The sequence below is a fragment of the Methyloversatilis sp. genome, assembly GCF_030698125.1.
Lineage (GTDB): Bacteria > Pseudomonadota > Gammaproteobacteria > Burkholderiales > Rhodocyclaceae > Methyloversatilis.
Map to the genome: position 1 here is coordinate 1 of NZ_JAUYNV010000047.1, position 56,457 is coordinate 56,457.

Here is a 56,457-nt window from a genome sequence, read left to right on the forward strand (position 1 = left end):
TCGCCTGCGGGGCAGGCTCCTACGAAAAACAGCGACAGTCTTGCCGTTCGTAGGAGCGGACCCTGTCCGCGATGCGCACGTTGAGCAAGCGATGTCGCGTGTCTGAAGACCGGATCGCCTGCAGGGCAGGCTCCTACGAAAAACTGCGACGGTGTTGCCGTTCGTAGGAGCGGACCCTGTCCGCGATGCGCGCGTTGAGCAAGCAATGTCGCATGTCTGAAGACCGCATCGCCTGCGGGGCAGGCTCCTACGAAAAACTGCGACGGTGTTGCCGTTCGTAGGAGCGGACCCTGTCCGCGATGCGCACGTTGAGCAAGCAATGTCGCATGTCTGAAGACCGCATCGCCTGCGGGGCAGGCTCCTACGAAAAACAGCGACAGTCTTGCCGTTCGTAGGAGCGGACCCTGTCCGCGATGCGTACGTTGAGCAAGCGATGTCGCGTGTCCGAAGACCGCATCGCCTGCGGGGCAGGCTCCTACGAAAACCTCGACGGCTCCATGATTGGCGCCGCTTTTTCGCAGGAGCGACCCTGTCCTGCATAGGGAGCTCGGGTCAGCGATGCCGCACTTCAGGCAGCCACGGCCGCCTGCAGCCCCCGCGGGCTCCGCACCATTGAGCTCCTGCGCTTACTGCTCCTTCGCGTGGGCGGCGAGTTTCAGCCAGGTTTCGACGACGGTGTCGGGGTTGAGCGACATGCTCTGGATGCCTTCGTCCATCAGCCACAGCGCGAAGTCGGCGTGGTCAGACGGGCCCTGGCCGCAGATGCCGACGTACTTGCCCATCTTGTTGGCGGTGCGGATGGCCATCGACAGCAGCATCTTCACGGCCGGATCACGCTCGTCGAAGGCGCCGGCGACGAGGCCGGAGTCGCGGTCGAGGCCGAGCGTGAGCTGGGTCAGGTCGTTCGAGCCGATCGAGAAGCCGTCGAAGTATTCGAGGAACTGCTCGGCCAGCAGTGCGTTGGACGGGATTTCGCACATCATGATGAGGCGCAGGCCGTTCTCGCCACGCTTCAGGCCGTGTTCGCCCAGCAGCTTCACCACTTCGGCCGCCTCGCCCAGATTGCGTACGAAGGGCACCATGATTTCGACGTTGGTCAGGCCGAGCTCGTTGCGCACGTAGCGCATGGCGCGGCATTCCAGTTCGAAGCAGTCGCGGAAGCTGTGCGCGATGTAGCGCGACGCGCCGCGGAAGCCGAGCATCGGGTTTTCTTCGTCCGGCTCGTAGATGTCGCCGCCGAGCAGCTTCTTGTATTCGTTCGACTTGAAGTCGGACAGGCGCACGATGACCGGCTTGGGCCAGAAGGCGGCGCCGATGGTGGCCACGCCCTCGACCAGCTTGTCGACGAAGAAGGCTTCGGGGTTCGCGTAGCCGCGCGCGCGGCGGCGGATTTCCTCGCGCAACCGGGCCGGTGCCTGGTCGATTTCTAGGATGGCCTTCGGGTGGATGCCGATCGTGTTGTTGATGACGAATTCGAGCCGCGCCAGACCCACGCCTTCGTTCGGCAGCTGCGCGAAATCGAAGGCCAGTTCGGGGTTGCCGACGTTCATCATGATCTTCAGATCGAGGTCGGGCAGGTTCGACAGGTCGGACGTGACCACTTCGAAATCCAGCCGGCCGCGATAGATGTTGCCGGTGTCGCCCTCGGCGCAGCTGGCGGTGACCAGTTCGCCTTCGGTCAGCGTTTCGGTCGCGTCGCCGCAGCCGACGATGGCCGGAATGCCCAGTTCGCGCGCGATGATGGCGGCGTGGCAGGTGCGCCCGCCGCGGTTGGTCACGATGGCGGCGGCCTTCTTCATGACCGGCTCCCAGTTCGGGTCGGTCATGTCGGTGACGAGCACGTCGCCGGCCTGCACCTTGTCCATTTCGGACGAGCTTTCGACGATGCGCACCGGGCCGGCGCCGATCTTCTGGCCGATGGCGCGGCCGCTGGCCAGCACCTTGCCGTACTGCTTGAGGCGGAATTTCTGCTGCGTCATGCCGGATTCGTGCGACTTCACGGTTTCCGGGCGCGCCTGCAGGATGTAGAGCTGGCTGTCGATGCCGTCCAGGCCCCACTCGATGTCCATCGGGCGGCCGTAGTGCCCCTCGATCGTCATCGCGTAGCGCGCCAGTTCGAGCACCTGCGCGTCGGTCAGCGAAAAACGCTGGCGTTCGGCGTCGGACACATCGACGGTCTGCACGCTGCGGCCGGCCGATGCACTGGCGGTGAATTCCATCTTGATCATCTTGCTGCCGAGGTTGCGGCGGATGACCGCCGGGCGACCCTGGGCCAGCATGGGCTTGTGCACGTAGAACTCGTCCGGATTCACCGCGCCCTGCACGACGGTTTCGCCCAGACCATAGCTGGACGTGATGAACACGACGTCGCGGAAACCCGATTCGGTGTCGAGCGTGAACATGACACCAGCGGCGCCCTTGTCCGAACGCACCATGCGCTGCACGCCGGCCGACAGCGCAACACCCGCGTGCATGAAGCCCTTGTGTGCGCGGTAGCTGATCGCGCGGTCGTTGTAGAGCGAGGCGAACACTTCGCGGATCGCGTGCAGCACGTTGTCGATGCCGGATATGTTCAGGAAGGTTTCCTGCTGGCCGGCGAAGGACGCGTCCGGCAGGTCTTCGGCGGTGGCCGAACTGCGCACCGCGAACGAGCCGTTGCCGGCGGCATCCAGCTCGGCATACGACGCGCGGATGCCGGCTTCGAGTGCGGCCGGGAAGGGCGTGTCCATCATCCACTGACGGATCTGCGCGCCGGTGCGCGCGAGCGCATTCACGTCATCCACATCCAGCGCTTCGAGAGCGGCATGGATGCGATCGGCCAGCGCGTCCTGTGCGAGAAACTCGCGGAAGGCCTCTGCCGTGGTGGCAAAGCCGCCGGGTACGCGCACTGACTTGGGCAACTGGCTGATCATTTCGCCCAGTGACGCATTCTTGCCACCGACGCTTTCGACGTCGGTCATGCGCAGCTGTTCGAACGGGATGACGTAGCGAGACATGGGTATCCTCTCTTGAACATGGGGCGATCGCTTGTTGCGGCGACCGTGCATTTCTCCGATGCACCGGTTGGGTGCGCGGAAACGCGGTATTTTAATTAATGTCGGTGGTGCACTGCGGAAAATTTTGCGCCGACTGTGCGGTTTGCGCACCGAACTGGATCAGAACACATCATGAGAACCGTCTTTTTCATTTCCGACAGCACCGGCATCACGGCCGAAACGCTGGGCCGCAGCCTGCTTTCGCAGTTCGAGGGCGTGAAGTTCCGGCACACCCGCGTGCCTTTCGTCGATTCGGTCGATAACGCGCTCGACTGCGTCGAACGCATCACCGAGTCGCAGATGCGCGACGGCGTGCGGCCCATCGTGGTCACGTCCATCGTCAATGCCGAAGTGGCGCGCACCGTGCGACAGGCCGACGCGCTCTTTCTCGATCTGTTCGAGCACTTCGTCGGGCCGCTGGAAGATGAGCTGGGGCAGGCGGCCAATCACAACGTCGGCCGGCAGAAGGGCGCGGAAGAAAGCGCCGATTACCAGAATCGCATCGAGGCGATCAATTTTTCGCTGGCGCACGATGACGGCATGTCGCACAAGGAACTGGAAAAGGCCGACGTGATCCTGGTCGGCGTGTCGCGCTCGGGCAAGACGCCGACCAGCCTGTACATGGCGATGCAGTTCGGCGTGAAGGTCGCCAATTACCCGCTGATTCCGGAAGATTTCGAGCGTGGCAAGCTGCCGACCGAACTGGTGAAGTACCGCAGCAAGCTGTTCGGCCTGACCATCGCGCCCGAACGGCTGTCGCAGATCCGCGAGGAACGGCGGCGCGGCAGCCAGTACGCCTCGCTCGCCAACTGCCGCTACGAAGTCGATGCGGCGCAGAAGTTGATGCGCATGGAAGGCATACGCTGGCTCGAATCGACCCACAAGTCGATCGAGGAGATTGCCGCCGTGGTGCTGCAGGCGGTGCATGTCGAGGACGACAGCTGACGCGCCGATGACGCTGTGTGTTGCTTTGTGGTGCAATGGCCGCCCGCACGATCCCGCTCCGCCCCATGTTCAATCCCACCCGCGACCAGGCCCGGCAGTTCTTTCTCGACACCTGGGCCAAGCGCAACAGCGGCCAGCCGCTGACGCAGATGGAAACCATCGCGCTGACGCTGATCGGCCGCCACCCGGAATACCACGCGCTGCTCGACCAGGGCGAGCGCGCGCTGACGCGCGAATACCCGCCGGAACTGGGTGAGACGAATCCTTTCCTTCACCTGTCGCTGCATCTGGCGATCGAGGAGCAACTGGCCATCGACCAGCCACCCGGGCTGCGCGCCGCCTTCGAGGCGCAGCGCGCGAAGATGGGTGACGAACACGAGGCGCTGCACCGGGTGCTCGACTGCCTGGGCGAGAGCATCTGGCGCGCCCAGCGCGATCGCCAGCCGCCCGATGGCGCGGCCTACGTGGCCTGCGTGCGCGCCGGGCTCGATGACTGATTTCTTTTTTTGACGACACAATGACCGACAAGACCGGACACATCCTTCCCACCGAATTCCACGGCCAGCCTGCGCTGTCGCTCGAAGCGGCCGACGGCGCGCGCTGCGTCGTCAGCCTGTTCGGCGGTCACATCCTGTCGTGGGTCCCGGCCGGCGGCAAGGAGCGGCTCTACCTGTCGCCCGAGGCGCGCTTCGATGGGCAGGCGGCGATCCGCGGCGGCATCCCGGTCGTCTTTCCGCAGTTCGCGGCGCGCGGCGACGGGCCGCGCCACGGTTTCGCGCGCACCCGGGTGTGGCAACTGACCGAACAACGGGCAGCCGCCGATTTCGTCACCGTGACGCTGACGCTGCAGGATGATGCGGCGACGCGCGCACTGTGGCCGCATGCCTTCCTGCTTGAACTGACGGTCATGCTGAGCGGCAACCGGCTCGACCTCGAACTGAGCGCGGAAAACACCGGGGATGCGCCTTTCGTGTTCGCCGCCGCGCTGCACACCTATCTGCGCGTCGGCGAAGTCGAAAACTGCCGTGTCGAAGGGCTGCGCGGCAAGCGCTACCTGGATGCGACCGCGGGCGATCGGGCGACGCAGGACAAATTCGATGCGGTGGTGGTCGAGGACGAAATCGACCGCGTGTATGTCGGCGCGCCCGACAGCGTCGTGCTGAACGAACCCGGCCGCGCGCTCGGTCTGCAGAGCACCGGCTTTACCGATCTTGTCGTGTGGAATCCCTGGGAACACAAGGCGCGCGCGCTGACCGACCTGCCGGACCGCGACTTCCGCCATTTTCTGTGCCTCGAACCGGCACTGGCCGACAAGCGGCTCGAACTGGCGCCCGGCGCGCTGTGGAGCGGCCTGCATACGTTGGTCGCGGCTTGAGGGCGAGGGGAAAGGGGCTAGGGGATAGGGGGTGACGGTCAGCCGGCGTCCTCGCGGATCCAGCCGATGCGTCCCTGTGTAGCGTCGTTCAGGCGCGTCATGAAGGCTGCGGCTGCGGGTTCGGGCAGGCTGATGCGCATGTCGACCAGCGAGTCGTGGCTCACCGCGTCCAGCGTGGCACCGGCGGCGTCGATTTCGCGCCGCACGGTGCCTTCGAGCGCGTAGGGCAGGGTGCAGCGCAGCGCGATGCGGCGGGTCAGCGGCACCTTGGTCGCCGTCAGCAGCGCCTGCGCCACCGCGTCGGTGTAGGCGCGCACCAGGCCACCCGCGCCGAGATTGATGCCGCCGTAGTAGCGCACCACGGTTGCCAGCACGCCTTCCAGATCCTGATGGCGCAGCACTTCGAGCATCGGCCGACCGGCCGTGCCGCTGGGCTCACCGTCATCGACCGCCGCCGACTGCCCGCCCGCCAGCAGCGCCCAGCACACATGCGTCGCCCCCTGATGCTGCCGCCACAGCTCGATCACCCGCGCCTGCGCCGCCGCGCGGTCCCGCATCGGCTCGACGCAACCGATGAAGCGGCTCTTCTTGATGAGCAGTTCGCTGTGAACCGCGGCGGCAAGGGTGTTCGACATGGCGGCGCAGCTTACCGGCAGTGCCTGCCGCGCGATACCCGTCTTCGAACATGCAGCATCACAGAAGCCACGTTCTCATCGCCTGCAGGGCAGGCTCCTACGAAGGGCAACACCGTCGCGGTTTTCGCAGGAGCCTGCCCTGCAGGCGATGCCGGTCTCCGATGACGCGACGCCGCGTGATCAACGCTCGGATCGCGGACGGGGTCCGCTCCTGCGAACGGCAAGACTGTCGCTGTTTTTCGTAGGAGCCTGCCCTGCAGGCGATGCCGGTCTCCGATGACGCGACGCCGCGTGATCAACGCGCGGATCGCGGACAGGGTCCGCTCCTACGCAGGGCGAACACCGTCGCGGCTCTGGTCGGGGCCTTTCGGGGCCGGTTCTGCACACCCGATAACTCCGGTTACAATGCTGCCATGCAACAAAACCTATCCTTCTGCGGCCTGCGCCCAGCCGGTCCGCCATAGCGTCCTCGCGCTGCCGCTGCCGCTGGCGCTCCGATCGCGAGCGCCGTGTCCATCCGTTCCCCCGATATTCGTGCCGCCCCGCCTCATGCGGGCGCGTGCTCCCGTCCCGTGCAGGCGGAACGCCCAAGTCTTCAGGATTCAACATGTCCATCAAAACCCTGCGCCAGGACTGGCTGTCAAACGTGCGCAACGATCTGCTGGCCGGCCTGGTGGTCGCGCTGGCGCTCATTCCCGAGGCGATCGCCTTTTCCATCATTGCCGGTGTCGATCCCAAGGTCGGGCTGTATGCCTCCTTCTGCATCGCCACGGTGATTGCCTTCGTCGGCGGCCGGCCGGGCATGATTTCGGCGGCCACCGGCGCGATGGCATTGGTCATGGTGTTGCTGGTGAAGGACCACGGTTTGCAGTACCTGCTGGCCGCCACGCTGCTCACCGGCGTGCTGCAGATCGCGGCCGGCGTGTTCAGGCTGGGAGCCCTGATGCGCTTCGTGTCGCGCTCGGTCATCACCGGCTTCGTCAATGCGCTGGCCATTCTGATCTTCATGGCGCAGCTGCCCGAACTGACCGGCGTCGGCTGGCAGGTGTATGCGATGACGGCCGCCGGACTGGGCATCATCTACCTGTTCCCGTACGTCACGAAAGCGGTGCCGTCGCCGCTGGTCACCATCGTCGTGCTGACCGCGGTGGCCATTGCGCTCGATCTGGACATCCGCACCGTGGGCGACATGGGCGAGTTGCCGGACAGCCTGCCGGTGTTCCTCATTCCCGACATTCCGCTGAATTTCGAAACGCTGCGCATCATCTTTCCGTACGCGTTGACGCTGGCCGTCGTCGGCCTGCTGGAATCGATGATGACCGCCTCCATCGTCGACGACCTGACCGATACCGGCAGCAACAAGAACCGCGAATGCGTGGGCCAGGGCGTGGCCAATATCGCCAGCGGCTTCATCGGCGGCATGGCGGGCTGCGCGATGATCGGCCAGTCGGTGATCAACGTGAAATCCGGCGGCCGCGGCCGGCTGTCGACGCTGACCGCGGGCGTGGTGCTGCTCATGCTGGTGGTATTCGCCGGCGACTGGGTGGCGCGCATTCCGATGGCCGCGCTGGTGGCGGTGATGATCATGGTGTCCATCGGCACCTTCAGCTGGAGCTCGCTGCGCAACCTGCGCGAGCACCCGGCCAGTTCCAGCGTCGTCATGCTGGCCACCACGGTCATGACCGTGCTGACGCACGATCTCGCGCAGGGTGTGCTGGTCGGCGTGCTGCTGTCCGGCTTTTTCTTCGCGCACAAGGTCGGCCGCATCCTGCACGTCACGTCGCAGACCGGCGACGAAGGACGCGAGCGTACCTACCGCGTCAGCGGCCAGGTGTTCTTCGCTTCCGCCGACCGCTTCGTCGCCGCCTTCGACTATCGCGAAGTGATCGACTGCGTGCGCATCGACGTCAGTCGCGCGCACTTCTGGGACATCACCGCGATCAGCGCACTCGACAAGGTGGTGATCAAGTTCCGCCGCGAAGGCACCGAGGTCGAGGTGATCGGCATGAACGAAGCCAGCGCCACGCTGGTGGACCGGTTCGCCGTGCATGACAAGGATGGCGCCGACATGCTGATGGGAGGCCACTGATCATGAATATGGACAACAAGGTGCTTGCCTGCGTCGACCAGTCGCCCTGGGCCGATCACGTCGCCGACTACGCCGCCTGGGCCGCACAGCGGCTCGACGCGCCGCTCGAATTCCTGCACGTGATCGACCGCCACCCCGAGCGCGGTTCGGGCAAGGACCACAGCGGCAGCATCGGTGTCGGCGCGCAGGAGGCGTTGCTGACCGAACTGAGCGAACACGACGCCGCCTTCGCCCGCACCGCGCGCGAACAGGGACGCGTATTCCTGAACCGGCTGCGCGAGCGCGCCACCGGTGCGGGTGCCGGCTGCATCGACACCCGGCAACGCTACGGCGAACTGGAAGCCACGCTGGTCGAACAGCAGCAGGACGTGCGCCTGCTGGTGATCGGCCGGCGCGGGGAATCTGCCGCGACAACGCAGCGCGACCTCGGCCGCAATGTCGAACGTGTGGTGCGTGCACTGACCCGCCCCATCCTCACTGTCACCGACGCCTTCCGTGCGCCGCAGAAGGTGCTCGTGGCGTACGACGGCGGCGGCATCACGCGGCGCGGCATCGACATGCTGGCTGCCAGTCCGCTGCTGCGCGGCCTAGACGTGCATGTGCTGATGGCCGGCCCCGAGCGGCTGAGTGCGCCGAAGGACATCGAGCAGGCCTGCGCCACGCTGACCGCCGGTGGTCTGACCGCAAGCGGCCGCATCATCCCGGGCGACCCGGAACAGGTGATTGCGCAGTACGCTGCCAACGAGGGGATGGACCTGCTGGTGATGGGCGCGTGGAGCCACTCGCCGCTGCGCAGCCTGCTGTTCGGCAGCAAGACGTCCGACCTGCTGCGCTCGGCGCGCCTGCCGGTGCTGCTGTTGCGCTGATCAAGCCGGAGGGGGCGGCCTGTGAGCGGCGGCCTGTGGGAGCGGCAGAGGTTTTGTGGGAGCGGCGATCCACTGCCGGCCCTGCGAGGCCGGCCGGCTATGCGGGCGGCGAGCAGTGCTCGCCGAAACCCCCGCTCCGCCCCCGCCACGATCTGCACGCTGCAAAGTGACCATCGCGACACTGATCGCGGCGGGGACGCCGCACAGCCCATCCCACAGCCCTCATCCAACCGGCTCAGCACAACGACACTCTGCCGACTCCGGCGGCGACGTCCGGATCGCGGCGCGTGTTCCGGCTTGTGCTCAGCGGATACCGTCGGTCGATAGCGCTTCGTGGCAGTGCTGCGGCAGCACCATGTTGCGTGACGGATCGTCGATGGCGGTGGCGCGGATGAACGGGGCTTGCGACAGTACGCCGCCGAAAATCGTGGCGAAGGCGACGTCGGCAGCGTCGCGGCCGGTGCCCAGGCGTACCAGTCCCATCGGGATGGCGGTGCCGGACGGATCGAAGATGTACCAGCGGTCGCCCAGATACACCTCGACGTAGGCATGGAAGTCCGGCGGGCCGAGTACCGGGTCGGCGCCGTAGTCGGTGCCGGTCACGAAGCGGGCCGGAATGTTGATGGCGCGGCACAGCGCGATCATCAGGTGGGCGAAATCGCGGCAGATGCCGGCGCGCTCGATCACGGTGTCGACGGCGGAGGTGCTCGAATTCGAGCTGTTCGACGTGAATGCGACATGGCTCAGCACCCAGTCGCGGATCGCCTGCACCCGGCTGTGGCCCTGCCACATGTTGCCGAATTCGCGCGTCGCCAGACGGATCAGCCGGTCGGACTGGCAATAGCGGCTGGGGTAGATGTAGCCCATCACTTCTGGCGGCAGGCGGTGCACCGGCACTTCGGACAGTTGTGCCGGATCGGCCCAGTGATGCACCAGATCGACCGTCGCCTGGTATGAAACGGTGAGCGGCCCGGGCTCGGCGCGCAGCCGCATGTAGCGGTTGTCGGTCAGCGGATCGACGTGGATGTGCGGCTCGATCGGCTGACTCAGCGACAAGACTTCGTTCGACACGGTCTGGCTGGGGGTTTGCGCGACATGGATGTTGAAGACGAAGTCGGCGCCCTGGAAGTCGATCTGGTAATTCAGTTCAATCTGCAGTTCGATGCGGATCATGGTGCGGGCTCCGCGGGATAAAGGTCGCAGGCGCGACCTCGGAAGTTGTGTGAAAGGGTGGGCGCAACGGACAGGTCAGAGCAGGCCGTCACAGCACCCACGGGGAGCGAAGCATGACGCGTGCCACTGCAAAATTCCGTGCGCTGTCGAACATACAGTGATCCGCCGCAAGCCCACAGTCGTCTCTTTGAATGCGACCGTGGCTGCCTTGAGCCGGCTGAAGTCGCGGCCAGCGCCCGCTTCGAGGCAGCGTTCCAGGGTCGCCGGGCCATCTCACTGAAGGCGCAGCGCCCGCAAGCTATCGGGGCCTGCGCTTTAGTCAGTCTGTTGATCCATTGCATTACGTGTCACCTTGAAAAAATCCTTGCTGGTCATCAACGCGGGTTCGTCGAGCATCCGCTTTGCGCAGTTCGAACTTGCCGCGGGCGCGCTGCCCGTTCGCGGCATGCAGGGCCATATCGAAGGTCTGGGTCGCACGCCGCAACTGGTCGTTCATGACCGGCTGGGTGGTTGCGTGACGCAGCGCGCGCTCGACCCGGGCGGCGATGTGGCGGCCGACCACGCCAGCGCGCTGGCTGCACTGTTCGATTGCATCGCCGGACCTGACTGGCCCGACGGCCCGTCCGCGGTCGCACATCGCATCGTGCATGGCGGGCCAGCCTTTGTACGCCCGATGCGCGTCACGTCCGATGTGCTGGCGCAGCTGCAGGAACTCGTGCCGCTGGCACCGCTGCACCAGCCGCACGGGCTGGCCGCACTGTGCGCTGCAGCGGCCCGCTGGCCCGAGGTGCCGCAGATCGCCTGCTTCGACACCGCCTTTCATGCCACGCGCTCACCGGTCGAACAGGCGTTCGCACTGCCGCAGCCGCTGCGCGACGCCGGCATCCGGCGCTACGGGTTTCACGGCCTTTCCTACGAATACATCGCCGGCGTGCTGCCGCTGCATCTGGGGGGACTGGCCGGCGGGCGCGTCGTGGTGGCGCATCTGGGCAACGGTGCCAGCCTGTGCGCGATGCGTGGCCGCAAGAGCGTGGCAACCACCATGGGCATGACGCCGCTCGACGGCCTGATGATGGGCACGCGCTGCGGCCGCATCGATCCGGGCGCCGTGCTGCATCTGATCCGCGGGCTCGGCATGACGCCGGACGAAGTCGAAACCCTGCTGTACAGGCACTCGGGGCTGCTGGGCACCTCCGGCATTTCGGGTGACATGCGCGTGCTTGAAGCCAGCACCGAGCCGGCGGCCGGTTTCGCCATCGACCTGTATGTCCATGCGATCACGCGCGAACTGGGCGCCATGGTCGCGTTGCTCGGCGGCCTCGACGCACTGGTATTCACCGCCGGCATCGGCGAACACAGCGCACGGATCCGCGAACGCGTGTGCCGCGACGCCGCCTGGCTCGGGATCGAGCTGTCGGCCGGTGCCAACGACGCGGGTGAAACGCGCATCAGCACGCCGCGCAGCCGCGCTTCGGCCTGGGTCATTCCGACGCACGAAGCGCGCGTGATCGCGCACCAGGCTGGCGCGCTGCTGGATATCTGAACGCCCCACCGCAGCGCATCGCTGCGGGTGCGTCAGCGCACAGACCATCCGGCGCAGGCCGCGCAGGCTGCCGCGAACGAGTGCTGCCGGGAAGCCTTGCCCGGCAGGCCGAAGTGATCCACGGGAGCCTGCATGACGCCTATACAGCACGTGCGCGACGCCGGCCAGAGTCTCTGGCTGGACAGCATCAGCCGCAGCCTGATCGATGACGGTCGGCTGGCGCGCTATATCGACCAGTACGCCATCACCGGACTGACGTCGAATCCGGCCATTTTCGACGCCGCACTGGGTGAGGGCGGTGCCTACGACGAAGACATCCGCGTCGCTACGCGCGACGGCCTGTCGGGCGAAGCGTTGTTTGCCGGACTGGCGCTGGCCGACCTCAGGCGTGCCGCCGCGCTGCTGCGTCCCAGCTTCGACGCCAGCAGTCATGCCGACGGCTGGGTGTCGATGGAGGTGTCGCCGCTGCTCGCTGCCGACAGTGCTGCAACCGTCGCCGCAGCGCGGCAGATCCATGCCGACGCGGCATGCGCCAATCTGCTGGTGAAGATTCCGGGTACGCCGGACGGCTTGCCGGCGATCGAACAGACCGTGTTCGCCGGCATTCCGGTCAATGTGACGCTGCTGTTTTCGCGCGAGCAGTATCTGGCCGCCAACGACGCCTGCCTGCGCGGCATCGAGCGGCGCATTGCGGCCGGGCTCGACCCGAAGGTCGCGACCGTGGCGTCGCTGTTCGTGAGCCGGTGGGACGTGGCGGCCAACAGCGTGATTTCGGTGTCGCTGCAGAACCGGCTGGGCATTGCCGTCGCCCGTCAGGTTTGGCGCAGCAAGGTCGAAACACAGGCGTCGCCGCGCTGGCAGGCGGTGCTGGCGAGCGGTGCCATGCCCCAGCGCCTGCTGTGGGCCAGCACCGGCAGCAAGGATCCTGCCGTGTCCGACACCCTTTATGTCGATGCGCTGATCGCACCCGGCAGCATCAACACCTTGCCCGAAGCCACCTTGCTGGCATTCGCCGACCACGGCCGGCCGCAACCCGACATGCCGGACGACGGCGGCGATTGCGACGCGGTGATCGCGCGCATCGATGCTGCAGGCGTGAAGGTTGCGCTGCTGGCCGACCGGCTGCAGCGCGATGGCGTGGGGGCGTTCGCCAAGGCGTGGCGGCAATTGCTCAAGCGCATCGAAAGCCGCACCGGCGTCGCACCCCGGGTGGCCGTATCGTGACCGCCTCGCTGCTGGAACGCGCGCCGCGCGACGCCTTGCTCGCTCGCATGCATGCGTGGTGGCGCGCCGCCAACTACCTGTCGGTGGGGCAGATCTATCTGCGCGCCAATCCGCTGCTCGAAACGCCTCTCACGCGCGAACACATCAAGCCGCGCCTGCTCGGCCACTGGGGCACCACACCCGGTCTCAATTTCCTTTACGTACATCTGAACCGGCTGATCAAGGAGAACGACCTCGACCTGATCAACATCATCGGTCCGGGGCACGGCGGGCCGGCGCTGGTTGCGTCGACCTATATGGAAGGCTCGTACAGCGAAACCTATCCGGCGATCACGCAGGACCGCGCGGGCATGCAGGCGCTGTTCCGCCAGTTTTCCTGGCCGGGCGGCATTCCGAGCCACGTCGCACCGGAAACGCCCGGTTCGATCCACGAGGGCGGCGAGCTGGGTTACTCGCTGGCGCACGCCTATGGCGCAGCCTTCGACAACCCGGGGCTGATCGTCGCCTGCGTCATCGGCGATGGCGAGGCGGAAACCGGCGCGCTGGCCGCGAGCTGGCACTCCAACAAATTCCTGAATCCGGCGCGCGACGGGGCAGTGCTGCCCATCCTGCACCTGAATGGCTACAAGATCGCCAATCCGGCGGTACTGGCGCGCATCGGGCGCGATGAACTGGCCGACCTGTTGCGCGGCTACGGTTACGCGCCGCATTTCGTGTCGGGCGATGATCCGATGACGATGCACCGTGAGCTGGCCGACACGCTGGACGCCATGCTGGCGGACATCCGCGCCATCCAGACCGCCGCGCGGGCAGGCGATGCGCCGGTGCCGCCGCCGCGCCCGTGCTGGCCGATGCTGGTATTCGAGTCGCCCAAGGGCTGGACCGGCCCGGCCGAGGTTGACGGCCTGCCGTCCGAAGGCACCTGGCGAGCGCATCAGGTGCCGATCACCGATTTCAGCAAGCCGGAACACGTTCGCCAGCTGGAAGACTGGCTGCTCAGCTACCGGCCGGAAGAGCTGTTCGATCACGCCGGCGCGCTGTATCGCGAGATTGCGAGCCTCGCGCCGTCGGGCTCGCGTCGCATGGGTGCCAACCCGCACGCCAACGGCGGCCTGCTGCGGGTGCCGCTGCGCATGCCGCCCTGGCGCGACTTCGCCGTGGCACTGGCTGCGCCCGGCGCGGTCCAGGCCAGCGCGACCAGCGTGCTGGGCAGCTTTCTCGCCGAGGTGATGACCACGAATCTGTCGGCGCGCAATTTCCGCGTGTTCGGGCCGGATGAAACCGCGTCGAACCGCCTGGGCGCGGTGATCGACGTGACCGGCAAGGCCTGGATGGCCGAGCGCGAGGCGGTCGATATCGACCTGTCGGCCGATGGCCGGGTGATGGACGTGCTGAGCGAACACCTGTGCGAAGGCTGGCTGGAAGGCTATCTGCTGACCGGCCGCCACGGCCTTTTCTCGTGCTACGAAGCGTTCATCCACATCATCGATTCGATGTTCAACCAGCACGCCAAGTGGCTCAAGGTGTGCAACGACATCCCGTGGCGTGCGCCGATCGCGTCCCTCAACTATCTGCTGACCTCGCACGTCTGGCGGCAGGACCACAACGGCTTTTCGCATCAGGACCCGGGCTTCATCGATCACGTCGCCAACAAGAACCCGGACGTCGTGCGCATCTACCTCGCGCCCGACGCCAACTGCCTGCTGTCGATCGCCGATCACTGCCTGCGCAGCCGCAACCAGGTCAATCTGATGATTGCCGGCAAGCAGCCGGAATGGCAGTGGCTGGACGCCGAAGCCGCCGCGCTGCACTGCGCGGTCGGCGCCGGGATCTGGCACTGGGCGGGCACCGGGCACGACGACGAGGCGCTCGAACCCGATGTGGTGATGGCCTGCGCCGGCGACGTGCCGACGCTGGAAACGCTGGCCGCCGTGATGCTGCTGCGCGAGTACGTGCCCGACATCCGCATCCGCGTCGTCAATGTGGTCGATCTGATGGCGCTGCAGCCGGCGTCCGAACACCCGCACGGCCTGAGCGATACGGCTTTCGACGCGCTATTCACGTGCGACGCGCCCATCGTGTTCGCCTTCCACGGCTACCCGTGGCTGATCCATCGCCTGACCTACCGGCGAACCAATCACGACAAGCTGCACGTGCGCGGCTACAAGGAAGAGGGCACGACCACAACGCCGTTCGACATGGTGGTGCTGAACCACATGGACCGATATCAGCTCGCGCTCGACGCGATCTGCCGCATTCCGCGGCTGGCCGATCAGGTGGATGAGGCCAGGGCAAGGCATCGCGCCAGCATTGCCGCCCACAAGGCATGGATCGCCGAATACGGCGAAGACCTGCCGGACATCCGCAACTGGCGCTGGCTGGCCGCGCCGCCCGATGTTCCGCTCAGGTTGCCTTGAGGGCCGGCAGCAGCCGGTCGTACTCGGCTTTCACGACGGCGTAGCACTCGCAGGTACGCTTTTCCAGCCCGGCGCGGTCGAGCACCGTGATGTGACCGCGCCGGTAGCTGATCAGGCCGCACTCCTGCAGCCGGCCGGCGGCTTCGGTCACACCTTCGCGGCGCACGCCGAGCATGTTGGCGATCAGTTCCTGCGTCATGACCAGCTCGTTGGTCGGCAGCCGGTCGAGGCTCAGCAGCAGCCAGCGACACAGTTGCTGGTCGAGCGTGTGATGGCGGTTGCACACGGCGGTCTGCGCCATCTGCGTGATCAGTGCCTGCGTGTAGCGCAGCAGCAGGTGCAGCACCGGTCCGGCGCGGTTGAACTCCACCATCATCAGGTTGGACTTCAATCGATAGCCTTCGCCGGCGCTCTGCACCACAGCACGGCTGGTGGTCGATTCGCCGCCCATGAACAGCGACACGCCGACCAGGCCTTCATTGCCGACGACGGCAATTTCGGCCGATGCACCATCTTCCATCACGTAGAGCAGCGACACGATGGCCGTGACCGGAAAGTACACATGGCTGAGTCGGGTACCCGACTCATACAGCACCTTGCCCAGCGGCATGTCCACCGGTTCCAGGTTCGGAAGCCAGCGTTCCCACTCGGCATCGGGCAGCGCGGCGAGCAGTTCGTTGGTGCGGGCGAAAACAGCAGGAGGTTTCATGAGCATCTTCAGCGGAGTCCTGTGTGGGCCCTGATCGCGTATCGATCAAGGCCATCCAAGGTAGGGCAGGGGCCTCTTCAACCAGGGTTACGCCGATGAATCGAAGGGCGCTGCAACCTTCAACAACGTGTGGTCGAGGCGCCGAAGTGCGTGAGAAGTATAGACACATCTCATGCCCGCCGCCCGCCGGGTGCGACACCGTACAGACCCTGCCAGGCCACGTGGTCATGATGCAACGCATTGCTACTGACCCTGTTGCCCCGGCGCACGCCGCGGGGCGACCGACCTGACGGAGGTGATCCAGATGCAGCCGAGTCAACTTGTTGCCCTGCATGCCGCTCAGCCGCGCGAAGCGGAGGTGCCGGATTTCGACCCCGACCTGCTTCGCAGGCACCGCATCAGGGTCCGCCGGCTGATCCGCCGCATCAAGGCGGGCTACGGCGACCCGAAAGACGAGCCCTGCACCGGGCTCGACCACGCAGCACAGCAGCACCAACCAGAGGAGATGACCATGAGCTACGAGGACAGGGACAAGCACGGCATGTACAAGGGCGAGGGCGCTGCGCCCGGGCCGCTGATGCGCCACGGCCCCGGGCCGGGCCTGATGGGGGCTGACACACTGATGGGCAACGACGTGTTCAACAAGGACGGCGAAGACTGAGGGTCTTTTGAGACTGAATCGTGGTCCGCGCGTGAATCCTGTTGCGTTCAGATCAAGACGGGCCGACGCCGGCTGACTGGCCGTCAGATCAGGAGGTCCAACGCAGAGCTGGACGCAACAGGACTCGCGCCCTCCGGGTTTGCAGCGTGCACGCCACGGACTGCGTTGCGCTCCTTGTCGGGACGGCCAGTCCCGACTTCGTCGCACGCCTTGCCCGTGGCGTGCGCGCTGCAAACGCGGACCACGATTCAGTCTCAAAAGACCCTCAGCGACATCCAGGAAATCATGCTCGACATGCGCAGCGGCAAGGTCAGTTACGCCGTGATGTCGTTCGGCGGATTTCTCGGCATCGGCGACAAGCTTTTTGCCGTGCCGTGGAACGCGCTGACGCTCGATACCGAGAACAAGCGCTTCACGCTCGACGTCGCCAAGGAGCGTCTCGAAGGCGCGCCGGGCTTCAATCAGGACTGCTGGCCCGACATGGCCGACCAGTCGTGGGCGCGGCAGATACACGATTACTACGGCACCCGTTCGTATTCGGACGATTCGAAGCTCTGAACGCAGCAGACATTTGACTGAAGATGGGGCCGGGGCATGCATCGCATGGCCCGGCCCCATCTTCATCAAGTTGTGCGGCGGCGGGGGCATCGGCCCTTACACCGCCACGCCCTGCAGCAGGTCGGCCAGTTCATCGGCGTGCTGCTCCTCCACGGCCAGTATCGATTCGAGCATGCGACGCGTGGTCGGGTCCTGTTCACCCAGATAGAGAATGAATTCGCGATAGCTGTCGATGGCGATGCGCTCGGCGACCAGGTTTTCACGAATCATTTCGGCCAGGGTGCCGCCTTCGACGTATTCGGCGTGACTGCGCGCGGTCAGCGTATCGGGCGAGAAATCGGGCGAGCCGCCCAACTGCACGATGCGTGCGGCCAGTTCGTCCGCGTGCCCCTGTTCTTCTTCCGAATGCGTCAGGAACTCGCCGGCGACCGACTGCGAATGGATGCCGCTCGCCATGAAGTGATGGCGGCGATAACGCAGGACGCAAACGAGTTCAGTCGCCAGCGCTTCGTTCAACAGCCTGAGCACCTGCGCCCGGTCGGCGTCGTAGCCGGCGGTGACGGCGCCATCTTCGACATGTTTGCGTGCGCGCTCGCGCAGGACGGCAACCTCTGACAGCTGTGATTCGGTGTTCATGGTGTTCCTCGGCAAAGGTGTCGAAAAAGCGGGCGGGTAGAGCCGGCAGGCGCGTAGAACCGGCTGATGGGTGAAACCGGCAGACCGGCCTCGCCTGGCGGGTGGCGACCGGACATCGGTCTACTCTGGTGCGATGAAACACGCCGGTCCGTGCGGTGGAACACTTAGCGCGCACACTGCGGTCCACGTTCGCCACCGCACAGACAGTCCCGGCGGCTGAGAGCTCAATAGGCCTTGTGGCGGGATACCTCGGAAAAGTGAGCCTCGCACCCCGTTTCTTCCCTGGCTTCGCGCTGCAACCCGTCAGAGGCCGGGGGCATCGTCATCGAGGAGGATTTGTCATGCTGCATTACGCCGTCGTGTTCTTCGTCATCGCCCTGATTGCCGCGTTGTTCGGTTTCGGCGGCATTGCTGCCAGTGCCGCCGGCATCGCGAAAATCCTGTTCTTCATCTTCATCGTGCTTGCCGTCGCAAGTTTCGTGTTCGGTCTTGTCCGTCGTGGATGAGGCGTTTGCGGGCCGCTGGCCACCCCTGATCAGAGAAAGCAGGCACACCATGAATGATCGCAACAGGAATGACCGTCAGGAAGGCTTTGGCGCTGCCGCCGATACCTTTGCCGATGCGCTGGCGCATACTGTCGGCGACGCGGTCCGTACTTCGAACCAGATCGCCCACCAGACGCTGGACCAACTGGCTGACCGCGTCGACAGCGCCCGGCTGCAGGCCGGGCCGGTGTTCGACCGGCTGGCGCACCGCGCCGACGAAATGAAGTACCGCGGTGCAGCGGCGGTGCGCGAGGGCTCGCAGCGATTGCGCTACCAGGCGGTACGGGCCACCGACTCGACGCTGGGCTACGTACGCCACAAGCCGGTCCAGTCGCTGCTGTTCGCCGCTGCGCTGGGCGCAGCGGTGACGCTGCTGCTGTCGGTCGTCGGACGGGCCGGAAAGCCGCGCGACTGATCGGCCGGTTGCCCGGTCCGGCATCAGCGACCCCGCAGCCGTCCGTGCTGCGCCGGGTCGAACCTTCATATCGCTTCATGTCCTGGGAGATTCCATGCCTGCCAATACCTTCCATTCCGTCAGCCCGGACCCGACCCGCCTGAATGATCACCTCAGCCAGTGCGTGGTGGCACTCGGACCGATGCATCGTGTGCGCTGCGCAGCCGAGGCGGTCGACGCCTTCCTGGCGCCGCGCTTTGTCAGCCTGCTGCTGGTGATGTCGACGCTGCTGCTCGCCGGCCTTTCGCTGTAAGAACGGCCCGGGGCTCCAACGACGATGTCTACATGACCCGGGCGCGACTGCGCCGGCAGATACCCGACGCAGGCGCCGAGGCGCTCGCACTGATCGATCCGTCGCGCGGCGTGATCGAGTCACCGATCCGCGGCGAGCTGTTCAGCGCCGAACGTTTCCGGCAACACGGCCGCAGCCTGGGCGAAGCGCAGACCGCGCGGCTCAAGGCGCCGCGCTCGACGGCGTTTTTCCCGCGCCTGCACGACAACATGAAGGTGCTGCGCGAGGCGCAGCACTACATCGGGCTGCAGGAGCGGATCGGCCATCACGTCAGCCCGGCGGGTGAATGGCTGCTCGACAACTTCCATCTGGTGGCCGCCCAGATCAAGGCGGTGCATGACGGGCTGCCGCGGCGCTACTTTCGCGACCTGCCGGTGCTGGTCGGCGATCATCTGGCCGGCCTGCCGCGCGTCTATGGCGTCGCCTGGGCCTTCGTCGCGCACACCGACAGCGCTTTCGACGACGACCTGCTGATCGAATTCCTGAATGCCTACCAGCAGACCAGCGAACTGAACCTCGGCGAACTGTGGGCCCTGCCGACCACGCTGCGCGTGGTGCTGATCGAAAACCTGCGCCGCCTGTCCGAGCGCGTGGCGGCCGACAAGGCGGCGCGCGAACTGGCCAATCTGTGGTGCGACGGGCTGGAACGCGAGGCGAGCGGCCGCACGGGCGGCCACGCCCGCATGATCGACGCCGACGCGATGTTCGGCCTGATGCAGGCGCGCCGTGTCGGCACCGTATTTGCGCTGCAGGTGATGCAGCGGCTGCATTCCGATTCCGGATCGCGCTCCGCCGCCGGGCTGCGCGGCCGCGAATCGGTGCGCGAAGCGCTGGCGCGCGCACTGCCCGACCCGGCCAGCGCGCAGGCAAAGCAGCAGGCCGACGAAGCGGCCGACAACCTGAGCGTCAGCAACGCCATCGGCTCGCTGCGCATGCTGGGCGACGCCGACTGGCGTTCGCTGATCGCGCAGACCAGCATGCTGATGCAGCTGATGCTGGCTTCATCGACCTTCCGCGCCGAGCGCGACGACACGCAGGACGCCACGCTGCATGCCATCGAGCGGCTGGCGCGCACGAGCGGCCACAGCGAACTGGCGGTGGCGGAGCGGCTGCTCGAGCACATGCGTGTGCCGGTCAGCGATCCGCAGCTCGACCCGTCGGCGCCGATCGAGTCGCCGAGCTTCTGGCTGCGTGGCGGCGGTGCCGGTGCGATGCGCCGCTCGCTCGGCCTGCGTCCGGCCCTGCTGTCCGGCTTCGGCGAGCTGCGCAACCGCTGTGCGGTGCCGGTCTATCTCGCCTTGCTGGGCGTCGGCAGTGCGCTGCTCTCGCTGGCGTTCCTGCAGCACGCGGTGGCACCGTCCGTCACGGCGCCGGTGTGGGCGATGCTGGCGGTGCTGGCGCTGCTGCCGGCGAGCGAAGCGGTGATCGCCGTGCTCAACCGGCTCATCAGCGAATGGGTGCCGCCGCGCCGCCTGCCCCGGCTGGCGCTGCTCGCCGGCATTCCACCCGCGCTGCGCGTGCTGGTCGTGATACCCGCCATGCTGTCGTCGGCCACCGCCATCCGCGCGCTGGCGCGCCAGCTCGAACGCCACCATCTGGCGAACTGCGAGCCGTATGCGCAGTTCGCGCTGCTCACCGATTTCAGCGATGCATCCGTCGCGCACGACGGGCCGGACGCTGCACTGCTGGCCACCGCCGTCACCGAAATCGACCGGCTCGAAGCGCTCTATCCGCCCGATGCCGTCGACGAGTGCCCACCGCAGCGCCGCTTCCTGCTGCTGCATCGCGACCGGCGCTGGTCCGACACGGAACAGTGCTGGATGGGCTGGGAACGCAAGCGCGGCAAACTCGAACAGCTGATCGAACTGCTGGCAGGCGGACGGTCGGGCTTCGTCGATCTCGGGTCGCGCTCGAAACCGGCGCCCGATACACCGTTCGTCGTCACGCTCGACAGCGACACGCTGCTGCCGCCGGGCGCCTTGCGCGAGCTGGTCGGTGTGGCAGCGCATCCGCTGAACCGTCCGCGGGTCGATGCTGCGCGCGGCCGCGTAGTGGCCGGCTACGCGGTGCTGCAGCCGCGCATCGTCACGCCGCTGCCGTCGCCGCTGCATGCCACGCCCTTCCACAGCCTGTTCGCCGGGCGCTGCGGCGTCGACCCGTACAGCGCCGAAACGTCCGAGCTGTATCAGGACCTGTTCGACGAAGGCACGTTCACCGGCAAGGGCTTGTTTCATGTCAAGGCGATGCAGGCCGTGCTGTCAGGGCGGCTGCCCGAAGGCCAGGTGCTCAGTCACGACCTGATCGAAGGGTCAATTGCGCGCTGCGGCGGCGTCAGCGACATCACGCTGATCGAGGACGCGCCGATGCACGCCGACGTCGCGGCTTCGCGCGTGCACCGCTGGACGCGCGGCGACTGGCAGCTGTGGCCGCTGCTGTGGCGGGCTCGCCGCTTCGACCTGAATGCCATCAATCGCTGGAAAATGATCGACAACCTGCGTCGTTCGCTGGTGGCGCCGTTTTCGGTCGTGCTGCTGCTGGTCGCCCTGGGCAGCGATCTGCTGTCGCCGTGGGGCGTACTCGCGCTGATGGGGGCTGCGTTCGGCGGCGGCCCGCTGCTCGGCGCCCTGGCCGGCATGGCGCCGGCGCGCGATGACCTCGCACTGCGTCACTTCTATCACCAGGGGCTGGTCGACATCGGGCGCGCGCTTGGCGGCATGCTGTGGAATCTGGCGCTGCTGCTGCGCAACGCGCTGCACCTGGGCGACGCCATCGTGCGCGCGCTGTGGCGCACGGCGATCAGCCGCAGGCGCCTGCTGCAATGGACCACCGCAGCCGATGCGCAGTCGGCGGCACGGCACAGCCTGACCGGACTGTGGCGCGTGCATTGGCCGGTCAGTGCGCTGGCGGTCGGTGTGCTTGCGCTCCTGTGGTGGCGCGGTACGTCGTCGCCATGGCTGGCGCTGTCGGTGTGCGCGCTGTGGGCGGCTACACCGCTGTGGATCGCGCTGGCCAGCCGCGCATCGGCGCACCGGCATCGTTACAGGCTGGCCGCCGGCGATCGCGCCTACCTGCTCGATGTGGCCCGCCACACCTGGCGCCTGTTCGAGCGCCATGTCGGACCGTCCAGCAATTGGCTGCCGCCGGACAATGTGCAGACCGTGCCCTACATGATGGTCGCGCAGCGCACCTCGCCGACCAATATCGGCCTCTATCTGCTGTCGACTGCCTGCGCGCGGCGTTTCGGCTGGATCAGCACGCTCGAACTGCTGACCCGCTGCGAACGCACACTGGCCACACTGGTCATGCTGCCGCGCCATCGCGGCCACTTCCTGAACTGGTACGACACGCAGACGCTTGCGCCGCTGGCGCCGGCCTATGTGTCGGTGGTGGACAGCGGCAATCTGTGCGGTCACCTGATTGCGCTGGCGGGTGCCTGCGACGCGCTGGCGGCGCGCCCGGCGGACGACGCCGACCGCGCATGCAACGCGCCGCTGCGTCTGGTCGCGCTGGCCGCGCAGTGCCGCCGGATGGCGCTCGAAGCGGAATTCGGCTTCATGTACGACGAGCGCCGGCGCCTGTTCCACATCGGTTATCTGGTCGAGGAACAGACGCTGGACAAGAGCTATTACGACCTGCTCGCGTCCGAGGCGCGGCTGGCCAGCCTGTGGGCGATCGCCAAGGGCGACGTGCCGGTGAAGCACTGGGCGGCGCTCGGGCGGCCGTTCTTCGCAACCGGCAGCGAAGCGGGCCTGCGCTCCTGGTCGGGTTCGATGTTCGAATACCTGATGCCGTCGCTGGTGCTCGACGAATTGCCGGGCAGCGCACTGGCCAGCGCCGCGCAGGCCGCGGTGCGCGAGCACCGGGCGTTCGGACGCACCCACGGCGTACCGTGGGGTCTGTCGGAATCGGCTTATGCCGCGAGCGACCACACGCTGGCTTACCAGTATTCGCCACAGGGCGTGCCGCGCCTCGCACTGCGCCGCACGCCGACCGACGAAATCGTCGTCGCGCCTTATGCGACCGCGCTGGCAGCCATGTTCGAACCGGCCGCCGCACTGGAGAACCTGCGCCGGCTGGAAGGTCTGGACGCGCGGCGCGACATGGGTTTTGCCGAGGCGCTGGACTTCGTGGCCGACCGTCAGACCGGCGGCAGCGCGTTCACGGTGGTCAGCACCTTCATGGCGCATCATCAGGGCATGACCATCGTTGCACTTGCCAACCTGCTGCTTGACGGCGCACCCCGGCGCTGGTGCATGAGCGAGCCGCGCATCGACGCCGTCGCGTCGCTCTTGCAGGAGCGGGTGCCGCGCGAGGTGTCGCGACTGCTCGCGCCGCCGCCCGCGCCGACGCGCAACGACCGTCGTGATGCCTTGCCCGGCGTCACCCGCCTGGTCACTCCGGGATCGTCGGCGCTGCAGCCGACCCACTTGCTGTCGAACGGTCGCTATTCAGTTGCGCTGCGTGCCAACGGCGCCGGCTGGAGCCGCTTCGGCACCGCCGACGTGTCGCGCTGGCGCGACGACGCGCTGCGCGATGCCTACGGCACGTTCTTCTATCTCCGGCGCACGCCGCAGGACGCACCGGTGTCGATCACGCAGCATCCGGCGGCCGACCCGCTGGCCGATTACAGCGCCACCTTCCACAGTGACCGCGTCTGTCTCGACGCGCAGTGGACCGACCTGCGTACGCGCTGTACCGTGTGGGTCAGCCCGGAAGACGACGTCGAACTGCGTCGCATCGAGCTGTGGAACACCTCGTCGGAACCGATGGAGATCGAATTGATGTCGATGTTCGAGGTATCGCTGTCCGATGCCCGGGCCGACGAAATGCATCCGGCTTTCGCCAAGCTGTTCGTTCAGGCGACCTGGGATGACGCCAGTCGAGCCGTCTACTTTTCGCGCAAGCCGCGGCTGTCGACCGAAACCGGGCTGCACGCGGTGCATTTCATCGCGCATGCCGACCTGCACCTGACGTCGGTTGCAGTGCAGACCGATCGCGCACGCTGGCTGGGGCGTCATCGGGACGCCGCGCATCCGCGCGCGGACTACGGCGCAACAGACCCGTCGCGGGCGGACTGCGTGACCGGTCTCGATCCGCTCGCGTCGCTGTCGATGCGCCTGAGCCTGCCGGCGCACGGCATGGCGTCGCTCACCGTCGGCACGGCGGCGGCCGACGCGCGCGACACGCTGCAGGCGCTGGTCGAGCGCTACCGGCAGGACGCCATGGTCGAACGCTCATCGCTGATGTCCGGCACGTTTGCCAGCATCCGGCTGCGCGAAATGCGGGTCAATGCCGATGATCGCGCCGCCATCCAGTTGCTGACGACGACACTGGCGCTGCTGATGTCGCGCCCGGCACCGCTCGATGCACTGGTCAATGCGCCGCCGGGCGGCGCGCAGCATGACCGGCGTACGCTGTGGCGGCTCGGCATGTCGGGTGACCGTCCGATCATCGTGGTGTGCGCCAGTGCCGTGCAGGGTGTCCGGATGCTGCGTTCGCTGTTCCAGGCGCTGCGCTGGTGGTCGTGGGGCGGACTGACCTGCGATCTGGTTGTGCTCAACAGCGAGGCCCACTCCTATCTGATGCCCTTGCAGGCCGAACTGGCCGCACTGCGCGAGCGGTATGCGGCCGAGGTCATCGCGACCCCGTCGGCACGGGCCTGCGGCCTGTATCTGTTGCACGCAGACGAGCTGGCGCCGGCCGAGCGCGCCGCGCTGAATGCGCTCGCCCGTGCCAGCCTGCATGCCGACGGCCGGCCGCTGTCGCATCATGTGCAGGATCTGGTCGATTGGCATGACAGTGCGCTCGATGTGCGTGCCGAGCAGCCGGGGACGATGCTGCCGGCCGCGCGTGACGGCGCCGTCGGCCTGCCGCCGAAGGGTGCGTTCGACGCGGCAAGCGGCGATTTCCGCTTTACCGTGACCGACGCGCACCGCACGTTGCGGCCGTGGATCAACGTGCTCGCCAATCCTGATTTCGGCAGCCAGGTGTCGGAAGCCGGCACCGGCTACACCTGGGCCGGCAACAGCCGGCTGAACCAGATCACCGGTTGGTCGAACGACCCGGTCGGCGATGCGGGCGGTGAAGCCTTTCACCTGCAGGACCTGCGCACCGGCGACATCTGGAGCATCGGCGCCGGCGCGGCTGCCGCCGACGTGCCGTACCGCATCGAACACGGGCAGGGCCTGACGACGCTGCGCCACCGGCGCGGCGACATCGAGGTGAAGGCGACCTGGTGCGTCGATCCGGAGCAATCGGTCAAGCAGGTACGCATCGTGCTGACCAATCGCGGCGCCCGGGCACACTCGTTGCGGCTGATCGGCCTGTTCGAATGGGTGATCGGCGCGCTGCGCACCGACCGTCAATCGGTACGCACCGAGTTCGCGCGGCTGGCATTGCCCGACGCCTCGGCGCGGCAGATCGATGCGCTGCTGGCCACCCAGTGCGATGGCCATGCCGGCTTCGGCAACAGCACTGCCTTCGTCATGCTGCAGCGCGAGGGGGCCGACGGCAGACCGGACGTCGCCACGCTGGCCGACTGGACCTGCGACCGGCGCGAACTGTTCGCCCCGGATGGCCGACCGATCATTCCGGATCGGCTGGCTGCGCGGGACGCCATCGGCGTCGATCCGTGCGCCGCACTGTCGGCAACGCTCAGCCTGGCGCCGGATGAGTCGTCCACCCACGTATTTCTGCTCGGTCACGGCGACTCGCCGCGCGCGGCCGGCATGCTGGCATGCGCCGCCGCGGCGCAGGGCGCCGTACAGCGCGAACAGGCCGTGCGCGCGAAATGGGCCGGGTTGCTCGATGCCGTCACGGTCAGCAGCCCCGACCCGCTGTTCGACGTGCTGGTGAATCGCTGGCTGCCTTACCAGACGGTGGCCTGCCGTCTGTGGGCGCGTGCCGGCTTCTACCAGTCGGGCGGTGCGTTCGGCTTTCGCGACCAGCTGCAGGACGCGATGGCACTGTGCGTCGCCGCGCCCGCGCTGCTGCGCGCACAGCTGCTGCTGTCGGCGTCGCGCCAGTTTCCCGAAGGCGATGTGCAGCACTGGTGGCATGCGCCGACCGGCGCGGGCGTACGCACCCGCTGCTCGGATGACCGCCTGTGGCTGCCGTTCGCCGCGGCGCGCTACATCGAGGTCACGGGCGATGTCGAGGTGTTCGACGAGCTGGTGCCATTCCTCGAAGGCGACCCGATACCCGAAGGTGCGGAAGACGCCTATTTCGTGCCGCGGGTCGGCACGCAGCCGGTGTCGCTGTACGAACACTGCGCACGGGCGATCGACTGCAGTCTTGCGGTCGGCACGCACGGACTGCCGCTGATCGGTACCTGCGACTGGAACGACGGCATGAACCGGGTCGGCCATGAAGGACGTGGCGAGTCGGTCTGGCTGGGCTGGTTCCTGTGTCAGGTGGTGGCCCGCTTTTCCGTGCTCGCGCATGCCGAGGGCGAAACCAGCCGTGCCGAACGCTGGCAGCTGGCCGCCGCCGGCTGGCGCGACGCCTTGCACGGCGAGGCGTGGGACGGCGAATGGTTCGTGCGTGCGTTCTTCGACGACGGCACGCCGCTGGGCTCACGCCGCAACGAAGAGTGCCGCATCGACCTCATCGCGCAGGCCTGGGGCGTGCTGTCCGGCGTGGCCACGCCGGACCAGCAGCAGGCATCGATGGCATCGGTCGGCCGCCTGCTGACCGACGAGGTGAATGGTCTGGTGCGATTGCTCGACCCGCCTTTGCAGCACGCCCGGCCGGACGCCGGCTACATCCAGGCCTACCCGCCCGGCGTGCGCGAGAACGGCGGCCAGTACGCACATGCCGCGGTGTGGGCACTGATGGCGCAGGCCGAACTGGGTGATGTCGACGCGGCTTGGCGCACCTTCACCGGGCTCAGTCCGGCCCACCGCTCGGACAACGAGGTGCGTGGCGCCGCCTATGGCATCGAGCCCTACGTGATGGCGGGCGACATCTACACGCAGCCACCCTATGCCGGACGCGGTGGCTGGAGCTGGTACACCGGTTCGGCCGCATGGATGCACCACGCTGCCATCGAATCGATATGCGGGCTGCGCGTGCGTCAGGGCCGCCTGTGCGTACTGCCCCGCCTGCCCAGCCACTGGCCGAAGGTGACGCTGACCGTGCTTCGCGCCGGTCGCCGGCACGAAATCACCGTGTGTGCGGCGGGTGCGCTGGCGGACATCGCCAGCGCGCGCGCCGCCGGGCTGCTGCCGCTGGCCGTCGGTGAATGGCTGGATCTGGCCGCTGCCGGTGACCACAGTCGCCATCTGGTGATTGCCGCGGCGAATGTGCCATCGGCCACCAGGTCGCCCGCGCAGGCAGTTACGGCATGAAGCTGCCGCAGCCCCTGGCCGAGGTGTGGCGGATCGCGCTGGCGACCTTGCGCCGCTACGACGACGCGCGCGGCATGACCTATGGCGCGGCGGTCGCCTTCTACGCGGCCTTCGCGATAGCGCCGCTCATCGTCGTCGTCACCCGCGTCATGTTCTGGGTGCTCGGCGACGAAAGTGCGCAGGTGGCGCTGATCGATGCGCTGTCGGGGCTGATCGGTCCGCGCGAGGCCGGCACCGTGTCCGATCTGCTGCAGCGTGCAAGCGAACGTACCAACGGTGACGGCAACGGCTCGTTGGGGCCCTGGCTGGCACTGGGCGGCACGCTGATCGGTGCCACCGGTGTGTTCATCGAACTGCGCGCCGCACTGCAGGCCATGCTGGGCGAGAAGGCCGTGCCATTTTCGTGGCTCAGGCTGCTGCAGGTCAGGCTGCTCGCGCTGGGCATCGTGCTCGGCGGCGGTTTTCTGCTTGCAGTGGCGCTGGTCGCGCAGACGGCCGTGCTGCTGGCGATGAATCACGTGACCGACATCTGGCCGGTACTGCTGCCGATGGTGCTGGTCGTTGAAGCGGTGTTTTCGTTCGGCGTGATTGCGCTGCTGTTCGCCACCCTGTTGCGCTGGCTGCCGGACCATCGCATGCCCTGGCTGCACGCGGCGGTTGGCGCCTGCTTTGCCGCCATGCTGTTCATGCTGGGCCGCTACGCCATCGGGCTGTACATCGCGACCACGGCGACGGCATCGGCGCTGGGTGCGGCGGGTTCCTTCGCTGCGTTGCTGATCTGGTTCTACGGCTCGAGCCAGATCTTCCTGCTCGGTGCCGCGCTGGCCGTGGAAGTCATACCGGCCGCGCCGCCGCGCGCGGGCGGGTCAGCCGCGGCCCGCGGGCACTGAGCGCCTTCACCCCTTGGGTATGTCGACCGCATGGACATCCTGCAGCAGGCTGATCGTGAACTGGCTGCCGCGTCCGTGTCCGCCACTGGTGGCGAGCAGTGTGCCGCCCTGTGCTTCGACCAGATCGCGCAGCATGTGCAGGGCCATGCCGCGGCGGCGCGGAGCAGGTACGGTCGACTCCGCGGTCGCAAAGATCGTGGGCAGCGCGTCGGCTGCAACGCCTGCGCCGTCGTCCGATACGGTGATCCGCACCCATCCATCGACCGCCTCGACCGAAAGGCGTATTTCGCTGCCGTCGGATGAATGACTGGAGGCGTTGTCGATCAGCCGCGCGATGACGCCGATCAGCCGCACCGCATGTCCCCGCGCCGGCGGCAGTTCCGTCGGCCAGGACGTGACCAGACGCTGACGCCTGCCTTCGAGCGTGCGGCGTGCCTGTTCGGACGCTTCACCCAGCACCGTCATCAGGTCAATCGGCCGCCGCTCAAGCATGACATCGGCGCCACCGGGCTGGGCCGCCGCGACCAGATCATCGACCAGCCGCGACATGCGGCGCACCTGGCGCTTGATGATGGCCGGCAGCCGGGCGCGCAGCGCCGCGTCCTGCCGGGCGCGGCTGAACAGTCCGGCCGCCGTACGGATCGGGTGTAGCGGCTTGCGCAGATTCTGGGCCACCATCGACAGGAAGCGGATCTGCCGCCAGCGCAGCTGATCGGCATGCTCGTCGAGCTCCTGTGCGGCGAGCAGCGCCAGCGTCAGGTTTTCATTGGCTTCACGCAGGTTGCGCACCTGCGTTTCGCGCTCCGTCAGAACGAACTCGCGGTGCGACGTGGGCAGCGGCTGGACCGGACCGACGCGCGGCAACAGTCCGACAGCCCGCGCGACGTCCTCACGGTGAAAGTCGAAGCAGCCGCCACCTTCACGTTTGGCGCGATACATCGCGACATCGGCGCGGTCGATCAATGCAGCGGCGTCATTGCCGTCTTCCGGAAACAGGGCGATGCCGATGCTGGCCGACAGGCGCAGCGTGATGTCTCCGACATGGCAGGGCTCGCCCAGCGACGCCAGCATCTTGGCGGCAATCTGCGCCGCATCGGATGCCTGGTTCACTTCAGCCAGCAGCACGAGGAATTCGTCGCCGCCGTAGCGGCTGACGGTGTCCGAGTCGCGCACCACGCTTTCGAGGCGCCGCGCGACCTGGCACAGCACGACGTCGCCGACCGGATGACCGAGCGCGTCGTTGATCGGCTTGAAGTAGTCCAGATCGATGAACAGCAGCGCGATGCACGTACCGCGCCGTCGGGCCAGCGTGATCGCGCTGTCCAGCCGGTCATTCATCAGGGCGCGGTTGGGCATGCCGGTCAGCGGATCGCGCTGGCTTTCGCGCGACAATTCATCCAGCGTCAGCGTTGCACCTTCGGCAATCGCTTCAGCCTTCAGTGCGGCGAGCACGAGGTTTTCGTTCGCTTCGAGCAGGTCGGCGGCCTGCGTCGCGCTGAAGGCATGCTTCAGATCCTCAAGCTCGCGCTGCAGCCGCGTCAGTTCGCCTTTCAGCGCATGCGTCTGTGCCTCGAAATGCGCAACGGTCGTGCTGGCTGCGCTGGGCAGTCCTTCGTCCGGCGGCCGGTTGTTCATGATGACCTGAACCCGCCGTGGCGAGTCAGGTTGCCGAACCGTGCATTGACGCACCGTCCAGTCCGTCCAGATCACGCCGCGCCGGTTGCCCGCCGAGCAGTCCTTCGTGGCCGGTGATCCGTTCGCCGATGCAGATACCTTCATCGAGAATGGTGAACTCGCGCAGCTCGTTCGAGTGCGCGCTGCTACGCACCTTGACCACGGCCATCACCCGCTTGAGCCGGCTGTCGACCTCGACATAGCGCTGCACGATGATGGCGTCGGTCATGAAGGCGGTGCCATAGGGGCTGAAGCGCAGATCGTTGTAGCGGTCTTCCAGCTCCGACGTCATCAATACGGTGACACCGGTGCTCGCCAGTGCCGACACGAGGCGGGACAGCGATTCCCGGAAATCGGTGCGGAAGGTCGGCGCCAGCGCCAGTTCGAAGCCGGACAGCGAATCGATGACGACGCGGCTCGCTTTCAGGCGATTGATTTCATTGATCAGCAGACGGGCGATCTCGTCGACCGACACACCGGGCGAGCTGCTGTCGACCACGCCGATGCGGTCGGCCCGGATCAGCGGGGCAAGTGCTGCACCCTGGGCCAGCCTCGGCCGCTGTTCGAAGGCGGCGATGACGGACGTTTCGCCCTGGCGCGCCCCCTCGGACAGAAAGGCCGTGGCGAGCGTGCTCTTGCCGGAACCCGACGGGCCGGCCACCAGCAGCGAAAAGCCGCGCGGCAGGCCGCCACCCATCATGTCGTCCAGACCGGGTACGCCCATGCCCACCCGGGCAGCGCCGGCCGCCGTGCGGTCGATGCGCGGTGCGCCGGATACCTGCGGCGGTGCGAACACGTGAATGCCGGAGTTCTTGATGCGGAAGGTGTGCAGGCCGGGCAGGGAAGGCTGGCCGCGCATCTTCATGATTTCCATCTTGCGCACCATCGAATTGCGTTCGACGCTCTGGCGCAGCCAGATCAGGCCGTCGGCGACGGTGAAGATCGGGTTCGGGTCGCAATCGCTGAAGTATTCGCCGATCAGGAAGGTGGTCGCCTGCCAGCTCGTCATCAGCACGCCGAGATTCTGGATGAAGTGCTGCAGCGTGATGAAGGACGTGCCTTCGTTCTGGCTCGCCAGAATGACCGACCGGAAGGAATCGACGAATACCAGCCCCGGTCCGCGCGCTTCCACCTCGGCTACGATGTGTTCGAGCACCTTGTCCAGATTGCCGCAAGCGACATCGTCGGCCAGATTCACGAAGCGGATCGAGCGGTTCAGCTTGTCCAGTTCGAAAAACTCGAACTGCTGCTGATAGCGCAGCATCTTCAGCGGCGGCTCGCCCAGCACGGTGAAATAGATCGCCGGCCGCTCGGGCGTGGCCAGTGCGAACATGATCTGGTGCGCCAGCGTGGTCTTGCCGCAGCCCGGTGGGCCGGCGATCAGATTGCAGGAAAACTCCGGCAGCCCGCCGCCGAGCACTTCGTCCAGCCCTGGAACACCCGTCTTCAGACGATTGATGCTTGCTTTGCCGGTGGTCATTGCGAGGTGTCCTGCGCGGCGGAGCCGCTTGAAGTGTTGTCGAGTACCGGCCGCAGCAACCTCTCGGTCAGTGATGCACCGATGAGTGTCGACAGCAGATCACGGAAATTGCCGAGCAGCGCACCATGAGCGGCTTCGGCTTCGGCTTCGGCTTCGGCCTGCAGCAGCAATGCACTGCGCAGCGACACCAGTACATCCTGCCCGGCCGCGGCGTCACACACCGGAGCGAGCCAGGGATGAGTGTCACGCGTCAGGTAAAGGCTGCGTTTTAGGAGCGCGGTCATGCCGCGCTGGCCGATGAGGGGTGAAAGACTTGCGTGCAGCGTCTGCCATGCGGCTACGGTCGCATCGATCCTGGATGAAGCCGGAAGTGGCGGGGTGGCGGCATCCGCCTGGTGAGATCCCGCTTTCCGGACGTCTCGTGAGTCGCTTTGCATCGATGGTCCGGTGATGGTTGGCTCGCGGCTGCCTGCCGATGGTACGCCCCGGGACAGTTCTTCCGTCCGGCTTTTCGCGCCGACGCCCCCGGACTGCCTGCGGTGCGGCAGCAGTCGGGCGGCCGGGCGCGGCATCCCGTGTCGGTTAATTGCTTGACACTCCGCTCGGCGGCGGTCCGAAAACGATGTCCACGCGCCGGTTCATCTGGCGACCGGCGGCCGTGTCGTTGCCGGCCACCGGCTGATCTTCGCCGAATGCGCGGGTGCTCAACCGGTCGGACGCCACACCGAGCGTGACCAGTTCGGCCATCACGGCATTCGCCCGGCGCCCGGACAGCGCGAGGTTGCTCGCGGCGGAGCCCACGCTGTCGGTGTAGCCCTCGATCGTTGCGCTGCGTTGCGGGTTGCGCTTGAAGAAATCGGCCAGCCGGATCATGTCGGCCGACCCGCTGGACAGCAGATCCGCCTTGCCGCTGTAGAACAGCACGCCGCCCAGCGTGACGACCATGCCGCGGTCGGTCTTCTTCGCATTCAGGGCCGTCAGTTCCGCTTCCAGCGTTTCGACGCGCGACCGGCTCTGTTCCATGCTGGCCCGGTCGCGCAGGGCGGACGATTCGGCTTCGGCAAGCTGCGTGCTCTTGACCTGGTTGCGTTGCTCGGATGCGATCAGCTCGCGCCGCGTGCTGTCTGCCTCGGCCGTCCGTTCGGCCAGCCGCATGCGGTCGCGCTCGGCTGCCGCACCGGCGGTCACGGCCTGTGCCGCCCGACCGGCTGCGGTTTCGCGGGCGATCAGGATGCGCTGGTCGGCCAGATAGGCGAGGTGGTCGACGGTGTCCTTGCGCGTGCCCGCCGTCCAGGCCTGTTCGGCCTTGCTGACGGACGCTTCCGCGTCGCGCAGTTCATCGGCGGCCAGCGCGCTGACTTGCGGGTCGCTGCGTGCGGCGACGACGCGTTCGCGTGACTGGTCGAGTGCGCTGTTGCGCTCGGGCACGCTGCTGCAGGCGGCCAGCGAGGCGCCGAACAGGGCGATGCACAATGTGCGGATCTTGGCTTGGGGTGTCATCTGGGGCTCCTGATGCGCTGACCGTTCAGGTCAGCGAACGATCTTGCGGTTGATTTCTTCCTGCAGCACGCGGGCGGCGTTCTGCGACTCGGTGGCGCTGCGCTGCGAGCGCACCGACTGGGCGTGCGCTTCGGCAACGTGGGCATCGAGTTCGGCCTGCTCGGCCAGCTGGCCGGCGCGTTCGTAGTCCTTGTTCACCACCGCCTGGCGGGCACGGGTGAGCTTGCCGATGGCGATCTGCAGTTCGGCCGGCGCGTTTTCACGGGTGCCGGCGCTGCTGGCCCGCTCGACTGCGGCTTCGGCAACCGCCATCTTTTCCACCGGTGGCGGTGTTGATGCGCAGGCGCCGAGCAACAGGGCGGCCAGTGCCAGTGCGAGCAGGGGCCAGGTCGTGCGGACCGCATCCGGCAGTGACGACGCGGAGCGGGTGTGCGTGGGGGTGTGCGTGGTCATCGTGTTTCCCTGGGCTGTGTATCCATCGGCGATAGCCGGATCGCCGGTTACCGTTTGAAGCTTGAGGCGTACCTTGAACGCAGGCGGATCGGCTGTCTGTCTGTTGGCGCACATCTGCCCCGGCGAGCGCCTGAGTGCCGGGCGGACGCAGTGCGGCAGCGTACAGACCGCAGCGCGCCTGTCGCGCACAGTCCCGTTGCACTGGCGCCGGACGCTCGCGCTGCGGCCCTCTGCCGGAGCGGGGCGACTTTTGCGCCGCCTCGGGAGCCGTCATGCAAACAAGTCCACAGATCGAACAGACCCGGCGACGACGGGTGATCCGGCGTCTGCTGGACGAACTCGCGTCGTGCGATCCGGATGACGACGCCTACGAGCGCAAGCTCGAACTGCTCGGCAGGCGCATCGCGCGGCGCGTTCCGCCGACTGCGGGCCACACAGCGTCCGCTCGCGCAGGCGGGACAGGGCGCAGGTCGCCCCCGGCGTCTGTCTGGCAACCCTTCTGGCGTCGGCAGCGTGCCCGACTGGCGAGGCTGGGCGGCGTGTTGCTGAAGATGGTCAGGGTCGCCTCCACGCGCGCAGCGGACAATCCGCACCGTTCGACGACCGCCCGAACGGACGCACCCGTGGATGACGGTTCCAGTGGTCTGACCGCACCGGACGGCCGGCGGGTCGGTAGGCTGATCGGCCGATTCGGGGCCGGACAGCCGGTCGCGGGCGCCGACTGCCATTACCTGCTGTACGAACCCGCGTTCCGCACCGCAGGGCCGGCGCCGCTGCTGGTCATGCTTCATGGCTGCAATCAGGGGGCAGCCGAGTTTGCCGCCGGCACGCGCATGAACGAGGTGGCAGAAGATTCGGGCGTTGTCGTGCTGTACCCGGAACAGTCGATAGGCGCGCATGCGCTGCGCTGCTGGAACTGGTACGCCTTGCAGGACGTGTCGAACAGCGCAGGTGATGCTGCGTTGATTGCCCGTCTGACGCGCCAGGTGATGCAGGATCAGGATATCGATCCGGCGCGCGTGTACATCGCCGGCATGTCCGCCGGCGGTGCGATGGCCGCCGTGCTGGCGCGCGACTATCCCGGGTTGTATGCCGCGCTGGGCGTGCATTCCGGCATTGCAGCCGGGCGCGCGCACGACGCCGTATCGGCGATGCGCATCATGGCGTCGGGACCGGATGCGCTGCCGCCGGACCTGCTGTCGCCGACCGAGCACGGTGCGCTGCAACTGCCGCGCATCGTGTTCCACGGCGACGCGGACACCACCGTGCATCCGTCGAATGCCGATGCGTTGTACGCCGCACAGGAACCGTCAGGCGATGGTGCGGCGAGCAGGCACGCTTCGTCCGAAGCCACGCCTGCAAGCGACGGGCAACGCGGCTACACCCGTTCCGCCCTGTTTGGTACGTCAGGCGTGAGCCAGGGCGAGCGCTGGATCATTCACGGCGCCGGCCACGCTTGGACCGGCGGCGACGGCACGCAGTCTCACACCGATGCCGCCGGACCGGATGCATCGAGACAGATGATGCGGTTCTTCCTGCAGCATCATCTGAACTCGAAAATTTTGTAGCGGATCCAGCCGACTGCATGCCGCTTCTCATTGCCACCGTGCGCCACGTATCGGCGCACGGGCCATCAGCGCCAGCGCGGTGACGACCCATGCGTCACGAGAAGGACGCTGACTGCTGCCAGACGAACACCGGAGCCCGGCTGTCGGGAATCATGGTTTTACGGGGCGGGTCGCCGGCAGCGCACCCTGCGCGCCTGGCTGACGCGGTCAGGCCCGGAAATGCCGCATTCATTTTGCGGCCGTGGGTGACAGATGACTGCTCGGTGACGCACATGGCTTTTGTGTGTCAGCAGACAGACGGCATCGGGGTGACTGCGTAAGTTGCAATGGCCGGACTTCAAAGGTCCGGGTCCGTCCATGCAGCGGCCGCTCCGGCCGCGCCTGCGACGTGGCGGCAGATCACGAAAAGAGGACACCCATGAACACACTCCGTACCCATGCGCTGGCGCTTGCCATCGGCCTTGCCTTCAGCACGGGCGTCATCGCCGAAACGATGACCAAGGCCGAGCAGAAGGCTGCCAAGGCGCAGATCACGTCCGACTACAAGGCAGCCAGGAAGGCTTGCGATTCGCTGTCCGGCAACGCCGAAGACATCTGCGAGGCAGAGGCGAAGGTCGCCGAAAAGGTCGCCAAGGCCACGCTGGAGGCGAAACGCGCGCCATCCGCTACGGCGGACTACAACGTGCGCGTGGCGCGTGCCGATGCGGCCTACATGGTCTCCAAGGAACGTTGCGACGACCTCGCCGGCAACCCGAAGGATGTCTGCGTCGAGGAGGCCAAGGCCGCGCGCACGACCGCCAAGGCCGATGCGACGGCACAGCTCAAGATGTCGGAAAGCAATACGGCAGCGGGCGAAGCAACGAGTGATGCGCGTGTGAAGGCGGCGGAACAGAACGCCGAGACGCGCAAGGAAGCGAAGGAAGACAAGGTCGACGCCCGCTATGACGTCGACCAGGAGAAATGCGACAGCCTCGCGGGCGACGCGAAGGACCGTTGCATCGACGCGGCAAAGATGCGCGCCGGCAAGTAAGCCAGTCGCGCATGCAGTACCTCGCGGCCACCCGGCCGCGATACCCGGATACGAGGTCACACCATGAATACGAAATCGAATGTTGCAAAGATTGCCATCTGTGCGGCACTGCTTGTCGGCCTGAGCGCCTGCTCGGGCATGTCGGCGCGTGATCGCAACACCGCCATCGGCGCAGGTGCGGGTGCGGTCGGCGGTGCGGTGCTGACCGGCGGCAGCGCGGTCGGCACGGTCGGCGGCGCCGCAGTCGGCGGCCTGATCGGCCGCGAAATCAAGAAGTAGTCTGACTATTGAGCGCTGGCGTGGTGCGGGGGGCATGGGGCGCAACCGGAAGCGGTGCCGCCCCATGACCCCTGTCAGGTGTGTGGTTGAACGATGGAGTTTTCCATGAACAAGAATGCACAAAAGCTGGGTGCGGTGATGGTTGCCGGACTGTTCCTTGCGGTGTTGTCGGGCTGTCAGAAGGAAGGCCCGGCCGAAACTGCCGGAAAGAAACTGGACGCCGCGGTCGGCAATACTTCGGACGCGATCGGTGACGCGACCGAAAAGGCGGGCGACAAGCTCGAAGAAGCCGGCGACAGCATCAAGGATGCGACGCGGGACGACGGGAAGTAACAGGCGTTGCGGCGGGATGCCCGCAGCGCATGCGTTCCGGTCACGTAGTCCCCTCAGTCCGCCGAAGGGCGACGTCGCTGCGGTTGCGTTCGCTGCCGAACAGACACTGTTTGCCGTGCGGCACACGCTTGTCACCGACGGTGGGACCCAACCAGCAGGATGGTCAGCGCTCGATGGTTCCATCCGATCTACAACGCGGCGGGGGCGTCGGGCTGCGCCCACCCGCTGACTGCGCTTTTCCACAGGAGGCAAGATGAATACGGATTTCAACGGTGGTGATACAGGCATCCAGGGCAAGAAGGATGTGCTGGTGAGCGATGTGAAAGCGGTGGTCGGCGACGCCGATGCCCTGGTCAAACAGGTGATCGACAGCACGGCGAGCGAAATTTCTGCGGCGCGCACGAAGATCGAAACGCGTCTGTCCGATGCCCGTGCCGGCCTGGATCGCGCTGCGCATGCGGTGTCGGACAAGGTGCACCGGGCGGCAGACAACACGCGGGTGTATGTCAGCGAAAACCCGTGGAAGGCGATCGGCGTGGCCGCTGCGGCCGGACTGCTGGTGGCGCTGCTGATGCGTCGCCGCTGAACATTGTTGTCATGCACAACGCATGCGGGCGACCTGCCTGCAGCGTTCGGGTTGTAAATGAACATCGAAAGGACACGCAATGAACTGGGATATCGCGGAAGGCAACTGGAAGCAATTCAAGGGCAAGGTCAAGTCGCAATGGGGCAAGCTGACCGACGATCAGCTCGACGTGATTGGCGGCAAGCGCATCGAACTGGCTGGCCGGATCCAGGAAGCGTATGGCATCACGAAGGACGAGGCGGAAAGTCAGATCGAACAGTTTGAAAAGTTGAACGAAGACAGCACCCGAACGCCCGACAGGCTGCCTTGAAACATGTTTGCCCGCGCTGCGCGTCGTCGGTCTGCCGCATCCGGCGACGGTTGGTCGACCGCCTGATCAGTCGCTTTGTATCGGTGCAGCGTTTCCGCTGTGAATCGATTCACTGTGTCTGGGAAGGCAACCTGCGGGTCGCGACAGAACCGTTACGTGGCGATGTATCAGCGAGCCCGGGCGAATGAGTCCGGATCGGACTGCTGACCCGCATCGGGCAGGTACACCGCTTTCGCGGAGCGATGATCATGCATGAGATGCGACACACCATCTTGCTGCTCGAACCCGATGCGGCGCGAGCCGGGCGGATCCGCCTCCTGCTGGCAGGGCCGGCCGCGTCGTGCCTGCGTGTCGAATGGGTCACAACGCTGCCGGATGCACTGCGCTGCCTTCGCCGGCTCGAAATCGAGGTAGTAATGCTCGGCACCGAGTTATGCGAGGGCGAGGGCATCGATACACTCAGACGGATACGGCATGTGAAGCCGGATGTGCTGGTCTTGCTGATGTCCGAGCCCGGTGACGACCCCATGCCGGACAGAGCTGGTTTTGGCGACGCTGCGCGCGGATACCCCGGTTCGAGCCGCGACACAGCGCCCGGGCTTTCGGGTGCGCCCTCGCTGTTGGACACACTGCGCCGTGGCGTCGAGGCGGAAAGACTGCAACGCCTGAACGCCGGCGCGGCGCTGACATCCTGATTCTGTACGCCAGCGCACCGACGCACAACTATGGCACGCGCATGCTGATCATGTTCCGGTCGGCGCCCTCGCATGGCCGGACTTTTCCTGACAGACAGGGTCGCCAAGCGCTGGTTTCGTTCATCGAACGCGAGCGCGCGACGCCTTGCCGAGCGACGTCAGGCGCCCGTACAGCCGTTTTTCAAGGAGTATTTCATGCATGACATCAAACGATATCTGTCGGCCGCCTTTCTGGCCGTTGCACTTGCCGGCGCCGTAGGCTGCGCTGCAACCCCCACGCAATCGGGCACCGGCGGCTACGTGGACGACACGGTCATCACGACCAAGGTCAAGGCCGCCATCCTGAACGAAGAGACGCTCAAGGTCGCCGAGATCAACGTCGAAACCTTCAAGGGCGTCGTCCAGCTCAGCGGCTTTGTCAACTCGGCCGCCGACATCACCAAAGCGGTCGAAGTGGCGCGCAGCGTGGGTGGCGTCAAGTCGGTCAAGAACGACATGCGCCTGAAGTAAGGCGCAGCGGTCTGCAGCAGATCAAGGCCCTTGCGGACATGGTTCGCAAGGGCCTTGTCACGTGCGCAGCCCGAAGCGTCAGATGCGGATTGCGCCGCGTGTCCCCACCCTGCCGGTCGCCTTGTCGAGCAGCGCCTTCACCTCTTCCAGGGTCGGCAGCAGCGCCTTGAATTCGGGTGCCTGGAAGTACAGATTGACACGATGGTTGCCAGATGGCTCGAGCGCGTCGCAGGAAACGAAGTGCTGCGTGCCTTCGCGCGCTTCGGTGCGCTCGTCGATGAGGTCGAATTCGCCGGTTTCGCAGTTGGCGTCGCCGACCCGGGTTGATGAATAGTAAGCCGGGTCGTCCTTCATGATGAGGGCGGTCCAGGCGCTGAGCTGCGCGGGTGTGACCCGTTCGCCGAACGTTTCTATCGTCAGCTGCAACCCCATGCGGTCACCGCTGCGCCCGGCGAGGAACGTGCAGATTTCGGTGTGGGTATCGACCGGCGCGTCGGCCTGGCCCTTGTAAAGATCCAGCACGTCGGTGGCCGGCAGACGCACGATTCCGAAACCCATTTCAGCCAGATCTGCGGTATCCACGAGGTCACACGGTGTCTGATCCGCTTCGCCGGCCGACGCGGTATGGCAGCAAGCAATCGCAATCACCGCCAGGCCGTAGCGGCGTACCGACGTCACATTCACAGTCATGTTCCGTCCTCCCGGGGCAGCAGGGTGGGGCGATGCGGATGTCCGTCTGCATGAAGTGTCGCGCTGCCGTCGCACGCCCGCGAAAACGCAGGCAACGCCACACCATCGTACATCCATTGCGCGCAGGGCTGCGCGCCCGGTACCTGAGGTTCAGTCGAGCGCCAGCACGATGTTGCCGACCACCTGGCCCTGTTCGACCCGGGCGTGCGCGTCGGCGATCTGCGCCAGAGGCAGGCGCTCCGCGATGCGGTGGATCACACGGCCGGTCGCCAGCAGCCGGGTCAGGGTGTCGATCACGGCGCGGCGCTCGGCCTCGTCCAGCGTGTAGACGAGGATCACGCGCAGCGTGATGTTGCGCGCTGCCAGTGCGAAAAAGGGCAGTGCAAACTGCGGCGTTCCACTGCCATAGACGATCCATTCGCCGCCCGGGCGCAGCAGTCCGATGTCCATGACGGCGTTGGCGGCCACATCGACTTCGACGATGCGGTCGACGCCCCGGCCGCCGGTTGCGGCGGCCACCTGCGCGGCGACATCTTCGGTGCGGTAGTCGATGATCCGGTCGGCACCGGCGTCGCGGGCAAGTCCGGCCTTGGCCGCGTTGCTGACGGTCGTGATGACCTGCCGTGCGCCGAGCAGCTTTGCAAACTGCACGGCGTAGTGACCGACCGCGCCCGCGCCGCCCGCCACCAGTACCGATTTGCCTGCCACGCCGCCGTGCGTCAACAGGGCGTGCAGCGCGGTCGTCGCCGGTATGCCGAGGCAGGCGCCCGCTTCGCCGCTGATCGGGTCAGCCAGTGCGACGGCGTGTGCCTGCGGCAGCGTGATGAACTGCGCCGCGGTGCCGCAGGCGCGACCCCATGCCGCGTTCCACAGCCACACCCGCTCGCCGATGCGCGACGCACTGACGCCCGGCCCGACCGCGTCGACGATGCCCATGCCGTCGCTGTGCGGAATGATGCGCGGGAAGGGCATGCCGCCCGCCCTCAGGCCGGCGCGCGCCTTGACGTCGGACGGGTTGACGCCGGACCACTGCAGCCTTACCCGCAGCTCGCCCGTGCCCGGGACCGGGTCGGGCAGCTCGGCCACCTGCAGCACCTGGTGGGCCGGGCCGGTCTGGTCGTAGAAGGCTGCGCGCATGGGAAATGTCCGGTCGGGTGCCGGCGCGTCAGTGACGCTTGCCGGTCAGGTGGGGGAATTCGATGTCCGAGCTGCCGCCGTCGACGAGATCGGCGAGCAGGCGGGCCGAGCCGCAGGCCAGCGTCCAGCCGAGCGAGCCGTGGCCGGTGTTGTACCAGAGACCCGGTATGCGGCTGCGGCCGATCAGCGGCACATTGCCCGGCGTGCACGGGCGCAGTCCGGCCCACGCCTGCGCTGCGTCGATATCGCCGGCATCCGGGCACAGCGTGCGGGTCAGTCCGGTCAGCAGACGCACCCTTTCTTCGTCCACGGTGACCGTGTGACCGCCCAGCTCGGCCAGACCGGCCACGCGGATGGTGTCGCCGAGGCGTGACATCACGATGCGGTGCTCCTCATCGGTGATGCTCACGCGTGGCCCATTCGGACCAGCGGGAAAAGTGATCGAATAGCCCTTGATCGGATACAGCGCCGGGCGCGGCCCGTGCTGTTCAACCAGCGCGCGGGTATGCGTGCCCAGCGAACACACGATCTGGTCGGCGCACAGCAGCCCGCGTACGCCGCGCGCGTCGCGGACCGCCACGCCGCGCACCCTGCCTTCGTGCATGTCGAGGCTGTCTGCCGTGGTTTCGTAATGGAAGGCGACGCCGGCGTCGGCACAGCGCTGCGCCAATGCACGGGTGAAGGCGCAGGCGTCGCCCGATTCGTCGTTCGGCGCGAACAGGCCGCCGATCAGGTTGCGCGTGCTCGATGCGAGCGCGGGCTCGATGTCGATGCAGCGCGCGGCATCGCAGACGTCGATCCGGATGCCGTGCCGGTGCAGGATGCGCGCGCGCTGCTGCGCCCGGGCCAGTTCCTTGCGGTTGAAGAACACATGCAGGATGCCGCTTTCGGTGTGCGCATAGTCCAGCTGCAGGGTGCGCCGCAGCAGACCGAGCTCGACCTGGCTGCGGATGGCCAGCTGCGCCAGCGCGTCCGTGTTGGCCCGCACGCGCCCCGGGCGGCATTGCAGCAGGAACGCGGCCATCCAGCGCCACTGGCGATGGTTGACGGTCGGCGAGAAGCGCACCGGTGCAGTCGAGCGACCCATGCCGCGCAGCCCGATGCCGGGCGCCTGCGGGGTGGCCCAGGGACCGGCGTGGCTGACCGAAATCTGGCCACCATTGGCGAAGCTGGTTTCCATGGCCGGCTGGCTCTGACGGTCGACCACGGTGACGGAATGACCCGCCTGGCGCAGATACCAGGCGGTGGTGATGCCGACGACGCCGGCACCTAGAACAAGTATATGCATGCGGATCCGGTTTTCGAGGACACCTTCAGGACTGCCGTAGCACGCTGCAGGTTCCTTGTGAGCACCGTCGCGGGGCCGGAAATACGATCGAAACCGCAGTCGGCGTGAAATCGTGCGAGGCGTTTCATGGTGCTGTGCACGATAATCGATTTTCTGACCCTACGGAGCCGTACCCCATGTCCCGCATCACCCTCAGCCAGTTCCTGATCCAGCAACAGCGCGACGGCGAGCGCATCAGCGCCGAGTTGCGCTTTCTGGTCGAGGTGGTGGCGCGCGCCGTCAAGGCGATCGGCAACGCGGTGGGCAAGGGCGGACTGACCAATTCGCTCGGTGAAGCGGGCGGCGAGAATGTGCAGGGCGAGGTACAGAAGAAGCTCGACGTGATCGCCAATGAAATCCTGCTCGAAGCGAACGAGTGGGGCGGTCACCTGGCAGCGATGGCGTCGGAGGAAATGGACGCGCCGCACCAGATCCCGAACCGCTACCCGAAAGGTGAGTACCTGCTGCTGTTCGATCCGCTCGATGGTTCGTCGAACATCGATGTGAACATTTCGACCGGCACCATCTTTTCGGTGCTGCGCTGCCCGGATTTCGCCAATGGCGGCGCCGCACCCGTGGATGAAAGCGCCTTCCTGCAGCCCGGTACGCGCCAATTGGTGGCCGGCTACGCGGTGTACGGGTCGGCGACCCAGCTGGTGCTGACGCTGGGCGAGGGCGTGCATGCCTTCACGCTGGATCGCGAAACCGGCAGTTTCGTCAGGACCACGGCCAGCATGCGCATTCCGGATGACACGAAGGAGTATGCGATCAACGCGTCGAATGCGCGGTCGTGGGAGGCGCCGGTCAAACGCTACATCGACGAACTGATCGCCGGCAAGACCGGCCCGCTCGGCAAGGACTACAACATGCGCTGGGTCGGGTCGATGGTGGCCGACGTGCATCGCATCCTGACCCGCGGTGGCATTTTCCTGTACCCGAAGGACACGAAAGACCCGACCAAGCCCGGCAAGCTGCGCCTGATGTACGAAGCGAACCCGATGGCCATGCTGATCGAGCAGGCCGGCGGCGCGGCGACGACCGGCTATCAGCGCATCCTCGACGTGCAGCCGGAAAAGCTGCATCAGCGGGTGCCGGTCATCCTGGGGTCCAAGAACGAGGTCGAGCGCGTGCTGGGTTATCACTCGGCCTGAAATGCGGCCTGAATGGCAGCCTGGCCTTGCCCGGCGGCCAGCCGCCTGAGCATGCCGGCGGCCGCGACGCGGCCGCTCGCCATGCCGGCGGTGAGCAGATAGCCGCCGGTCGGCGCTTCCCAGTCGAGCATTTCGCCGGCACAGAACACTCCGGGCAGCGCCTTGCACATGAGGTCGGCATCGAGCGACTCCAGCGTCACGCCACCGGCGGTACTGATGGCTTCGGCCACCGGCCGGGTGGCAGTCAGGCGCAGCGGCAGGGCTTTGAGGGTGGCCGCGATGCGCGCCGGATCGCTCAGTGCCGCCTTGTCGAGTACCTCGAACAACAATCCGGCTTTCGCGCCGTTGATGCCCAGTCGTCCGGCCAGATGCGACGACAGTGAGCGCGCGCCGCGCGGGTGGGCGGCTTCGGCGAGCACCCGCGCCGACTCGTGCGCCGGCAGCAGATCGAGTGCAATATCGACAAAGCCGTCGGCCTCCAGCCGCTCGCGCAGCGCGGCAGACAGCGCATAGATCAGGCTGCCTTCCAGGCCGCTGGCGCTGACCAGGCATTCCCCGCTGCGCGAGATCGACCGGCCATTCATGTCGGTGAAGCCGATACGCACATTCTTCAGCGGCACGCCCGCGTGCCGCTGCGCAAAATGGTTGCTCCATGCGACGTCGAAGCCGCAGTTCGCTGCGCGCAGCGGCGACACCGCGACGCCACGGCTTTCGAGCAACGTCGTCCAGCTGCCATCGGAACCCAGTTGCGGCCAGCTGGCGCCACCGAGTGCCAGCAGCGTGACAGCGGCCGGTCGGACGACATCGCCGTCCGGCGTGCGAAAACACAGCTGGCCGTCGGCGTCCCAGCCGGTCCAGCGGTGGTGCATGTGGAAGCGCACGCCCGCCGCACGCAGACGTGTCAGCCAGGCGCGCAGCAGCGGCGCGGCCTTGAGGTCGCTCGGAAAGACACGGCCGGATGAGCCGATGAAGGTGTCAATGCCCAGCCCGTGCGACCAGGCGCGCAGGGCGTCGGCGTCAAAGCCGGCCAGCCAGCGCGCGACGTCGTCGCTGCGCTCGCGGAAGCGTTCGATGAAATGTGGCGCGGCTTCACTGTGCGTGAGGTTGAGCCCGCCCTTGCCGGCCAGCAGGAACTTGCGACCGACCGAAGCCTTGCCGTCGAACAGATCGACCCGGATGCCGGCGGACGAAAGGACCTCGGCGGCCATCAGGCCGGCCGGACCGCCACCGACGATGGCGACATCCAGCGCGGGCGGCAGACTGGCGTGCATCAGTTGGCGGACTGGATGAGGCGCATCTCGTTGCTGTCGGCACGCAGCTTGTACGGGCTGGGCGGCACGACCGGTTCGGGCGGTGCAGCGAGGCGCTTGAGCGCTTCGTAGCGGTCGCTCACGCGTGGCACGTAGGCACGCGTTTCCGCGTAGGGCGGCATGCCGCCGTGCCGGCGGACCGCGCCGGCACCGGCGTTGTAGGCAGACAGTGCCAGTTCGACGTCGCCGAAGTCATCAAGCAGGTCGCGCAGGTGGCGTGCGCTGGCACGCAGGTTGTCGACCGGTTTCAGGGCGTCGGTCACGCCATAGGCCCGTGCCGTCGCCGGCATCATCTGCGCCAGACCGAGCGCGCCCTTGGGTGACACGGCGCGCGGGTTGTAGGCGGATTCCGCCTGCACGACGGCATGCAGCAGTTCCGGGTCGATGCCGCCCGCCACCGCCGCCTGTTCGATCTGTGCGGCGAATGGCAGCCCGCTCAATGCCTGCCGCCTGGCTTCCCGCTGTTCCACTTCGCTGACCCGCAACAGTTCCGGCTGAAGCAGGCGGTAGGTCGTGCCATCGCCCAGCCTGAGCTGGTATTCCGAGCCATTTGCATGCGCCAGCAAGGGCAGGCCGGCAAGCAGCAGCACGAACATCCGGCGCATCATGACCGGATGCCTCGGGCCGCAATGTAGCGTGCAAGCAGTACGGCGAGAACGATGCCGATGCCGTTCGCAAGCAGGTCCGCCAGCTCGGCTTCGCGGCCGGGCAGTGCCAGTTGGCGCCATTCGTCGTACAGCGCGATCGCGAATGCGAAGACGGCGCAGCTGTAGAGCCAGCGCTGGCCGAGTGCGAGCCAGAGTGAAAATGCGATGGTGCCGAAGGTGGCCATGTGGGCGAGTTTGTCCCACGGGCCGGGAATCAACCCGACCGCGAGTTCGGTCTCGCCCAGTCTGATCAGACTGGCAATCATCAGCGTGGCGACCGCCATCGCAAGCCACTGGATGACCGGCGGGCGCTTCACGGCTTCAGTACGCATTGCGGTCCTTGAACACCACCGCGACGGTTTTGACGATGATCCACAGGTCAAGGCCGATCGACCAGTTGCGCAGGTATTCCAGGTCGTATTCGATGCGCTTCTGCATCTTGTCGACCGTTTCGGTTTCGCCCCGGTAGCCGTTCACCTGCGCCCAGCCGGTGATGCCCGGCTTGACCTTGTGGCGGACCATGTAGCCCTTGATCAGCTTGCGATAGGTTTCGTTGTGCGCCACGGCGTGCGGTCGCGGACCGACGATGCTCATCCGCCCCTGCACCACATTGATGAACTGAGGCAGTTCGTCGAGCGAGGTGCGGCGCAGGAAACCGCCGAATTGCGTGATGCGCTGATCGTTTCGCGTCGCCTGCTTCACCACTGCGCCGTCGTCCTGCACCGTCATCGAGCGAAACTTGTAGACCACGATTTCACGGCCGTCGAGACCGTAGCGGCGCTGCCGGAACAGGACCGGGCCGGGTGAAGTCATTTTCACGCCGATGGCAATGCCCAGCAGCAGAGGCGAAATGAGCAGCAGGATCAGGCAGGACAGCACCATGTCGCTGCTGCGCTTGACCAGGCCATTGATGCCGGTGAATGGTGTGTCGCACACCGCCACCACCGGCACGCCGGCAACGTAGTCCATGCGGCCCTGGATCAGGTCGGTCAGGAAAATGTCCGGTGCGAAGAACACGCTGGCCGTGGTGTCCTTCAGATCGTCGAGCAACGCGAGGATGCGCGGCTGGCTGGCCATGGGCAACGCGAGATAGATCTGGTCGATGCGCTGGGTCTTCACATAGGCGGCGAGTTCGCTGAGCCGCCCGAGCAGCGGGTGACCGTTGAGCTGGGTGATCCGCTCCGGCGAACGGTCATCGAAATAGCCCAGGCAATGAATGCCGAGGAAGGGGTTGAAGGCAAACTGTTCAGCCAGTTGCACGCCGATGTCGTTGCAGCCGACGATGATGACCCGCGTCTGGTTTTCCACCTGCGCGGCAGACCGTTTCAGATAGGCCCGTGCGGTGAAGTGGGCCACCAGCTGGGTCGCCGGCGCGGCCACGAGCCACGCGCCCACGACGTCGATCGGAAAATTTTCGATGTACTGGCTCGCGTAACCGAAGAACAGCAGGATGAACGCGATCAGCATCCAGTTGATGACGCACTGCCGGAGCACACGACGCGGCCGCATGCTGAGCAGCGACGAGCCCGGAAAGGACAGCGAAAACACCACCAGCGACAGCACGACATAGCGTGCGTCGACCGTATCGCCGAAGTACAGGGCGCACGCAATCAGCGAAAGGATGAGCGACAGCGGGTCGAGGAACATCTCGACCATTCCGGGAAGACTTAGCGGTGCCCGCAATACGGAAGTGTTACGCTCAAACTTGGCGAGCATTGAGATTGAAACCGATGTGTTCAAGCTGGGAGGGTCTTCGGGAAATGCGTCGCCGTAGAATAACGGACTGCAGTTGTTCAATTTTTACGATTTGTGCGTCGGCAAGGAAAGCGTCACAGTCTGCAGCCATACTATTTTAGTGCAATGAATAAAAACCTTTCGCTTCTTCCGCGCTCGCTGCAGTGCCTGCTGATGTTGACCTTCCCGCTGTGTGCGTTCGCCGGGGAGGGCGATGTATTCAGCCTCGTGACGTCCGGTGCCTGGCAGTACCAGGACAACGTGTTCTATCTGCCCGACGGATTCGAGCCGACGTCTTTCGGTCCGAACACGCCGCGCGGCGATCACAGCTGGACGGCCACCCTCGGTTTCACCGCCGACAAGATGGTGGGACGTCAGCGCCTGACTGCGAGCGCCTCGCAATCAGCCGTGCGCTACAACGATCTGACGCTGCTCGACTACGAAGGCCAGAACATTGCCGCCGGCTGGCAGATGCAGGTCGGCAGTGATTTCTCGGGCAATCTTCGCTACACCAACCGCAAATCCCTCGGCGGATTCGGCGATTTCCGGTCGACCGTGTTGGCCAAGAACATCATCGATGCGGAAAGCCTGCGTTTCGACGGTGCATACAAGATAGACGCCTACTGGTCGCTGTTCGGCGGTGTGAGCAAGGACACCTGGCGCAACAGCACGGAAATCCGGCGCCGCAATGATCTGGACATCGAGCGTCTCGAGGCCGGCGTACGCTACACCACGCGCGGCGGCACGCAGTTCGAACTGCTCGGGCGGCGCAGCGATGGCGATTATCCGCAGCGTCTGCCTGTCCTCAACCAGACCAACTCCTACAAGCAGAAGGACATCGAGGCGCGCGTGCGCTGGCAGCCGGTCGGCCACTCGCGATTGTCGGGCGCCATCGGCCAGTCGAAGCGCGAGCACGAAAATGTGCCGCAGCGCGATTACGACGATGTCTATGGCCGGGTCGGCTGGGAATGGCAGCCGACCGGACATACGGCCGTGAATTTCCAGGCCGAACGGCAGATTTCATCGCTGGACGACAACTTTTCCAGCTATTTCCGCACCACCACCTACACCATTGCACCGGTCTGGCAGGCCACCGGCAAGATCCGCGTCGATGGTCGGGCGCAATGGGTCGCGCGCGATGGCGAGGGCGATACCTTCTTTACCGCGCTTGGCGTTGTGGGGCCGTCGCGCGAGGAAGATCTGACCACCTACAGTCTTGGCGCAACGTGGGCGATCGAGCGCAACCTGTCGGCCAATGTCGAGGTGCGCCGCGACGAGCGTGAATCGAACAATCAGTTCTTCCAGTACCGCGTGCGCAGCGTGTCCGCTTCTCTGCAGTACGTTTTCTGACCGCCTTTCAGTAGCGCAGCAGCGCGCGGGCGTCCCAGCCCCGCGCGGCGAGTCGCGCCGTGCCACCGAGATCGGGCAGGTCGATCAGGAAGCGGAAGCCGGCGACTACGCCGCCCGCCAGGGCAATCAATTCACCGCAGGCCAGCGCCGTACCGCCGGTGGCGATCAGGTCGTCGATCACCAGCACCCGGGCGCCCGGCTGCACCGCCCCGACCTGCATTTCCAGCCGGTCGCTGCCATATTCCAGCGCGTAATCGATGCCATGGTTCGGGCCGGGAAGCTTTCCCGGTTTGCGCACCGGCAGCAGGCCGCAACCGAGCCGTTGCGCCACGGCGCCGCCAAGCAGGAATCCTCGCGCTTCAATGGCGGCGACCAGATCGATGCTGTGCGGTGCGATGTCTTCGGCCAGCGCTTCGATCGCCCGCGCGAAGCCGTGCGCGTCAGCCAGCAGCGGCATCACGTCCCGGAACTGTATGCCGGGCGACGGGAAGTCCGGAATGGTCCGGATCAGCGCCTGCAGGTGGCGTGCGTCGGCGGTGTTCATCGGATCGGGTCCTTTGCCGGTGGCAGATCGAGGCGGGCGCGGCGTTCGTCGCGCGGCAACGCGGCAAGCTCTCGCAGGGTTGCCCAGACGGCAGGCAGGTCGGGAGACGCGTCGATCAGCCGCGTGAAGGCAGGCCTGGCCGCGCTGTACAGGCCGATCGACGCCAGGGTGGCGTTGTTGATGTCCTGCGCGAACCAGCGGTCGTAGCCACGAAAGCCACCCCAGTCACGGTCGCGTATGCGGACGTATTCATCGCCGAGTGCGCTGATCAGGCGTGCCTTTTCCTGCCGTTTTTCAGCCTCGCTCGACGACGACCGGTAGGCCTCGTCCAGTGCATCACGGTACTTCAGCACCAGCGCGGCGAAATCGGCGCGGATGCGCTGGTTGCGTTCGAACCCCGCGCGCAGGGCGTCCTTGCCCGGCCGCATCAGCCAGCGCCGCACGCCTTCTTCTTCCACTGCGCTGGCAAAGGATTCGTTGAATTCGGTGTCGTCGCGCACATAGACGATCTGGTGCGACAACTCGTGCACGATCAGCCGCACCAGTTCGATTTCCGGGTAGTGCATGAAGGTGTTCAGCAGCGGATCGTCGAACCAGCCGAGTGTCGAGTAGGCCGGCACGCCGCCGACATGCACATCGAGTCCTTCAGCGCGGCGTGCTTCGGCGTAGGCCCGCGCGTCGGCTTCGCTGAAGAAGCCGCGGTAGCTGACGCAGCCCGCGATGGGGAAGCAGGACTGGGCCGGCTGCACCGACAGTGGATCGGCGGAAAACACGTTCCACACGACGTAGGGCCGGCCCAGATCGGCGTAACGACGGTAGCTGCCGTTGTCCGGCAGTGCCATTTCGCGGCTGGCCCAGTCGCGGATCTCGACCGCCAGCGCCAGCCTTTCGCGCAAGGTGTGCGGCGTCGCAGGGTCGGCACCGACCTGTCCGACCGGTCTGGCCAGTCGCCACAGTTCGAACTGTCCGCTGGCCGCCTGCCAGTAGTAATGCGGCGAAAAGCTGCCGTTGCAGCCGACGATCAGCGGCGTCAGGCACAACAGGAACAGGCGCCGCAATGTTGACTCAGCCCGCGTCACGGTCACCGGCGAACGGGTCTGCGTAGGCGGGCACCGGCACCGGTGTGGTGTCGGCCGGGCTCACGTCGAGATTGACGGGGATCCAGCCGCGTACGCTGTTGATGAACCATATCTGTTGCGCCCGGGGAAGATCATCGCGCGTCAGTACCTGTTCGCGCAGCACGCCGCTGTCCACCAGATCGCGCCTCAAGGTGCCATCGAGCAGGCCGCTGGATACGGGGGGCGTCAGTTGTTCGCCGTCGATGTCGAGCACCAGGTTGCCGCGTGTGAACTCGGTCAGCTCGCCGGCGTCGTTCCACAGCAGCACATCGAAAGCGGAGCCGGCACAGTGCGAGAAGTGGGCGTCATAGACCGAGCGACGGGTCGTCTTGTGATACAGGAAAGGTTCGGCGCGCGACACCGGTTCGACCGCCAGGCGCACGCTGCAGACACGCGTGTCGGCGCTGCCGGCGACCGTGCTGTCGAGCCGCACCGTGCCATCGGCGCCGTACAGCAGACGCACGCGGAAGCGGCCTGTCGGGTGGCGCAGCGCGTGGGCTTCGAGTGCTGCGCGGGCCGCATCCGGGGCGTCGAAGCCGAAGAAGCGCGCCGACGAGGCAAGCCGCGACAGGTGTCGTTCCAGCAACGCGTACTGGCCATCTTCAAGCAGCAGGGTTTCGAGCAGCTCGAAATCCCGCGCGGCCCGGGACAGGAAGCGGCTCTTGGTGCGCACCTCCTCGTACTCGTCGGCTGCCACCGAATCCCATGTGATGCCGCCGCCCAGACCGCAGCGCATCTGTCCGCTGGCCACGTCCAGCGTGACGGTGCGGATCGCGACGTTGAACCGGGCTGCGCCGCCCGGCGCGATATGGCCGATCGCGCCGCAATAGACTTCGCGCGGCGTGGTTTCCAGATCCGAAATGATGTCCATCGCCTTGAGCTTGGGCGCGCCGGTGATCGAACCGCACGGAAACAGCGCGGCGAACACATCCTCGATCGTCACTTCAGGGCGCGTGCGTGCGGTGATGGTGGACGTCATCTGCAGTACGGTCGGATAGTTCTCGATCGAGAACAGGTGCGGCACCTGCACGCCGCCTGGCATCGACAGCCGCGACAAGTCGTTGCGCAGCAGGTCCACGATCATCAGGTTTTCGGCGCGGTTCTTTTCCGAGTCACGCAGCCAGCGCGCTAGTTCAGCATCCTCGCGCGGCAACTGGCCGCGGCGTGCCGTGCCTTTCATCGGCCGTGTCGTGAGCACGCCGTCCTGCCAGGAAAAGAACAGTTCGGGCGAGGCGGACAGGATGCGATGGCTGCCGATGTCGGCGTAGGCGCAGAAATCGGCCTGCTGGGCGACCCGCAGGCGCTCGTAGAAAGCCCGCGCATCGCCTTCGAACGACGCCAGCGCGCGGATGGTGTAGTTCATCTGGTAGGCGTCACCGCGCCGGATCGCGGCATGGATGGCCTCGATGCACTGTTCGTAGCGTTCGCGCGGGGTGTCCAGCGTCCACCCGGACACCGAAAAGGCGGCTGGCGCATGGGGCGGGGCGTCGAGCGGCGCCTCGTGCAGGCCGAACCACACCAGCGGCAAGGCATTGCCCGGCAGAACGCGGGCGGCGCGGTCGAATGCCGGGGCGGCCTCGTACGCCACGAAACCCGTCGCATGCAGACCGTCGCGCGCAGCCCGCGCCACGCGCTGCAGTGCCGGCCTGACGGCAGCGGGCGTTTCGGCTCGCACGATTTCCACCGGCTGGCCGAACACCAGACGCCGGGGCAGCCGGCTGGGCGACGCGAAATCCAGTATGAAAGTCATGGGCAGGCGGCTGTGCTCGGGCGGTTCAAGGTCGGACGTGTCAGATGATGTGGGGTGCGATGTACAGCGCGACCACCCGCTTGCCGATCAAGGTGACCGAACCCTGCCGGCGCCGTGTGCCGTCATCGCTGTATTCGAAGCCATAGGTGCGCTGGATGCGCATCTGTCCGTAGTCGTCGCGTGCCAGCCAGGCCTTGCGGATGGCAACGGTGTCGTCGAGCAGCTGCACGCCGTCGGCATGACAGGCTGCCCGGCTCGCTTCCATGCCGATTTCGCGGGCGCTGAGGCTGTCCAGCCACAACCATATCAGGCCTCCGATAAGCAGCAATGCACTGAGTTCAAATACAGGCATGGTTGCTCAGGCCCGCAGTGCGGGCTGGCGCGCGACGTAGCGCGCGAGTTTGTGGTCGGCCTGCTGCGACAGCCGGGCGGCCAGCTGTTCGGGTGTCAGTCCCGGGTAAAGCCGGCTCAGAACCAGCAACATGCACAACAGCACGTCGGCCGCTTCAGCAATGGCGGCTTCCGGTTCCAGCGTCTTGTGCGGCTTGAAACCGCGCTCGACCAGCACGGCCTCGGCCAGTTCGCCGCATTCTTCGGTAAGTTTGCACAGCAGCATCAGCGGATCCATGCGTTCATGGGCCGCGAAAACCTGCAGGGCGCTGAGAAAGGAATCGGCTGGAATGGACATGGTGAAACCGGATGCAGGATCAGCGCCGATTCTAGCCTGTGCCGCCATACCCGCCACACCTGCCTGATCGCTCACGCCCGGGACCGTATGGCAGCAGGCGCGCGCGCGGCTGAACTTGAAACATTGTGCAAACACACATCCGGAGTCCGCTCCATTACGGAAACATTTCACGCAATGGCGCCGTAACACTGCGCGGGTACTGTTAATGCTTGAGGACTTGGGCTATCTTCGCAATCGACCTAAGTGTCACAAATTCGCAACAAATTTTTCGGGGACAACATGTCACACCACGCAGGTCGAGCACTCGTTCTTTCCATTCTGGCGACGGCAATGCTGACGGCGTGCGGCGGAGAGAGCGGTGACAAGAAGGTCGCGACACAGGTCGCAGCGAAGGTCAACGGCGGCGAAGTGTCGGTGCATCAGATCAATCAGGTCATGCAGCGCACCAATGTGAGCAGTCCCGAACAGGCGAAGGCTGCGAGCCGTCAGGTGCTGGAACGACTGATCGACCAGGAACTGCTTGTCCAGCAGGCGATCGACAAGAAGCTCGACCGCGACCCGAAAACCCTGCAGGCGATCGAAGCGGCCAAGCGCGAGGTGCTTTCCCGTGCCTACCTCGAACAGGTTTCCGCGGTGGCGCCCAAGCCGACCGAGGCCGAAATCAGCGCGTACTATGCCGAACACCCAGAGCTGTTCTCCGAACGGCGCATCTTCAGCCTGCGCGAACTTGCGATCCAGGCTGGCGCGGAATTCATGCCGAAGCTGCAGGGGTACATGGCGGAACCGCGCAACATGCAGCAGGTTGCCGAGTGGCTGCGGTCGGAGAATGTGCGCTTCACGGCCAACGCAGTGACCAAGCCGGCGGAGCAGCTGCCGCTGGAAATGGTCAAGAACATTCACAAGCTCAACGATGGCCAGGTCGGCATCGTTCGCTCCGGCAACACGATACTGCTGCTTGAAGTGGCGGCGTCGCGCAGCGTGCCGGTCGACGAGAAGGCCGCTCAGCCGGTGATCGAACAGTTCCTGTTCAATCAGCGCAAGACCGAACTGGCGAAGGCCGAGGTCAAGAAGCTGCGTGACACGGGCAAGATCGAGTACCTCGGTGAATTCAGCGCGCCAGTCGATGAGCCGGCGGCACCTGCTGCGCCGGTATCGGCGGCGGAAACGCCTCCGGCAGCGTCGCCTGATGCGGGTACTGCGGTGGACAAGGGCTTGTCGGGTCTCAAGTAAGGGCTCCGGCGGCACTTTCCGGCCCTCTTCCAGAGGGCTTCAATCACCTTCATCACCTGGATGGTTCCACCATGACGAAGTTTTTGCGCCTGCTGTGTGCATTCTGGTTCAGCGTACTCCTGCTGCCGATGGCCCATGCGGTCGATGCCCGTGAATATGCGCTGGGTTCCGGCGACGTGGTCCGCGTGACCGTATTCCAGAATCCCGATCTCACCGTTGAAACGCGGGTGACCGAAAACGGCAGCATTACCTATCCGCTGATCGGGGCGGTCAATGTCGGTGGCCTCACGCTGCCGGCGACCGAAAAACTGATCGCCGACAAGCTGCGTGAAGGCGGCTTCGTGCTGAAGCCACAGGTCAATGTGCTGGTACTGCAGATCCGCGGCAACCAGGTTTCGGTGCTCGGGCAGGTGAATCGCCCGGGGCGTTACCCGATCGAGATTGCCGGCACTACGGTGACCGACATCCTGGCCATTGCCGGGGGGGCGTCGGTCAATGGTGCTGACGTGGTGACGCTGGTCGGCACGCGCAACGGCGAGCCGTTCCGCATGGAAGTCGACGTGCCTTCGCTGTTCCAGCCGGACGGCATGAAATCGGACATCGCAGTGCAGGGCGGCGACATGGTTTACGTCCATCGCGCCCCGGTGTTCTACATTTATGGCGAGGTCAATCGCCCGGGGGCCTATCGCCTGGAGCGCGGCATGTCGGTCATGCAGGCGCTCGCCCAGGGTGGCGGCATCACATTGCGCGGCACCGACAAGCGGATCCGGCTGCATCGCCGCAACGCGTCGGGTCAGGTTGATACGATGGAACCCGAAATGGCGTTGCCACTGCAAAGTGATGATGTCGTGTATGTGCGCGAAAGCCTTTTCTGATCGGATGAATTCATGACTTTCCAGCAGTTTCTTCTGATTCTTCGCGCACGCTGGCTGGTCGGGCTCGCCGTGCTTTTCGTGGTTGTTGCAACGACCGTGGCGGTGAGCCTCGTTCTGCCCAAGCAATACGAATCGGCTGCGTCGGTGCTGATCGATGTCAAGTCGCCGGATCCGATTCTTGGCGTCACGCTGCCGGGCCTGGTGTCGCCGGGTTACATGGCGACGCAGATCGACATCGTGACGTCGGATCGCGTTGCACAGCGCGTCGTGCGGATGCTTGGTTTCGAAAAGAGTGCGCAGGCGGTCGAGCAGTGGCGCGAGGCGACCGACGGCAGGGGCTCGATCGATGCCTACTTCGCCGAGTTGCTGAAAAAGAAACTCGATGTGCGCCCGTCGCGTGAGTCCAACGTGCTGGCAATCGCGTTTTCCGGCCAGGATCCGGCGTTTTCCGCCGCTGTGGCCAATGCCTTTGCCCAGGCCTACATCGACACCAATCTCGAACTGAAGATCGAGCCGGCCAAGCAATACGCTGCGTGGTTCTCGACTCAGTCAAAGTCGCTGCGCGAAGCGCTTGAACAGGCGCAGACCAAGTTGTCCGAATTCCAGCAGGAAACCGGCATCGTGAACACGGACGAGCGCCTCGACATCGAAAGTGCCCGTCTGGCCGAGCTGTCGAGCCAGTACACCGCGATCCAGGCGCAGCGCAGCGACAGCGCGTCGCGTCAGGCACAGGTCAGCCAGTCGCAGATCGAAACGCTGCCGGAAGTGCAGCAGAATTCGCTCATCATCGGACTCAAGTCCGAGCTTGCACGCGGCGAGGCGCGCATGACCGACGCCAGCCAGCGCTTCGGGCGCAATCATCCGGAGTACCAGCGCGCGCAGGGCGAAGTGGATTCGCTGCGCGCCAAGCTCGAAGCGGAAATGAAGAAGGTCGCCAGCACGCTGGGCACCAGCAACCGGGTCAATGTGCAGCGGGAAGCCGAGGTCAAGGCATCGCTGGCGGCGCAGAAAGACAAGGTTCTGGAACTGAAGAAGCAGCGTGACGATCTGGCGGTGCTCCAGCGCGAGGTCGAAAGTGCGCAGCGTGCCTACGACGCGGTCGCTCAGCGCTTCACGCAGACCACCCTGGAAAGTCAGACCACGCAGACCAATATCGTTGTGCTGACGCCGGCCACGCCGCCGCTGGAACATTCCAGTCCGAACCTGCTGCTGAATACGCTGGTTGCCGTGTTCCTCGGCGTGTTGCTGGCCGTGGGTACCGTGTTGCTGCTTGAACTGCTCGACCAGCGCATCCGCGGTGACGATGACCTGCAGCAGCTTCTCGGGGTGCCCGTACTGGGTCTGATTTCGACCGCCAAATTCGGCAAGGGCGCCAAGCGTGCCCGCGCAGCCGCAGCCTGAAGGACACTCTGGAATGAATGCATCCACTTCGCTCGACACCGGCTCCGGCCGGGCCATCGGCGCCATCCTGATCGACGCCGGCCGGCTCAGCCCGGACGGTGCCGAACGCATCCTGCGCGCGCAGCGCGACGGTGGCCTGCGTTTTGGCGACGCGGCGATCTCGCTCGGTCTGCTGAAGGAATCGGACATCCAGTTCGCGCTGTCGCGCCAGTTCGACTATCCCTTCCTGCAACCTGGCGAAAGCAGTGTCAGCGACGAGGTTGTCGCGGCTTATCGTCCCTTCACGCACCAGGTGGAAGAATTGCGCGCGCTGCGCAGCCAGCTGATGTTGCGCTGGTTCGATGCCGAAGCCGAACGCAAGACGCTGGCCATCGTCAGCCCGGAACGTGGCGAAGGGCGCAGCTTCATCGCTGCCAATCTGGCGGTGGTTTTTTCGCAGCTCGGCGAGCGCACGCTGCTGATCGATGCCGACATGCGCAATCCGCGCCAGCACACGATGTTTTCCGTCAGCAACCGGCTCGGACTGTCGGAAACGCTGGCCGGACGCGGTGGCCCGGAAGCCGTGCAACGCGTCCCGGCGCTGCTTGACCTGTGCGTCATGCCGGCGGGCGCAGTGCCGCCGAATCCGCAGGAATTGCTGTCGCGGCCGATGTTCAGTCAGCTGCTTGCCCAGCTGGCGAAGGATTTCGACG

At 66.2% G+C, this 56,457-nt stretch carries 51 protein-coding genes (1 of these 51 only partly in view); 29 read left to right on the forward strand and 22 right to left on the reverse strand.

Features of this window, described 5'->3' with window-relative positions; all coding sequences use genetic code 11:
• Positions 1-626: 626 nt before the first annotated feature.
• Complete coding sequence (ppsA, locus tag Q8Q80_RS15140) at positions 627-2,996, reverse strand: phosphoenolpyruvate synthase (protein WP_305633710.1); 2,370 nt, start codon at positions 2,994-2,996, stop codon at positions 627-629.
• A gap of 171 nt (positions 2,997-3,167) precedes the next feature.
• Here ppsA and Q8Q80_RS15145 point away from each other — a divergent pair, with 171 nt between their 5' ends.
• From Q8Q80_RS15145 to Q8Q80_RS15155, 3 genes are all read left to right on the forward strand, one after another.
• Positions 3,168-3,980, forward strand: coding sequence for a pyruvate, water dikinase regulatory protein (locus tag Q8Q80_RS15145; RefSeq protein WP_305633712.1), 813 nt, complete (start codon positions 3,168-3,170; stop codon positions 3,978-3,980).
• 65 nt (positions 3,981-4,045) lie between these two features.
• Positions 4,046-4,477, forward strand: a complete 432-nt coding sequence (locus tag Q8Q80_RS15150; RefSeq protein WP_257082485.1) for a DUF1841 family protein — start codon at positions 4,046-4,048, stop codon at positions 4,475-4,477.
• Positions 4,478-4,497: 20 nt separating this feature from the next.
• The gene (locus tag Q8Q80_RS15155) at positions 4,498-5,355 is read left to right on the forward strand and encodes a D-hexose-6-phosphate mutarotase (protein WP_305633713.1); all 858 of its coding nucleotides are present in this window, start codon (positions 4,498-4,500) and stop codon (positions 5,353-5,355) included.
• Positions 5,356-5,393: 38 nt separating this feature from the next.
• On the opposite strand, the gene Q8Q80_RS15160 is transcribed toward Q8Q80_RS15155, so the two are convergent.
• Positions 5,394-5,990: a YigZ family protein gene (locus tag Q8Q80_RS15160; protein WP_305633714.1), complete on the reverse strand. Its 597-nt coding sequence runs from the start codon at positions 5,988-5,990 to the stop codon at positions 5,394-5,396.
• A gap of 607 nt (positions 5,991-6,597) precedes the next feature.
• On the opposite strand from Q8Q80_RS15160, the gene Q8Q80_RS15165 reads away from it, so the two are divergent.
• The gene (locus tag Q8Q80_RS15165) at positions 6,598-8,079 is read left to right on the forward strand and encodes a SulP family inorganic anion transporter (RefSeq protein WP_305633715.1); all 1,482 of its coding nucleotides are present in this window, start codon (positions 6,598-6,600) and stop codon (positions 8,077-8,079) included.
• 2 nt (positions 8,080-8,081) lie between these two features.
• On the forward strand, positions 8,082-8,945 hold the full coding sequence (locus Q8Q80_RS15170) for a universal stress protein (protein ID WP_305633716.1): 864 nt from the start codon (positions 8,082-8,084) through the stop codon (positions 8,943-8,945).
• 303 nt (positions 8,946-9,248) lie between these two features.
• Here Q8Q80_RS15170 and Q8Q80_RS15175 read toward each other — a convergent pair whose 3' ends face one another.
• The gene (locus Q8Q80_RS15175) at positions 9,249-10,118 is read right to left on the reverse strand and encodes a transglutaminase family protein (protein ID WP_305633717.1); all 870 of its coding nucleotides are present in this window, start codon (positions 10,116-10,118) and stop codon (positions 9,249-9,251) included.
• Positions 10,119-10,470: 352 nt separating this feature from the next.
• Between Q8Q80_RS15175 and Q8Q80_RS15180 the strand changes: the two genes are divergently transcribed.
• The 3 genes from Q8Q80_RS15180 to Q8Q80_RS15190 all read left to right on the forward strand — a co-directional run bounded on the left by Q8Q80_RS15180 (position 10,471) and on the right by Q8Q80_RS15190 (position 15,302).
• Entirely contained in the window at positions 10,471-11,661 is a 1,191-nt protein-coding gene (locus Q8Q80_RS15180) for an acetate/propionate family kinase (protein WP_305633718.1), read from the forward strand.
• 132 nt (positions 11,662-11,793) lie between these two features.
• Positions 11,794-12,885, forward strand: a complete 1,092-nt coding sequence (gene tal, locus Q8Q80_RS15185) for a transaldolase (protein ID WP_305633719.1) — start codon at positions 11,794-11,796, stop codon at positions 12,883-12,885.
• Positions 12,882-15,302, forward strand: coding sequence for a phosphoketolase (locus tag Q8Q80_RS15190; RefSeq protein ID WP_305633720.1), 2,421 nt, complete (start codon positions 12,882-12,884; stop codon positions 15,300-15,302). Before tal ends, Q8Q80_RS15190 begins: the two co-directional genes overlap by 4 nt.
• Here the strand turns inward: Q8Q80_RS15190 and Q8Q80_RS15195 are convergent.
• Positions 15,289-16,011 carry a Crp/Fnr family transcriptional regulator gene (locus tag Q8Q80_RS15195; protein WP_305633721.1) on the reverse strand — a complete coding sequence of 241 codons (723 nt, stop codon included), beginning with the start codon at positions 16,009-16,011 and terminating at the stop codon, positions 15,289-15,291. The two genes, Q8Q80_RS15190 and Q8Q80_RS15195, sit on opposite strands and share 14 nt — an antisense overlap.
• Positions 16,012-16,315: 304 nt before the next feature.
• Between Q8Q80_RS15195 and Q8Q80_RS15200 the strand changes: the two genes are divergently transcribed.
• Together Q8Q80_RS15200 and Q8Q80_RS15205 are read left to right on the forward strand one after the other, a co-directional pair.
• Positions 16,316-16,672 carry a hypothetical protein gene (locus Q8Q80_RS15200; protein WP_305633722.1) on the forward strand — a complete coding sequence of 119 codons (357 nt, stop codon included), beginning with the start codon at positions 16,316-16,318 and terminating at the stop codon, positions 16,670-16,672.
• Between the two features lie 216 nt (positions 16,673-16,888).
• A complete protein-coding gene (locus tag Q8Q80_RS15205) occupies positions 16,889-17,230 on the forward strand; it encodes a PRC-barrel domain-containing protein (RefSeq protein WP_305633723.1) in 342 nt (113 codons plus the stop codon).
• 96 nt (positions 17,231-17,326) lie between these two features.
• On the opposite strand, the gene Q8Q80_RS15210 is transcribed toward Q8Q80_RS15205, so the two are convergent.
• Entirely contained in the window at positions 17,327-17,866 is a 540-nt protein-coding gene (locus Q8Q80_RS15210; RefSeq protein WP_305633724.1) for a bacterioferritin, read from the reverse strand.
• A 341-nt stretch (positions 17,867-18,207) separates the two neighbouring features.
• Between Q8Q80_RS15210 and Q8Q80_RS15215 the strand changes: the two genes are divergently transcribed.
• From Q8Q80_RS15215 to Q8Q80_RS15235, 5 genes are all read left to right on the forward strand, one after another.
• The gene (locus Q8Q80_RS15215; RefSeq protein ID WP_305614296.1) at positions 18,208-18,372 is read left to right on the forward strand and encodes a DUF1328 domain-containing protein; all 165 of its coding nucleotides are present in this window, start codon (positions 18,208-18,210) and stop codon (positions 18,370-18,372) included.
• A gap of 49 nt (positions 18,373-18,421) precedes the next feature.
• The gene (locus Q8Q80_RS15220) at positions 18,422-18,826 is read left to right on the forward strand and encodes a hypothetical protein (protein ID WP_305633725.1); all 405 of its coding nucleotides are present in this window, start codon (positions 18,422-18,424) and stop codon (positions 18,824-18,826) included.
• 94 nt (positions 18,827-18,920) lie between these two features.
• Positions 18,921-19,118, forward strand: coding sequence for a hypothetical protein (locus Q8Q80_RS15225; RefSeq protein WP_305633726.1), 198 nt, complete (start codon positions 18,921-18,923; stop codon positions 19,116-19,118).
• Between the two features lie 32 nt (positions 19,119-19,150).
• Positions 19,151-27,505 (forward strand): GH36-type glycosyl hydrolase domain-containing protein, encoded by an 8,355-nt coding sequence (locus Q8Q80_RS15230; RefSeq protein ID WP_305633727.1) that lies wholly within the window; start codon positions 19,151-19,153, stop codon positions 27,503-27,505.
• Positions 27,502-28,395, forward strand: a complete 894-nt coding sequence (locus tag Q8Q80_RS15235) for a YihY/virulence factor BrkB family protein (RefSeq protein WP_305633728.1) — start codon at positions 27,502-27,504, stop codon at positions 28,393-28,395. Before Q8Q80_RS15230 ends, Q8Q80_RS15235 begins: the two co-directional genes overlap by 4 nt.
• Positions 28,396-28,401: 6 nt before the next feature.
• On the opposite strand, the gene Q8Q80_RS15240 is transcribed toward Q8Q80_RS15235, so the two are convergent.
• From Q8Q80_RS15240 to Q8Q80_RS15260, 5 genes are all read right to left on the reverse strand, one after another.
• On the reverse strand, positions 28,402-30,030 hold the full coding sequence (locus Q8Q80_RS15240) for a diguanylate cyclase domain-containing protein (RefSeq protein WP_305633729.1): 1,629 nt from the start codon (positions 30,028-30,030) through the stop codon (positions 28,402-28,404).
• A 25-nt stretch (positions 30,031-30,055) separates the two neighbouring features.
• Positions 30,056-31,549: an ATPase domain-containing protein gene (locus tag Q8Q80_RS15245; protein ID WP_305633730.1), complete on the reverse strand. Its 1,494-nt coding sequence runs from the start codon at positions 31,547-31,549 to the stop codon at positions 30,056-30,058.
• Entirely contained in the window at positions 31,546-31,833 is a 288-nt protein-coding gene (locus tag Q8Q80_RS15250) for a hypothetical protein (RefSeq protein ID WP_305633731.1), read from the reverse strand. The genes Q8Q80_RS15245 and Q8Q80_RS15250 overlap by 4 nt, the downstream gene beginning before the upstream one ends.
• A gap of 298 nt (positions 31,834-32,131) precedes the next feature.
• Positions 32,132-33,049, reverse strand: a complete 918-nt coding sequence (locus Q8Q80_RS15255; protein WP_305633732.1) for an OmpA family protein — start codon at positions 33,047-33,049, stop codon at positions 32,132-32,134.
• A gap of 30 nt (positions 33,050-33,079) precedes the next feature.
• A complete protein-coding gene (locus Q8Q80_RS15260; RefSeq protein WP_305633734.1) occupies positions 33,080-33,502 on the reverse strand; it encodes a DUF4398 domain-containing protein in 423 nt (140 codons plus the stop codon).
• Between the two features lie 272 nt (positions 33,503-33,774).
• Between Q8Q80_RS15260 and Q8Q80_RS15265 the strand changes: the two genes are divergently transcribed.
• The 8 genes from Q8Q80_RS15265 to Q8Q80_RS15300 all read left to right on the forward strand — a co-directional run bounded on the left by Q8Q80_RS15265 (position 33,775) and on the right by Q8Q80_RS15300 (position 38,813).
• Positions 33,775-35,070: a PHB depolymerase family esterase gene (locus tag Q8Q80_RS15265; RefSeq protein ID WP_305633735.1), complete on the forward strand. Its 1,296-nt coding sequence runs from the start codon at positions 33,775-33,777 to the stop codon at positions 35,068-35,070.
• A 418-nt stretch (positions 35,071-35,488) separates the two neighbouring features.
• Positions 35,489-36,100, forward strand: coding sequence for a hypothetical protein (locus tag Q8Q80_RS15270; RefSeq protein WP_305633736.1), 612 nt, complete (start codon positions 35,489-35,491; stop codon positions 36,098-36,100).
• Positions 36,101-36,163: 63 nt separating this feature from the next.
• Positions 36,164-36,379 carry a glycine zipper 2TM domain-containing protein gene (locus Q8Q80_RS15275; protein ID WP_305633737.1) on the forward strand — a complete coding sequence of 72 codons (216 nt, stop codon included), beginning with the start codon at positions 36,164-36,166 and terminating at the stop codon, positions 36,377-36,379.
• 105 nt (positions 36,380-36,484) lie between these two features.
• Positions 36,485-36,712 (forward strand): hypothetical protein, encoded by a 228-nt coding sequence (locus tag Q8Q80_RS15280; protein ID WP_305633738.1) that lies wholly within the window; start codon positions 36,485-36,487, stop codon positions 36,710-36,712.
• Positions 36,713-36,965: 253 nt separating this feature from the next.
• Entirely contained in the window at positions 36,966-37,298 is a 333-nt protein-coding gene (locus Q8Q80_RS15285) for a YqjD family protein (RefSeq protein ID WP_305633739.1), read from the forward strand.
• Between the two features lie 79 nt (positions 37,299-37,377).
• Entirely contained in the window at positions 37,378-37,608 is a 231-nt protein-coding gene (locus Q8Q80_RS15290) for a CsbD family protein (protein ID WP_305633740.1), read from the forward strand.
• A 242-nt stretch (positions 37,609-37,850) separates the two neighbouring features.
• Entirely contained in the window at positions 37,851-38,303 is a 453-nt protein-coding gene (locus Q8Q80_RS15295; RefSeq protein ID WP_305633741.1) for a hypothetical protein, read from the forward strand.
• 195 nt (positions 38,304-38,498) lie between these two features.
• Complete coding sequence (locus tag Q8Q80_RS15300) at positions 38,499-38,813, forward strand: BON domain-containing protein (RefSeq protein WP_305633742.1); 315 nt, start codon at positions 38,499-38,501, stop codon at positions 38,811-38,813.
• Positions 38,814-38,891: 78 nt separating this feature from the next.
• Here Q8Q80_RS15300 and Q8Q80_RS15305 read toward each other — a convergent pair whose 3' ends face one another.
• The 3 genes from Q8Q80_RS15305 to Q8Q80_RS15315 form a co-directional block, all read right to left on the reverse strand.
• On the reverse strand, positions 38,892-39,503 hold the full coding sequence (locus tag Q8Q80_RS15305) for a hypothetical protein (RefSeq protein ID WP_305633743.1): 612 nt from the start codon (positions 39,501-39,503) through the stop codon (positions 38,892-38,894).
• A gap of 150 nt (positions 39,504-39,653) precedes the next feature.
• Positions 39,654-40,640, reverse strand: a complete 987-nt coding sequence (locus Q8Q80_RS15310) for an NADPH:quinone reductase (protein ID WP_305633744.1) — start codon at positions 40,638-40,640, stop codon at positions 39,654-39,656.
• 28 nt (positions 40,641-40,668) lie between these two features.
• Entirely contained in the window at positions 40,669-41,928 is a 1,260-nt protein-coding gene (locus tag Q8Q80_RS15315) for a D-amino acid dehydrogenase (RefSeq protein WP_305633745.1), read from the reverse strand.
• A 176-nt stretch (positions 41,929-42,104) separates the two neighbouring features.
• On the opposite strand from Q8Q80_RS15315, the gene Q8Q80_RS15320 reads away from it, so the two are divergent.
• Complete coding sequence (locus Q8Q80_RS15320) at positions 42,105-43,118, forward strand: class 1 fructose-bisphosphatase (protein WP_305633746.1); 1,014 nt, start codon at positions 42,105-42,107, stop codon at positions 43,116-43,118.
• Here Q8Q80_RS15320 and Q8Q80_RS15325 read toward each other — a convergent pair.
• The 4 genes from Q8Q80_RS15325 to Q8Q80_RS15340 are packed head-to-tail and all read right to left on the reverse strand — an operon-like array spanning position 43,106 to position 46,731.
• A complete protein-coding gene (locus Q8Q80_RS15325) occupies positions 43,106-44,389 on the reverse strand; it encodes a TIGR03862 family flavoprotein (RefSeq protein ID WP_305633748.1) in 1,284 nt (427 codons plus the stop codon). The genes Q8Q80_RS15320 and Q8Q80_RS15325 overlap by 13 nt on opposite strands.
• Complete coding sequence (locus tag Q8Q80_RS15330) at positions 44,389-45,036, reverse strand: lytic transglycosylase domain-containing protein (RefSeq protein WP_371132775.1); 648 nt, start codon at positions 45,034-45,036, stop codon at positions 44,389-44,391. The genes Q8Q80_RS15325 and Q8Q80_RS15330 overlap by 1 nt, the downstream gene beginning before the upstream one ends.
• Positions 45,033-45,407, reverse strand: a complete 375-nt coding sequence (locus tag Q8Q80_RS15335; RefSeq protein ID WP_305633749.1) for a VanZ family protein — start codon at positions 45,405-45,407, stop codon at positions 45,033-45,035. Before Q8Q80_RS15335 ends, Q8Q80_RS15330 begins: the two co-directional genes overlap by 4 nt.
• On the reverse strand, positions 45,397-46,731 hold the full coding sequence (locus Q8Q80_RS15340) for an undecaprenyl-phosphate glucose phosphotransferase (RefSeq protein ID WP_305633750.1): 1,335 nt from the start codon (positions 46,729-46,731) through the stop codon (positions 45,397-45,399). The genes Q8Q80_RS15335 and Q8Q80_RS15340 overlap by 11 nt, the downstream gene beginning before the upstream one ends.
• A 204-nt stretch (positions 46,732-46,935) precedes the next feature.
• On the opposite strand from Q8Q80_RS15340, the gene epsL reads away from it, so the two are divergent.
• Positions 46,936-48,159: an XrtB/PEP-CTERM-associated polysaccharide biosynthesis outer membrane protein EpsL gene (epsL, locus tag Q8Q80_RS15345; protein WP_305633751.1), complete on the forward strand. Its 1,224-nt coding sequence runs from the start codon at positions 46,936-46,938 to the stop codon at positions 48,157-48,159.
• A gap of 7 nt (positions 48,160-48,166) precedes the next feature.
• Here epsL and Q8Q80_RS15350 read toward each other — a convergent pair whose 3' ends face one another.
• The 5 genes from Q8Q80_RS15350 to Q8Q80_RS15370 are packed head-to-tail and all read right to left on the reverse strand — an operon-like array spanning position 48,167 to position 52,259.
• Positions 48,167-48,703, reverse strand: a complete 537-nt coding sequence (locus Q8Q80_RS15350) for an adenine phosphoribosyltransferase (RefSeq protein WP_305633752.1) — start codon at positions 48,701-48,703, stop codon at positions 48,167-48,169.
• Positions 48,700-49,761, reverse strand: a complete 1,062-nt coding sequence (locus Q8Q80_RS15355) for an aminopeptidase (RefSeq protein WP_305633753.1) — start codon at positions 49,759-49,761, stop codon at positions 48,700-48,702. The genes Q8Q80_RS15350 and Q8Q80_RS15355 overlap by 4 nt, the downstream gene beginning before the upstream one ends.
• A 7-nt stretch (positions 49,762-49,768) precedes the next feature.
• Positions 49,769-51,571 (reverse strand): aminodeoxychorismate synthase component I, encoded by a 1,803-nt coding sequence (gene pabB / locus Q8Q80_RS15360; protein WP_305633754.1) that lies wholly within the window; start codon positions 51,569-51,571, stop codon positions 49,769-49,771.
• 40 nt (positions 51,572-51,611) lie between these two features.
• Positions 51,612-51,923 carry a DUF3301 domain-containing protein gene (locus Q8Q80_RS15365; RefSeq protein WP_305633756.1) on the reverse strand — a complete coding sequence of 104 codons (312 nt, stop codon included), beginning with the start codon at positions 51,921-51,923 and terminating at the stop codon, positions 51,612-51,614.
• Positions 51,924-51,929: 6 nt separating this feature from the next.
• Positions 51,930-52,259, reverse strand: a complete 330-nt coding sequence (locus Q8Q80_RS15370; protein ID WP_305633757.1) for a hypothetical protein — start codon at positions 52,257-52,259, stop codon at positions 51,930-51,932.
• 279 nt (positions 52,260-52,538) lie between these two features.
• Here Q8Q80_RS15370 and Q8Q80_RS15375 point away from each other — a divergent pair, with 279 nt between their 5' ends.
• The 4 genes from Q8Q80_RS15375 to epsG all read left to right on the forward strand — a co-directional run.
• Entirely contained in the window at positions 52,539-53,489 is a 951-nt protein-coding gene (locus Q8Q80_RS15375) for an EpsD family peptidyl-prolyl cis-trans isomerase (protein ID WP_305633758.1), read from the forward strand.
• Between the two features lie 71 nt (positions 53,490-53,560).
• Positions 53,561-54,364: a polysaccharide export protein EpsE gene (gene epsE, locus Q8Q80_RS15380; protein WP_305633759.1), complete on the forward strand. Its 804-nt coding sequence runs from the start codon at positions 53,561-53,563 to the stop codon at positions 54,362-54,364.
• A 12-nt stretch (positions 54,365-54,376) separates the two neighbouring features.
• Positions 54,377-55,765: a chain length determinant protein EpsF gene (gene epsF, locus Q8Q80_RS15385; protein ID WP_305633760.1), complete on the forward strand. Its 1,389-nt coding sequence runs from the start codon at positions 54,377-54,379 to the stop codon at positions 55,763-55,765.
• Positions 55,766-55,778: 13 nt separating this feature from the next.
• Positions 55,779-56,457, forward strand: partial view of a chain length determinant protein tyrosine kinase EpsG gene (gene epsG, locus Q8Q80_RS15390; RefSeq protein ID WP_305633761.1) — the 5' portion only. The gene runs 185 nt beyond the window's last position; only the first 679 of its 864 coding nucleotides appear in the window; it begins with the start codon at positions 55,779-55,781; the stop codon falls past the right edge of the window.

Excerpts from the sequence above, each read along its gene's own strand:
- ppsA (WP_305633710.1), bottom strand. The coding sequence starts at position 2,996 with ATGTCTCGCTACGTCATCCCGTTCGAACAGCTGCGCATGACCGACGTC.
- Q8Q80_RS15145 (WP_305633712.1), top strand. The coding sequence starts at position 3,168 with ATGAGAACCGTCTTTTTCATTTCCGACAGCACCGGCATCACGGCCGAA.
- Q8Q80_RS15150 (WP_257082485.1), top strand. The coding sequence starts at position 4,046 with ATGTTCAATCCCACCCGCGACCAGGCCCGGCAGTTCTTTCTCGACACC.
- Q8Q80_RS15155 (WP_305633713.1), top strand. The coding sequence starts at position 4,498 with ATGACCGACAAGACCGGACACATCCTTCCCACCGAATTCCACGGCCAG.
- Q8Q80_RS15160 (WP_305633714.1), bottom strand. The coding sequence starts at position 5,990 with ATGTCGAACACCCTTGCCGCCGCGGTTCACAGCGAACTGCTCATCAAG.
- Q8Q80_RS15165 (WP_305633715.1), top strand. The coding sequence starts at position 6,598 with ATGTCCATCAAAACCCTGCGCCAGGACTGGCTGTCAAACGTGCGCAAC.
- Q8Q80_RS15170 (WP_305633716.1), top strand. The coding sequence starts at position 8,082 with ATGAATATGGACAACAAGGTGCTTGCCTGCGTCGACCAGTCGCCCTGG.
- Q8Q80_RS15175 (WP_305633717.1), bottom strand. The coding sequence starts at position 10,118 with ATGATCCGCATCGAACTGCAGATTGAACTGAATTACCAGATCGACTTC.
- tal (WP_305633719.1), top strand. The coding sequence starts at position 11,794 with ATGACGCCTATACAGCACGTGCGCGACGCCGGCCAGAGTCTCTGGCTG.
- Q8Q80_RS15195 (WP_305633721.1), bottom strand. The coding sequence starts at position 16,011 with ATGAAACCTCCTGCTGTTTTCGCCCGCACCAACGAACTGCTCGCCGCG.
- Q8Q80_RS15200 (WP_305633722.1), top strand. The coding sequence starts at position 16,316 with ATGCAGCCGAGTCAACTTGTTGCCCTGCATGCCGCTCAGCCGCGCGAA.
- Q8Q80_RS15210 (WP_305633724.1), bottom strand. The coding sequence starts at position 17,866 with ATGAACACCGAATCACAGCTGTCAGAGGTTGCCGTCCTGCGCGAGCGC.
- Q8Q80_RS15215 (WP_305614296.1), top strand. The coding sequence starts at position 18,208 with ATGCTGCATTACGCCGTCGTGTTCTTCGTCATCGCCCTGATTGCCGCG.
- Q8Q80_RS15220 (WP_305633725.1), top strand. The coding sequence starts at position 18,422 with ATGAATGATCGCAACAGGAATGACCGTCAGGAAGGCTTTGGCGCTGCC.
- Q8Q80_RS15225 (WP_305633726.1), top strand. The coding sequence starts at position 18,921 with ATGCCTGCCAATACCTTCCATTCCGTCAGCCCGGACCCGACCCGCCTG.
- Q8Q80_RS15230 (WP_305633727.1), top strand. The coding sequence starts at position 19,151 with ATGACCCGGGCGCGACTGCGCCGGCAGATACCCGACGCAGGCGCCGAG.
- Q8Q80_RS15235 (WP_305633728.1), top strand. The coding sequence starts at position 27,502 with ATGAAGCTGCCGCAGCCCCTGGCCGAGGTGTGGCGGATCGCGCTGGCG.
- Q8Q80_RS15240 (WP_305633729.1), bottom strand. The coding sequence starts at position 30,030 with ATGAACAACCGGCCGCCGGACGAAGGACTGCCCAGCGCAGCCAGCACG.
- Q8Q80_RS15245 (WP_305633730.1), bottom strand. The coding sequence starts at position 31,549 with ATGACCACCGGCAAAGCAAGCATCAATCGTCTGAAGACGGGTGTTCCA.
- Q8Q80_RS15250 (WP_305633731.1), bottom strand. The coding sequence starts at position 31,833 with ATGACCGCGCTCCTAAAACGCAGCCTTTACCTGACGCGTGACACTCAT.
- Q8Q80_RS15255 (WP_305633732.1), bottom strand. The coding sequence starts at position 33,049 with ATGACACCCCAAGCCAAGATCCGCACATTGTGCATCGCCCTGTTCGGC.
- Q8Q80_RS15260 (WP_305633734.1), bottom strand. The coding sequence starts at position 33,502 with ATGACCACGCACACCCCCACGCACACCCGCTCCGCGTCGTCACTGCCG.
- Q8Q80_RS15265 (WP_305633735.1), top strand. The coding sequence starts at position 33,775 with ATGCAAACAAGTCCACAGATCGAACAGACCCGGCGACGACGGGTGATC.
- Q8Q80_RS15270 (WP_305633736.1), top strand. The coding sequence starts at position 35,489 with ATGAACACACTCCGTACCCATGCGCTGGCGCTTGCCATCGGCCTTGCC.
- Q8Q80_RS15275 (WP_305633737.1), top strand. The coding sequence starts at position 36,164 with ATGAATACGAAATCGAATGTTGCAAAGATTGCCATCTGTGCGGCACTG.
- Q8Q80_RS15280 (WP_305633738.1), top strand. The coding sequence starts at position 36,485 with ATGAACAAGAATGCACAAAAGCTGGGTGCGGTGATGGTTGCCGGACTG.
- Q8Q80_RS15285 (WP_305633739.1), top strand. The coding sequence starts at position 36,966 with ATGAATACGGATTTCAACGGTGGTGATACAGGCATCCAGGGCAAGAAG.
- Q8Q80_RS15290 (WP_305633740.1), top strand. The coding sequence starts at position 37,378 with ATGAACTGGGATATCGCGGAAGGCAACTGGAAGCAATTCAAGGGCAAG.
- Q8Q80_RS15295 (WP_305633741.1), top strand. The coding sequence starts at position 37,851 with ATGATCATGCATGAGATGCGACACACCATCTTGCTGCTCGAACCCGAT.
- Q8Q80_RS15300 (WP_305633742.1), top strand. The coding sequence starts at position 38,499 with ATGCATGACATCAAACGATATCTGTCGGCCGCCTTTCTGGCCGTTGCA.
- Q8Q80_RS15305 (WP_305633743.1), bottom strand. The coding sequence starts at position 39,503 with ATGACTGTGAATGTGACGTCGGTACGCCGCTACGGCCTGGCGGTGATT.
- Q8Q80_RS15310 (WP_305633744.1), bottom strand. The coding sequence starts at position 40,640 with ATGCGCGCAGCCTTCTACGACCAGACCGGCCCGGCCCACCAGGTGCTG.
- Q8Q80_RS15315 (WP_305633745.1), bottom strand. The coding sequence starts at position 41,928 with ATGCATATACTTGTTCTAGGTGCCGGCGTCGTCGGCATCACCACCGCC.
- Q8Q80_RS15320 (WP_305633746.1), top strand. The coding sequence starts at position 42,105 with ATGTCCCGCATCACCCTCAGCCAGTTCCTGATCCAGCAACAGCGCGAC.
- Q8Q80_RS15325 (WP_305633748.1), bottom strand. The coding sequence starts at position 44,389 with ATGCACGCCAGTCTGCCGCCCGCGCTGGATGTCGCCATCGTCGGTGGC.
- Q8Q80_RS15330 (WP_371132775.1), bottom strand. The coding sequence starts at position 45,036 with ATGATGCGCCGGATGTTCGTGCTGCTGCTTGCCGGCCTGCCCTTGCTG.
- Q8Q80_RS15335 (WP_305633749.1), bottom strand. The coding sequence starts at position 45,407 with ATGCGTACTGAAGCCGTGAAGCGCCCGCCGGTCATCCAGTGGCTTGCG.
- Q8Q80_RS15340 (WP_305633750.1), bottom strand. The coding sequence starts at position 46,731 with ATGGTCGAGATGTTCCTCGACCCGCTGTCGCTCATCCTTTCGCTGATT.
- epsL (WP_305633751.1), top strand. The coding sequence starts at position 46,936 with ATGAATAAAAACCTTTCGCTTCTTCCGCGCTCGCTGCAGTGCCTGCTG.
- Q8Q80_RS15350 (WP_305633752.1), bottom strand. The coding sequence starts at position 48,703 with ATGAACACCGCCGACGCACGCCACCTGCAGGCGCTGATCCGGACCATT.
- pabB (WP_305633754.1), bottom strand. The coding sequence starts at position 51,571 with ATGACTTTCATACTGGATTTCGCGTCGCCCAGCCGGCTGCCCCGGCGT.
- Q8Q80_RS15365 (WP_305633756.1), bottom strand. The coding sequence starts at position 51,923 with ATGCCTGTATTTGAACTCAGTGCATTGCTGCTTATCGGAGGCCTGATA.
- Q8Q80_RS15370 (WP_305633757.1), bottom strand. The coding sequence starts at position 52,259 with ATGTCCATTCCAGCCGATTCCTTTCTCAGCGCCCTGCAGGTTTTCGCG.
- Q8Q80_RS15375 (WP_305633758.1), top strand. The coding sequence starts at position 52,539 with ATGTCACACCACGCAGGTCGAGCACTCGTTCTTTCCATTCTGGCGACG.
- epsE (WP_305633759.1), top strand. The coding sequence starts at position 53,561 with ATGACGAAGTTTTTGCGCCTGCTGTGTGCATTCTGGTTCAGCGTACTC.
- epsF (WP_305633760.1), top strand. The coding sequence starts at position 54,377 with ATGACTTTCCAGCAGTTTCTTCTGATTCTTCGCGCACGCTGGCTGGTC.